Raw genomic sequence first — 57,671 nt, 5'->3', positions numbered from 1 at the left:
CTCTGCGCAAGCTCGAATGATGTGATCCGGCTTTAGGCGGTTTGAGTCCCAAAGTGCACGAGCCCCCGCATGGGTAATGAATATCGGTTTTTCACTCGTCTCAATGGTATCCAACGAGGTTTTGTCCCCAGAGTGAGAAATATCAATGGCAATGCCCAGCTTGTTCATACGGCGCACCGCCTGTCTGCCAAACTCCGTCAGGCCACCGTCGTTTTTCTCCTTCAATCCGTATCCCAGCGAGTTTCCTTCACTGTAAGCAATACCCATGCAGCGAACTCCGAATCCATAAAGAATATCCAATCGATCCAGCTCATTCTCGATCATCGTAGATGCCTCCAGCGATGGAACGAATGCGATTTTTCTGTTTTTCTTTGCCTGCCGGATGTCATCTGTGGTCAGTCCGAGAACGACCATGTCCTGGTGGGCGATATCACACAATCTCATACCCAAATCAAACAGGATATCATCCCATTTCCACCCGGAGCGAGAGGTGATCATGGCGGTGCCATTCATGAGATTATCAAAAACGCAATCCAGGCCAGATATGCTCAGCCCTTCGTATCCCATGCTGTCCCTGCCCCACCGACGAAACTCGAAGAATTCATTCAAATTCTCTGGTGCCACAAACATGTGGTCATGAAGAGAGATCACGAAGTTTTCCTTAAAAAGCCGTCTTGCTCGCTCTTCTTGGGACTCCGTCAACGGGATGGTGTACGGTGGGAATAATCCCGTTTCCTTGGATAGTCTAAATTCTTTGAAATCAACACCTGGCTCTAAATACTGATAAGCACGATACCCTTTGTAATCCTTTTTTTGCATTGAAATCACACCTTTCTTTTCTTAACCAATTGACCTTACTGCGGCGGACATACATGAAGTTCTTTCATTACCTTTTCAAGAAGATCAACTTGCATTTTAGATGCCAACATGAAATCGAGAGTAAATGGAAGAATGGTATTGTTTTATGGAGTGATTTTAATAAACAAGATGAACAAGAAAGGTCGAATTGGAACCAACTACACCCAAATGGAGTACCCTAAGGAACCTCAACATCTTATGAAATTCTTTTCGATCATGTCCATCAATCATAGCTTTGTGGTCGAGACATGTTGCCAGATTTATTGCAATAGAAACAAAGAAAAAATCCCGATAATGAATATCGGGATAATAGATTCTAAGTTCTTTTGCGCCATATAACAATGATTATGGGACTTCTCTTTTTAAAAGTGACCTTGAAAATGGGGCTTCACCTGAAAAAGTTGCCTCCTGCCCCACCATCGCGTCCAAATCCAAAGACTGTGACGCCATTTACCAAAGGTTTTTTAAAATGACTGAACCTAGTGCTCAAACCCTAGAATCGGATGAACTCTCGTTGATGGTTCAATTTGCGAAAAAGGAAGCCGCACAAATTTACCAAGACTCCATGTACATTAGTAGCCCCGATTTAATCGATAGGCTGTCTGATCCATTAGGGGCCAGCAACCCTGCTGCATCAAATTAGAGAGCCGTTACAAACTGACGTGGTCCATTTAGTCGTCTCATGAATTTTGCATATTTACATTTTTGTGTAGCAGCAAATACTTCATATGAGTCAACCATCCAATTGAATGATTCCATCGAAAAGTATGATGACGGTTTCCATAGTGTTATCTACTTAGGGATAGAAAATGGGGTTTCGTAATTCTGGTTTAATTAACCTCAAAAAGTTGTTCACCAATATATCCTCCTTCACTTGAACCAGGCGGGCAGGCAAAAACAGAACTCGAAATCGTTGAAATAAAGGGATTAAGCGCATCATCTTTCGCGAGTAGGGATAACATCGGAACTAGTTGTTTGCGAACACTTTGCTGGAAGCTGATAAAGAAAAGACCAGCGTTCAAATTGCCAGTTACCGGATCAATGCCTTCAAAATAAGAGTATGATCTTCGCAAAATTTTTGTCCCAGTGCTACGCGCAAGCCAGACATGGGAGTCAGACGGGATTTCGCGCATGGAAACGGCATCAAGCTCATCATGCATACCAAGCGGGGCCCCGTTGTTTTTTGTTCGACCGAATATTGCTTCCTGCTTTCTAACGAACGTTTGCTCCCATTTTTCCATATCCATCCGAATTTTACGCGCTGCCAAATAAGTTCCATTGATCATCCATGCAGGACCTTTTGACGATTCAACCCATACATGTTTCTCCTTGCCTTGCTCACTTTCCAGCTCAATATTAGCTGTGCCGTCTTTAAAGCCAAACAGGTTTCTTGGTGTTTGACCATTCGAAGCATCAATAAATCCAGTTTGAATCCAACGAATAACTGCAATCTCAATGGATGCAGCAGCTAAATTGCGAATCACATGAAAGGCCACAGTTGGATCACTCGAACAAGCCTGAATGCAAATATCGCCTCCCGAAATTTGTGAATGTATTGTTTCTCCTGGCATAGATGGGATATCTCTAAGCTCGTCAGGACATTGTGTACCCAATCCAAATCTGTCGATCCCGTTCTTGGTGAATAGAGTCGATCCAAATCCAAACGTGATGGTGAGTTTCGCTGACGAATCAGTATATTTTTCCCCGATGCTATTCACTTCCCGCTGACCATTCGTTTCTCTTAGCGCTCTGCCTGCCGACATTTCTGCACTAATATCAGTCCATATTTTGAGTAATTGTTTTAGCTTTTCAACATTATTGGAAATGATGTCAAAAGCGGCAAAACACATGTACATTTGCTGAGGAGTTCCGATGCCTGCTTGCCTTACTCCATAGAATGGGATTACGTCTTTGTTCACTATTTCTGATTGAAAGTCTTCGGGATCAGGAATAATTTTTTGTCCGTTGTTAATAGCGAATAAAGAAGCCATTCCACTCATTCCAACTACAATTCCTGTTCCAGCCAGAGCGGCCATTTTCAATATCTCTCTTCGACTATAGCTTGATTCGTCACGATTATCGTTATTTGAATCATTTGCTTGTATATGCTTCATATTGAACTCCTCCACTCTGAAAAGAGATCCATTGTTTTTTTTGAAGACATAAGTTACATTTTTTAAACGCATATTCTGCCTTGGTAATGAATTTTGGTAATTTACTGCTCTTCATTTTTGATAATCAACGGTTTTTTATGCATCGCATAGCACTCGCTTCGGTTTTGTAATCAGCTCTACAATCACGATATTGATGATCCAAGCTGCCCACACAGCAATTGTATAAGACGATACATAATTCACATCAAATAGCTTCATTAATGCAAGCTGAATGAAATGAAGCGATGTATTAGCTAGTGTCAGAGCATAGCTTCGCATCATCCAGATCCGATGCTTAACGATTTGTTTTAATCGAATAGTCCACCAAGCATATAAAGTAGAAAAGATCCACAATCCGTTCAGGAGGAGAAAGCCAACAGTGGTAAATGTCCCTCCAGTTGCATCCTTCGCTAAATATATCGTTACAACGGAGCTGAACAATATGCTCAGAACATAAACTTTCCCATTTAACCGATGCAGAGCCGGTTTTTTCCTCAATAATTTTGCTGATAAACCAAGTGGACCTGTGATCAAACCAATACAAGCGCTAATAATATGAAGGCGCAGTAATACAAGCCAGAGTGTATGTACGAAGTTTTCGCTGAGCTCTTTATGCTGAAGGAGCTTTGTTGCCCCTGGATCAACAATAAAATAGTTGGCCAGCATGTGAAAGGCCCAACTGATCGACAGGATGCTTACAGTGATATATAGGCTTTTCCTCAATAGTTTCATGATCCACCTCTTACATTTTTTATAAAAAAAGGACCGATCGGTCTCTTTTACAATAAAGGATAGAATCTCCTTTCTCAACAAACATATGTTACAATTTTATAACAGCAACTACTCGATGGAGGTTATCATGGGAAAAGGCGAGCAAACACGAATGCACATTATTCAAAAGTCTGCAGAGCTATTTAATGTCAGAGGGTATGCAGGTTCTAGCATTAACGACATCATGAAGGCGACTGGATTAAAAAAAGGCGGAATCTATCGCAACTTTGCAAGCAAGGATCAGATCGCTGCTGAGGCTTTTGATTATTCGACGGCTATCTTGTCAGAACGACTTTCAAAGGCTGTGGAGAGTGCCGATACTGCGATTGAGAAGATGATGGTGATATTTGACGTTTATAAAGATGCTGTCAATAATCCACCAGTTATTGGTGGCTGTCCGTTATTGAATACAGCGATTGAAAGCGATGATACCCATCCAGAACTGCGCGAGCAAGCCCTGCGGGTTATGAATCAATTTCTTTCTACTATTCAGGAAATTATTCAGCATGGGATTGAAAGTGGGGAGCTCCGATCAGATTCTGAAGTCGTCTCGTTGTCTTCGCTGATCCTATCTACGCTTGAGGGCGCTATTATGGCAAGTAAGCTTGCGCGTGACAATAGCCATATTGCGTATTGCAAAGAGCATCTACACCGCTACCTGCTTTCGTATCGAACTGAGCGTGCACGAATTTGAGCCTATGGTCAAAAGGATCTATCGTTAGGAGGATGATAGAAACCTTCAGACCGTTTCGCATCATTTGTTTAAAAATTGATAATATTAAAACGAAAGGAAATAAGGAATCTAATTCTCTTGTAGTACCCTAATAGGACCAACAAAGTGTCGGCTTACAGGGATTATGACGTAAAGTAAATGGATGATAATTATGTTTAGTACTGGTAAGCACAAAATAAAATGCGACCGCTCTCCAAACTACGAGCGATCGCTTCCAATAAATCACTGAAATTATAAGTCTATTGAAAAAATGTGAATAACTTGCCTTTGTCAAATCCCGTCACCTTATTGGTAAATTTAATTAGCTCCCCTGCTTGATTCGTCCGAGAATAGGAAAGACTCTCCCGCAATTTGATTTCACCAGTGAAAACTCGAACGTAAACATTCTATTGTTTGCAGGCCACACACATGGAGCTAAATGCTACGATCACGATTTCACCTACTACAGTAGCTCTAACCTTGAGGGCTATGCCTACCATAAAATATCCCGCATCCTTGACCCAGTGCATTCCTGTCATTTCGCCATTTCCGTTCATACTGTAATAGCCAGCCAGATCGGCTCCAATCTACCTTTTTTAATTACAGGTAAGAATAGCCGTTACGCCAGTACGAACAGACCCTTTTCCAATCTCAACAAGCCCTTCCCCATCGATTAACGTGGTATAGCCTACCTCTACCTCTGGAACATCCGTAATCGAGTTAAAGGTTCCGGTCACACCAGGATACGGTATACCCAGTTCACGCGCTCGTCTTTTTGTCGTCACCAATACCTCCTTGTTTTAGGTCCATTTTTAACATTTTCTTAACTGCTCCTTTTTATAGTAGAAATTGGGTATCCTTATCGAGAGGATAAATTGGTCGTTGCAGTCGTCTGTAATCGAATTGGGTAAACCGCAGGCATGTAAGTCCGGGCGAGTCAACAGAAATGATCCGTGCTGCGATTGGTTCAAAGGATGCTTTAAAGTGTTGGCTGGATTTTAGCGCGACAATTTTATACTCTAAGACGTTAATGCCATGTAACAGGAAGATCTGCTCATCCAGCACCTGTGCCCGCACAGAACAAACTACTATATCTATCCCGCCAACCTGTAATCTTGCTGACTTGCCATAATCGACTTTGCTTCCTTTTCCCATTGGAGTAGAAGCGATAAACTTACCATCCGACAAGCTTTTCACATATGCTGTTACAGATAAAGGTTCCCCGTGCAAAGTGTCTGTTTTGCCGCCCAGCTTTACTTCGATTGTTGAACCTACGCCCGCTTCATGAGCGATTTGCGCAACCTCTGGATCATAGATAAACCCAAAGCAGGAATTCTCTAATTTTGCTTCCAGCATTGCTCTCAGCAAATGCGTCCCATCCCCAGGTGTGCCACCTCCGGGATTATCCGAGGTTTCATTTATGACAATAGGTAAGCCATCTGAAGCAAGTGCTTCTTGGATGCCATCCGCGGGAGAAAGGATATACGGTGCAAACTCATCCCGCTTTTCCCAAACCAGTTTAGCGACATCCTCTGTCACTCGCTTTGCAAGCTCCTTGTCCCCATCAACTATACTGATAATGGAGACGCCAACATCAGGTGTATCTGTGTAGGGAAAGCCGTGAAAGAACGCGCAATCTAGGACTCCTGGCTCCTTTTCCCACTTATAGCAGGCTTCATTTATGTCCTTCGCAGGCGAAAGGTTGGTCGTAGAGGTAGGGATAATCAGTGGCAGTTTTGTTAGATGCATCACAGGTTTGCACTCGTCTTTTACCATCCGATAGGCAACGTCAATTGCTTCAATAGCCCGTTCATACAGGTCTACATGTGGATACAAATGAACGCCAAACAGAGCATCTGCTTCCATTATCATTTTTTGGGTCAGATTTCCGTGCAGATCAAGAGCTGCCGTAAGTGGAATGGAGTAGCCTATAACAGTGCGTACTGCTTGTAAAATTTCTCCTTCCAGATCATCAATTCCCTCAACTACTCCTGCTCCATGCAGACCTAAACAAACGGCGTCTATCTCCCCTGCTTGTCTGATACCGTCAAGCAGCTCCTTTATTAATACATCATACGTTTCTTTGGTAATGATTCCTGATGGTTCGGCGAATGTAGAGAAAGTGGGTACCAACTCAATCCCCAGTTCTTCAGCACGATCAATCATCCCTCCTATGCAGTCACGCACATTACGACTCTTATCCAGAATCGCTTGACCATGTTCCCACTCTAGTTGTTTAAATGACTCTATTGTTGTAGGTACGCTGGAAAATGTGTTAGTCTCATGAGCTAGTATGCCGATCGCAATTCTCATTTGTGTTCTTCCCCCTTCAAAGTTTAAAAGTAAAACGCTTATTAATGAATGCGGAAGCAATCGCTTCTTTTTTATAAACGAATTGTCAAACCAAGTGCGACAGGGCCTCCATGAATGATTCGTGGGCCGTCTTCCTGCCCAGACATTTTCTTGGCCGGTTGTTAATGAGATACAATGCTTGAAATACTCAGTATCAGCAATGTGCGACGCTCCTGCAAATCGCAAGAAGTACGTTTTACTATGAAGCAACGACGGCGAATGTTCTGGATCGTGAGTTTGAGCAAGCAGAAACCAAACGCTTCGTTGTCAGCGATCTGACGTATGTGAAAGTCCAGAACCAATGGCATTACATCTGCTATGAGAGCACACTAAAAATTTACTGAAAATTCAATTTTACTTGATTAAAGCTATGTTCTGCCTCTACGTATTGATTCTCTAGATTGGCTAATTCTTGTTCAGCCTGCAATACTTCTGCGGTACCTAAAAGCCCCTGTTTAAATTGGTTAATCATCTTCGTATAGTTTTCTCTAGCAAGTTTGACTGCCCTCTTACTTGTCTGTAAGAGTTTATATCCGTCCTCATAACTTTGGTAAATACTGTACAAAGTGTAGACATCCGCTCTGTTCATTTTTTGTAATTCTATGTTAGCTTTTTCCAAATTGTTTCTAGCAATTTTCCCTGGATAAGTAGATAGAACTGAATATTTACTTATCAAATCGACACGTAACTGTGCGAACTGTACATCTCCTTTTTTTTGAACACGAGCAGGTGAATCTGTTGTTAGTGACGCAATCGCGTCTTCAAACGTGATAGGAGGGTTTTCCGTCGCGGCATCCTGCTCCGGGGAAAACAACCAATCCTTCTTAGCATCTACACCTAATATTTCATTTTGCTTGATTTTAGCTTCCTCCCATTTCCGTTCGGCCACTAGCCATTCAACCTGTGTACTAGCTAATCTTGTTTCCACCAGCATCGTATCTTCTTGTGTGGCGCCGGTGTTTTCGTGTCCTCTAGCCATTTCTTTTGCAAGTACCGCTAACTCATCTACTCTTTGGTAACGCTGCTTTTTCCATTCCTTTTCGTTATATGCCTCTAATAAATCATAATAGGAGATGATTGCCTTCGCCCTTAAAGCATCCGCTACCGTTTCTTTATAAAGCTTGCTTATGCGTGCATTCAGATCTTTCTGTGCTTTTGGGATGTACTTTTGTTCGGCAAGTGCCAACGATTCAATAGAATCAGTATGGATCAATCGATACGTCATGTTCTCTAGTCGCATATTTAGGTCGTCATTTTCAGCGTTTAGACGAGCAATCGACAACTCTGGATCTGCAGCTTTTACTAGCTCTATTGCTCTTTCGATTGTTAGTATTTCTGGACTATCAGCATCAATGGAAGTAATTTCTGTAGCAGAACTAGGGGATGAGGAGCAAAAAAAGAAGGTTAAAAAAGTGATTGAAAGAATTAAGTTAAGCTTTACTTTATTCATTACTAAACTTCACCTCTTTATCATGGGATAATTACATCGCGTTTGTTAAGATTCTTGTAAACTCAATCAACTGAATTTGAAAGGTTCATCCCCAAATTGGGACATCCCTTTTGAACTACCATAGTCAAGAAAGTAGGCTAAGCGAATTAAATCCTGACATGTTAGTGGAGAAAAATCGGAGATGAAACCTTTCTTTTGTTACTGAATATAGGGCTCACAGAACCAGATAACTGCGATTGCTTACTCATCTCCCTCCTTTTTCATCACGAAGTAATCTTCTCCGATCGGACACTGCGGGAACTTTTTTCCATCGCCTCCCCTCCATTTTCGGTTTTTTAGCTTACGGATTTACCCAGCTGTCTCCCAGCATGATGTCATACAACGGGTCGAGCTTCACTCCGTGCACGCGCTTGTTCGCCGCCAGCGAGCAGCAGTAAGCAAACGAGTGAAGCATACCGGATACGCCCTCGCAAATCTCTTGAATTCAAGTACGCCTCCTGCCCCAGCAACTAGTAGAGATGGCACGCGACCATTCTGCCCTCAACTTCTTTCAAGGCAGGCGCTTCCTTTTTACATATGTCCATGCATGCCCAGCAGCGTGGGTGAAACTTGCAGCCTGTGGGAGGATTGGATGGCGAGGGCAAATCTCCCGTTAAAATAATCCGTTCCTTTTTTTCATCCGGATCCGAGACGGGGACGGAAGGGAGTAGCGATTGCGCGTACGGATGCAGCGGCCGCTGGAACAGTTCTTCTTTTCTGGCCAGCTCAATGACTTCCCCCAGGTACATCACAGCTACTCTGTCGGCAATGTGCTCAACGACACTTAAATCATGAGAAATAAAGAGATAGGTGAGCGAAAACTGCTCCTGCAAATCCTGCAGCAGATTGAGAATCTGGGATTGGATCGACACATCCAGAGCGGACACCGGCTCGTCGGCAATAATCAGCTTTGGTCTGAGCATCAAGGCCCGAGCAATCCCGATCCTTTGTCTTTGCCCGCCTGAAAACTCATGCGCGTAACGCGCAAGATGTCTTTTGCTCAAACCGACAATTTCAATTGTCTCTTCGATCAGCGACTGTCTTTGCTCCTTGTGGATGTGATGGGCAATCAGCGGTTCGGTTAAAATGTGCTGAATCGTCAGCTTCGGATTCAGCGTGTCAAAAGGATTTTGAAAGACCATCTGCATGTTCCGCCGGACGATGTGCATATCCGATTTGCCGTATTTGCGGATGTCACTGCCTTGAAAAACGATTTCTCCTTCTGACGGCTCGATTAAGCGCAGAATACATCGTCCCAGCGTTGATTTGCCGCATCCGGACTCCCCGACTATCCCCAATGTCTCTCCTTCGTTTACGGTCAGATTCACGCCGTTTACTGCATGGACGTAGGAGGGGTGCTGGAACCATCTCTTGCCCAGGAGAAACTGCTTCTGCAAATTTTTCACTACCAACAGTGGCGTCGTCATGCATTCACCGCCGATCTATCACGGTTTTCCTGATACAGCCAGCATCGGCATTGAGTCTTGGCGTCCACAGTCATCAACTGAGGATTCTGTTCAAGGCAGACAGGCATCACCTTGTCACATCGCGGAGCAAAGCGGCAGCCTTTGGGATATTCGTCTGGAATCGGCACACTTCCAGCAATGCTGTAGAGGCGCTTTTGTCCCTTTGCCTTATGCGGAGTCGAATTGATCAAGCCGATGGTGTACGGATGCTTCGGGTCACGTAGCAGAGAGCGGACATCTGCCGCTTCGATGACTTGTCCGGCATACATCACCATGACCCGGTCACATGTCTCCGCAACCACTCCCAAATCGTGCGTGATCATGATCAGCGACATGCCCATCTCTACGCGGACCCTCTGAATCAAATCGAGAATTTGCGCCTGAATCGTCACGTCGAGAGCCGTCGTCGGCTCATCTGCTATGAGCAGCTTCGGGCTGCAAGCGATCGCCATAGCAATCATAACGCGCTGCCTCATCCCTCCAGATAAGCGATGTGGGTATTCGTCGTAGATTTCATTAGCCCGCGAGATTCCCACCTGGGTCAAGAGCTCGATCACTTTTTGTTTTGCCTCGCCGCGCTTAATGCCTTCATGTTTTTCGAGTCCTTCATTCATTTGCTTGCCGATCGTCAAAACAGGATTAAGAGAGGTCATCGGCTCCTGAAAGATCATCGCCATCTCTTTTCCTCGAATTTGCTGCATCTCTTTTTCGGCCAACGTCAGTATTTCCTTGCCGTTTAACTGAATGCTTCCGGCGATTTTTCCGTTCTTCGCCAGAAGGCGCATGATCGAAAGGGAGGCAACGCTTTTGCCGCAGCCTGACTCCCCTACAATCCCCAAGGCTTCCCCTCTCCTTACATACAGAGAGAGATCATCCACTACCTTTAATGCTCTTTCATTTTTTGCAAAAGTGGTAGTCAAGCCGGACACTTCCAGCACGTTTGTCATGTTGTCTCCTCCTTGCCAACGGATGGCAGTCTCTAATGCCATAGCCTACGCTTTCGGATCAAAGATATCGCGCAGGGCATCACCTAGCATGTACACGGTAAAAACGACGATCGTAATGGCCATTCCCGGAAACGTCGCCAGCCACCATGCTTCCCGCAAGTAATCCTTCCCTTCACTCAGCATCGTTCCCCATTCCGGCGTAGGCGGCTGTGCTCCCAGTCCGATAAACCCGAGTGCAGACGTTCCTAAAATCGCACTACCGATGAACATCGTCGTATAAACGATGAGTATGTTTGAAATATTCGGAATCAATTGGTTCATAATAATCCACCAGTTGGAGCTTCCGATGGACCGGCTCGCTTCTACATACCCTGACCCTTTGACGGTTAGAGCTGCTCCGCGGACCAGAATAGAAAAACCGGGTATAGACGAGATCCCGATCGCGATCATCGCATTTTCCTGACTGGGTCCAAGTGCTGCTACGATCGCCAATGCCAGTACAATCCCTGGAAGCGCCAGCAAAACATCCATGATCCTCATCATCACATTATCAAAAATTCCTCCCAGGTAAGCGCTTGTCACACCAATAAGCGTTCCGGCGACAAACGTCATCGCTGACGCCATTACCGCTACTGTCAACGTCACCCTGGTTCCATACAGCAAGCGTGATAAAATGTCACGGCCAATGGCATCTGTACCGAGCCAAAATTCCTTTGATGGACCTTGCATAAAAGCTTCGTAATACGCTTTGGTTGGATCATGCGGGGCAATCCAAGGACCGATGATACCGATTACAATGATCGCCAGCATCATGAAGAAGCTGTATTTCGCCTTCTTTTTTTGCATGATCTTGCCCAGCAGTTCAAAACGGGGCAGCGATCTTTCCCTGCGCCACGCCGGAGGGACAGGAATCGTTTTGTTAAGCTCGCTCATGCTATGCTCCCTCCCTTTTTGCCATGTGGTCGATGCGTGGATCGAGAATCGCGTACAGAACGTCAATCAAAATCACGACCAGGACGTAAATCGCACCGATAAACAACGTTGTTCCCTGAATTATGGGAAAATCTCGTGAGCTAATGGCCTGAATCGCCAGGGTCCCTATACCTGGCCAGTTAAATACTTGCTCGACAATGACTGCCCCTCCCAAAAGTCCCGCAAATTCCAGTCCAATGACAGCAATGATCGGAATCATCACATTCCGAAAGGCGTGGCGCAGCAGTACGATCCGGTCCCCCATTCCTTTTGCGCGAGCTGTTCGGATGTAGTCATTGGACAAGACCTCGACCATCCCCGCACGGGTCAAGCGGCAGAGTGCAGTTGCCATCAAAGTGCCTAGCGTGACCGCAGGCAGCACGATATCCATGAAGCCGGTGCCTCCTGCAATCGGAAACCAGCCCAGGTGCACAGAAAACACGAGAATCACCAGCAGACCGAGCCAAAAGCCAGGCAGAGCCATACCAAAGGTTGAAAACGTCATGATAAGACCATCGATAAACGTATCTTTAAACCTCGCGGCGACAACTCCCAGCCCAATCCCGACAATAACAGCGACGCCCAAGCTTGCCACTGCCATTTTGGCCGTAGCCGGGAAACGCTCGGCAATTTCTGTGCTCACCGGTCTGCCTGTTTTGAGCGAGGTACCCAAATCCCCTTTGACCACACCGGACGCATAGTTTAAATACTGGACCACGAGCGGCTTGTTTAGTCCCAGCTCTTCCCGCAGCGTTTCAATTTGTTCCACCGTTGCCCGCTGCCCAAGCATGATCCGCACGGGATCACCAGGAATGAAATGAATGAGCATGAAGGTAAAAACGGAGAGCCCAAAAAGAACAATGATGCCAGACACGATTCGTTTGAAAATATATTGCTTCATGAGGCATTCACCCACATTTCTCTACCATCTGTTTTTTAGTTTTTGTAGCACGTGCTCAATCATTTTGACATGAGCCTTACCCTGAACCTCACACTCGAACATTCCGATAATCACGGTAACTCATTCGAAAAACCTACTTATGTAATCGTGTCCAATATGGTTGAACATTTGTCCTGCTCCTAATGAGTAACGCGACGTGTTAACCAAATCGCATCCTATTTTTTTCTTTTTCCGCGACCAGACGACAACCTTACATTTTTAAACAATGACGCAACTGGTCTCTCTACTTTCATGTAAACGAACTAAGCTTCTTCCGTTCCGCAGGTTTCAGGTGACGCTACCAGCTTGTACAACAAACGTAACGAATCTTCTTTATAGTTACTTTGCCGAGTCTGCAGCAAGATCGATTTTATTCTTGTTAGGGTACGAATTTGTGCATCCAAAGCTTCAATTTGCCAATTGATTACGTTTGCAACTGATTTTTCACCAGATATCATCTTATTGATCTCATCTATGCCAAACCCCAGATAGCGAAAGGTAAAAATCAGCTCCAGCCGCCATATTTCCTCCATTGTGTAGAGACGATATCGACTATCCGTAACCTCTGCCGGTTTGAGAAGCCCGATTTCGTCGTAGTAGCGAACGGTTTTTACAGTTGATCCGGTGATTTTTGCCACTTCGCCAATCTTGTACTTCTTGCCTTGCGTTGCCTGCTCAGATACAACCTGTCGCTTGGTATCACTTCTGCTTTTTGAATGCAACGTAATCACCTACCAATTACAAAGATGGACAATCAAGTTACGCGAAAGTCAACGGAACTTTAAGAAAATTATTTTATCTTGAAAGCATACAGAATGCCCATTTTTTGTATAAGAAACCCTTCACGGCATTTTTCTCAAATACATTACGAGAAGGGTTTAGAATTTCAATTATTTCAGGTTTACCGGATTAAGTTGTTCCAGTTCCGGTATGATGAAAAGCCCATCCTTGCGAATCAGTCGATCATCGAACCAGATTTCACCTCCGCCGCATTCCGGACGTTGAATCATCACCATGTCCCAATGAATAGAGGATTTATTCCCATTATTGGCTACGTCATAGCATCGGCCAGGTGTAATGTGAAAACTGCCGTCTATTTTCTCGTCGAACAAAATATCTTTCATCGGTTCCCGAATGAATGGATGGAAACCAATCGCAAACTCTCCAACGTAACGCGCGCCTTCATCCGTATCGAAAATTTTATTGATGCGTTCCGTATCATTAGCTGTCGCTTTCACAATCTTCCCGTCAGTAAACTCCAATCGAACATTTTCGTAGGTAAATCCCTGATAAGGGGATGGCGTGTTAAATGTGATGACACCATTCACCGAATCGCGAACCGGCGCGCTGAACACTTCTCCATCTGGGATATTGTATATCCCGTCACACGCAACCGCTCCGATCCCTTTAATCGAGAACATAAGCTCTGTACCAGGCCCCGTAATCTTCACGCGGTCTGTTTTGTCCATTAATTCCTTTAAAGGAGCCATAGCCATGGACATCTTCGCGTAATCCATCGTGCAGACATCGAAGTAAAAGTCTTCAAACGCCTCCGTACTCATGTTGGCAAGTTGCGCCATAGAAGAACTCGGGTAACGCAGGACTACCCATTTTTTAGTGAGAGTTGTTGAAGCTACGACTTGACGGTAAAGAGAAGCATACAGCCCCATTTTGTCACTTGGTACATCTGACAGTTCGCTCAAATTCTGACCGCCGACAACTATAATATGTGCTTGCATCTTTTCCATCTGGAACTGATCAATTTCAGCCCAGGTCCTAAGCTGATCTTCGGTTCCTTCCAGTAAAAGCTGGCGGAGTACAGAGTGATCCCGCAGGTTCACATAAGGATGTCCCCCTGCTTGTTGAACTGCTTTCACCAGTTCCTTGACCAGCGGAGTATCTATTCCCATTGCTTCGATCAATACATTCTCGCCTTTTTGCACATTTGTGGAATAGTTTACTAGTACATCTGTTAATTTTGTAAGCCGTGGATCAACCATATGATACAACAACTCCTTTTTCGTATAGTCCTTGCCTTGCTCTACACACTTTGATACTGTATAGGCTGAAAGAATGTTAAGGCTTTTGCAGCCTCTTGAACCTTGAATAATTGTCGGTCTGTATACGATACATGTTGCCATTTCCATTTGAGTCACAGATAAACTGAATCGCCATCTCCAAATCCTCCTTCAGCTTAAAGATAATTCTGTCTTTGCCACCGGCACGCAAAGGAAATGTTTTTCACCATGATCAGCGATAATTTTCCATCTTCCATTTTAAGTACCAGGTGTACTCCTTCTCCTGACTTGAATTCTCCTGTAAAATCAGGCAGGGAACCGTCGTGACCATTCCTACAGGGTTTCTTCCGTATTGCTCCCCGTATTTTTCAATCGCCTTCATAGAAAGCGGTTGTAGAACTGTCGAGCTTACATTGCCAAGTATCGTTGCAACAGGTCGTTCCAATTCAATTATGAGCGTCTGATCATCAGGTGCTTTTACAGTTTTTACCCCCCGCTAAAAAAGCAGATCCAGCACTTCTGTCTCCATGTTAAACTCTCAAGTGATCGGAGAGTCAATCACAACCCGGGAAGGTACTTCGGCTACTCAAGATTTCGCTGCCTCTTGAACCTTGGAAAATTGGAACCCAGCTAAATCAATTTTGCAAATTTCATTGTTCTCATCTCTGGTAAATCGTACGGCATTCGTCGATCCAACTATTAAAAAGAGATCTTCATCAATCGGTTTCAACACTGTAGGCTGATTATTCATATACAAATGCAGTAGTCCCTCATCTAAACGGACGGTAATAGAAAGAGCCATAGACGCATCTTGAAACTCCCCAATAAATTGCGGTAAATTCTCTGACGGTACCGGATAGTCCTTGAAAATGATATGAGTAGCTTCGGGTGAACGGTTCTCCAGACAATTAAAGGCAGCATTCATGATAGCAGTGGATTTTTTAACAAATAGATTGGACATGACAATTCCAGTCAGTCCTTTTTTAGCAAAAATGTGCATTTGCGAATCCCCGCCTTTTATCCCACCGGCGTGTCCAATCAAGCCCGTTCCGTGGTAATCGGGAATGACTAGTAAACCGTACCCATAGTTTTCCCCCGCTATCGGGTTACACTCGAAATAAGAATTCGTCATCAGTACTACACTTTCACTTGTCAGGATGCGCTTGCTACCTACCTGTCCACCTTTGCGGAAAATTTCCGTGTACTTCAACATGTCTCGAACAGTTGATTTTAAGAAGCCTGCCGCTCTTTGCACGGTGGTGTCCCACCAGTTTGGAGAAGGGATCACGATTTGTTTTCCGTTTTGTTCCCGCGTTACATAAAGATTCGTAATATTATCATTCCGGCTCAATTCGTCCAGGAAAAAGGAGCTGTTATACATTCCAGCTGGCTGCAGGATGTGCTCTTTCACGTAATCCTCATACAATTGTCCACTGGCCCGTTCGATAACCGCTCCTAATAATCCGTAACAATCATTGTTATATAACCACCGAGTACCAGGCGGTCCCAATAACTCGAAATCCAAATGAGCAATATAATCGAGATAATCCTCATACGACTCAACAGGATTGATCTCGTCCCTGTTCATCTGAAGGAGCTGTGGCTCGCTCTTAAATTCCTCGTCCGTCGCAGTGTGAACCAGTAAGGCGGGCGAGGAAGGTAAGGCTGGTATGCCGCTCGTGTGAGTCATAAAGTGATGAATGGTGATCTGCTCTGTGCTTCCATTTTTCAAACGAAAATTAGGCAAATACTTTTTGACGGGGTCATGCACGGAGAGCTTGCCTGCCTCTTGCAGCTGCATAATCGCAACACATGTAAACGATTTTGTAATCGATCCGATGGCGAATACGGTATCAATTGTAACCTCCAACTGCTTTTCCACGTCGCGGTAGCCGAAGCCCTTTCCATAGAAAAGCTCACCGTCTTTGGCTAATCCGATAGCAACACCAGGTATTTGATTTTCTTTCATGACTTTTTGCACATAATCTTCAAAAAATTGCGTCCATTCTTCGCTTTGCATGTTTATCATCCCCCGCTATTTTGTGTGTGAACTCTTTGAACAGAGTTTCATTTCTTCCGTCAAATATAAACTCTCAAGTTACCGGAGAGTCAATGAAAACTATTTGGAAAAATGAAGGTTTTTATAAGGGAAAAACTGGCATTTTGGTTAGCGGCAACAGAAAAAGGCTGGAAGAGCTCAATGCCTTTCCAGCTTGGTTCAATTGCATTGTCGCTCACCAAAATGCGAACGAATAATTCATCGCAAGCGGCACCCATCGAGTTGAGATTCTAGAATTTGAAATCGCTTTCAATTTAATGCGGATGCCACAGTCCCTTGACTAGTAGATTTTATTCTCCCTCCAGATGGTCCAGCTTCCATTGCATTCCTTTAAGTAGTAATAATCGCGCTTTTAATTCCATCTTCACAGGTGGATGCAAGATAGAACATAACATCGCGTATCGATCAATTCGGCTGATTTCTGGTTTTAGCCAGCTCACGGCAAATTGACGAAAAAACTCCGGGGTAACAGGAAGTTGTTCCGTATTTGCAAACAATGATGCATGTTCATTCACGATCGCTTGCATGACAGGACTGTCCGGAGATTCATTTTGCTCCACGGCATCGAGCAGTCGCATTAAAAGTTCTTCCATTTTTGCGCTCCACGTTGCAGGATCGATTCGATTCTGTTTTATGAAGCTCATGGCAATCTCTATACCATGCCTTATTTCCGCAACAAACTGCGGATCGTTCAGCAACTCCTCTATTTCAAGTAAAGCGGCAGTTTGTTGTGCCGATAATTTTCCTTTTTTCGTGAAGACATCATTTAAAGTTCTTATGAAGTGTTCTTTCCACACAACCGGAACATTATCAGGAATCACAGAGGCTATTATTTTTTCATTAATAAACCTCTTCCGTTCCTCTGTACTGACGGCAATTGACTGTACCAGCTCGTGCAAATAGTGTATGGAATCTTCTCCATAGTCACTTTGCAGGGTCTGTTCTAAAATCAATTTTACGCTTGTAAGTGTTCGAATCTGTATATCCAATGCTTCCATTTGCAAATCGATTACAGTGGCAACCGATGTTTCCCCTGATATTAATATTCGAACCTCATCAAGGCCAAAGCCCAGATTACGAAGGGTAAGGATCATTTTCAGCCGCCATATTTCCTCCATCGTGTAAAAACGATACCTGCTAGTGTTAACCTCTGCCGGCTTGAGCAGTCCAATTTCGTCATAATAGCGAACTGTTGGTACAGTTGTACCGGTCATTTTTGCCACTTCGCCGATCGAATATTTTGTGCCTTTCTCTGTTGGATTGTCTACATGTTGTTGCTTGCTAACCTTTCTCATTGAATGCAACTACAACACCCCCACGATCTGAGTATGCGGCTTCGTCATTTGCTCCACACTGGCAACGGACAGGATGCGCTTTTTCCAACCAGGCCACCAGTGCGGAAAATCTCTGTATATCGAAGCATATCACGGGCTGTGGATTTCAGGAAGCCTACCGCCTGCATCGCTGGCGCATTCCACTAGATGGGGGCCGCGTACACTTCAATTGCTCCAACCTTAGTTTTGTTCGTATAATTTGTGGTAATGTCCGTATGTCCGGCTAGTAAACGCCGTATACCATTCCTGCCGAAACCAGAATGTGATCCTTCAGATACTGCTAGTATGGTTTGCCGCTCGATCGCTCGATGACAGCACCTAACAGCCCGAATGCCTCATTTGAATAGGTAGGTGAATAGATGAGCTAACCTTCCTTGGCCAAGCCGATTGAAGCATCTGGAATTAGTCATGTCTATTTCTCCCCTCATCTTTTTTAGACTTTGCCACCGCTGAGCCCAACTTACAGATTCAGCAGGCAGCAAAGCCCGCTCTTTCCTAACTTTTCTACTTCCCTACTGATCCACCCATGCATCGTTAAACATCGGCGTTTCCTCCACAAGCTTAACACCTTTCACTCGCTTATTTACTACCGTAAACTGCTTAGCCACATACACTGGAACAATATAGGCCTGTTCAACCATGTATTTTTGAGCTTCTGCGTAGATCTGTTTTCTGGCTTCTGTATCATAGGTAGATTGTCCTTTGATGATCAAATCGTCTAACTTCGGATCATTGATTCCAGCAAAGTTATAGCCACCTAGACTGGAATGGAAAAAACCGGAGAGAATATCCGGATCGGTGTAAACATAACTCGTCATAACTAAATCAAAATTTCCTTTCAAAGCGGCTTCCATCTGCGCTACAGGCTCTAAATTCTGAATGCTTACTTTGATACCCGCCTCACCCAGCATGGATTGAATTAACTGGGCATCTTTGTTATATTGCACTGTGCTTAACAAGTTCAAGCTAATCGTATTCCCGTTCTTTTCCCTGACACCTTCCCCGTTTATCTTCCATCCGGCAGCATCAAGGAGCTTTTTCGCTTCGTCCAGATTGTATTTATACCCATACTCTTCTACACCTTTGTCATATCCCAGCATGTAGGGAGACAATGGACCGTTGGCTATTACCCCTTCCCCCAGTAGCACGGACTGTACAATTGCCTCTTTGTTAACCAACATGTTGATCGCTTTGCGGACTTGAATGTCTTGGAACAGATCGTTTTTCAGATTCATTCCAACCATCAGTCCCAACCCTGTCCGCAGTACATCTAGCACTTCATATTTCTCATTATTTCTATACTTTTTAATGTCTTTCGCTGGTACGTTCCAAGCCACATCGATCGTACCGCTATTCAGAGCTGATAACATGGTTTGAGGGTCTTGTATGAATTTTATGACAAGTTTGTCTGGTCTCGGAGGCCCCTGATATTCAAATCTCTGATCATGCCCTTTATAATCTTTGTTGGGAACAAGAGTGATCGATTGACCTGCTTGCCAGCTTTCAAATTTCCACGGTCCCATTCCTACAGGATTTCTTCCGTATTGCTCCCCGTATTTTTCAATCGCCTTCATAGAAAGCGGTTGTAGAACTGTCGTGCTTATATTGCCAAGTAACGGTGCAACAGGTCGTTCCAATTCCAGAATGAGCGTCTGATCATCAGGTGCTTTTACACTTTTTACCGCCGCTAAAAATATACGTGATGTCTTGGCAGCCGTTTTTGGATCTAAAATGCGATCAAACGTTTCTTTAAACGTCTTGGCCGTTACTGGAGTTCCATCGTGCATCGTAACGCCTGAGCGAATTTTAAATGTCAACGTTTTGCCATCCTCTGAAACCTTGTATTCCTCTGCCAGATTCGGTTTATACTCATGTGTGGCAGGATCTTTCGTAAGCAGCGATCCTCCCATCGGAAGAGTAGCGATCGTATCTGCCCCAGTCGATGTATGAGCATCAAGTGTATCTGGTTCCATGGGGAAAGCCATCGTAATCGTTCCACCCGTTTTAGGTTTTGCCTCACTTTGTGGTTGATTTGGTTTAGGAGCTGGCGACGCTTGACTACAGCCAATGACCAAAGACATGAGTAGTGCTGCCAGTAATACGAAGGTAATACCGCGAAATCCCCGCTTGATCTTTAACATAAAGTGAAACTCCCCCTTCTTTTATCTCTTTACTATTTCTGACCATTCCTTCTCCGACATCGTCTTGGTCGGTAACAGTAACGTTGACTGCCTGACCTTCACCAGGCTTTCAAGATCACTCTGTTTAATTTGCGGCGTGACTAAGTGATCTCCTTCATATCAGTCGATCGTCAAATCATATCTCACCTCCTCCAAGTTATGGTAGGTTATATGTTCGGCTAATGAAGTACGGGATCGCTCTACAAGCCTCTAAAAGCGCATTCAAATTGATTTATGTGGTACTGTACCGCTGATCATATTGCGAATCTCGGAGAGTCAATGAAAGTGTTTTACAAATCTTCCCATCTGAAGGAGCAGCGGTTCGTTCTTATATTCCTCGTCTGTCGCAGTGTGGAACAGTATGGCAGAAGTGGAAGGCAAGACTGGTATGCCGCTCGTGTGAGTCATAAAGTGATGAATGGTGATCTGCTCTGTGCTTCCATTTGTCAAACGAAAATTAGGCAAATACTTTTTGACAGGGTCATGCACGGAGAGCTTGCCTGCCTCTTGCAGCTGCATAATCGCAACACATGTAAAAGATTTCGTGAGTGATCCAATGGCGAATACAGTATCAATTGTTACTGCTTTTCCACGTCGCGGTAGCCGAAGCCCTTTCCATAGAAAAGCTCACCGTCTTTGGCTTATCCGAAAGCAACACCAGGTATTTGATTTTCTTTCATAGCTTTTTGCACATAATTTTCAAAAAATTGCGTCCATTCTTAGCTTTGCATGTTTATCATCCCTCGCTATTTTGTGTGTGAACTCTTTGAACAGAGTTTCATTTCTTCCGTCAAATATAAACTCTCAAGTGATCGGAGAGTCAAGGGAAACTATTTGGAAAGATGCCCTTTTTTATAAGAAAAAAACTCTCATTGTAGTTGGCTCAGATGGCTCCCTCGAGCGAGCTTCTGAGCTTCGTAATGAGGGAGTCATTCTACTACATTCTGCCAAACCTAGCCATATTGACTACTTCCAAAAAAGGGGCGTCTCTAAGTCGAAAAATCGACTTATAGGGCACCCACATTTTGCACTTGCAATAAAATTTATGATTTGATCCAATCGACTGTTTTTTGATCCAGCTTTTTAAGGACAGCAGTCAATAATTTTACGGTATTCTCCAAGTCATCATGGTGAAAGCCAATATTAATAGAAGGGACTCCGTATCCTGTTACATGAGCACTTTCTGCATCCGTGCCACCGTCATAGATACACACTTCCGTTTGATACGGAATCCCCTCTTCTTCCGCCGTATCGATGAACAGATCTCTTAATTTCGTATTAGTGATCAAGCCGCTATCGTAAATGATTATCACCGGCCCTAAGCCCACTTTAGGATCATCGTCATTTGCTTCAATGCCGGGCGTATCCATTGCACAAGTCACGTCTAAAGCGATATATACATCAGACTGTATCATTGTCGCGCTCGTTTGCGCTCCGCGAATACCTACTTCCTCCTGCACAGTCGCTCCGCTGTATACCACATTTGGATGACTTACATCCTGTAATGCTTTTAACGTTTCAACAGCGACTAAACAGCCTGCACGATTATCAAACGCTTTTGCCATGTACGGTTTAACCCCTAAATTATTGAGTCAGGCTCCCTTATTCTCGCTGTTTCAATCACTCGTTGCTGTTCTACAGCCTGTCTAAATTCTACAGGTGACAGGTCATACAAGCTCCCATGAATTCGGCGTTCGTTGTAGAAAAGCAAGTTATCCTTTATCCCCTCTTTTCAAAATGGGCTTACCCACCTTTGGTGTTTAGGCTTGAGCCTATTTCAAGCAGCTGTGTAAATACATAGGCATACATCATCATGTGATATCAGCAGGAGTCTAATCATCCGTATCATAAGTTTTGCCTTGTTTTTCAATCAGATTAAACTGAAAAGGGGAATGAATGATCATGAGTTGACCCTTTGTGCCAACAATTTTGTGCGATTTTAGGTACACCCCGCAAGTGATTAATGGTGTGTGTACGGCAATGACAGTTCGAAACATAAATGTCACTATTCTTGGAAGGCCTTCTCAGTCTGCTGTTACAATTCGCATGATGATGACCCCATCCAATTTGCCTTTAAGGTGCGTAATGCAATAAACGTTTTAAGACAGTAAATAAAGAATCAATATAATTATTGGACAATACCTCTTGCCTAAAAAGTCCAATGCCTGGTTGCTAGCCCCCCTTTCTCCCTTAACTCATATAAATTCACTTAGAAAAGAGGAACATCAATGCGAATACCTGTGACAGGATTTGTAATCGAATCAAGTGGATTGGGTTCTCAACACTCCCACACATTGTATATTTCGACCTGGGATGGTAGACCTGTCCACACTCACGCTTTCTCTGGATGTACTTCGTGTGATGATGGTCACTCGCACTATTATGCGGGAATGACGGAGCCAGCTCCGACAGGGGTTCCTCACGTTCATAAGTATTATACAGTGACAGACTTAAGCGATGGTCATACGCACAGAATCAAAGGAACAACAGGTCCTGCCATCCCATTACCAAGTGGCGGTCATTATCATTATTTCGAGGGATACACAACCGTGGACGGAAGGCATCCACACTCCCATATGTATCGAGGAAAAACAGGAGATGAAGAATAGTTTCCTTTAAAACAAACGGCTTCGATGAGAATTCATCAAAGCCGTTTGTTTGCAAGTCAGGTTAAAATACGTTCTAAGCCCTGCTGATTCGCCACAGCGCCCCGGTGCCGGAGTAAGGGATCGCCGTAGTGGCTGCTGCTCCCAGTTTTCCAAAGTCCAATACATAGAGACTTTCTCCATCAGGAGAAAAACGAACAGCTATCGGTCGTTCTGGGCCATATTTGTCCATTCTACCGTCCGGGTTTGCCCGATAAATCACCCCGTTTGCCATTAACCTTCCTTTGAACATTTCCCCAGAAGAACCGGAAGTTCCAAACGGATGAAAAGCTCCGGTAACAACCTGTTCTTTCGGATTGATTTTATTTAAAGGATTTTCACTGGGAAAAGCTTGATCTGTGTAGACCGTTAAGAAAAGATTTTGCGTTTGAAAATTATGCCCCCTTAGCGTGATGGGTGCTCCCGGAAAATCATGAAATTGCGGATCATTTTTCACCCAGCTGTTATCCTGACCGACCACCCCTGAATTTGTCGCGGTTCCTTGTCCAAAATATATATCCATCAGGGCCAAACACCACGCGATTGTTATGATGGTCCCCCCAACTTTCATTTAAAGTCATATTGATGGGTGTCGTTAAACCGGATGTAAACACTTCAATTCGAAATTCCGGTGGCAAATGAATGTCTTCTGATCGAAGTTTTCGATCGGAGCTGGAAGAAGAGTCAGGAGGTTGGGAGTGTGTCACGATAAGAACCCCCCTCTTTCTGAAGTCAACTTCGATGTATGGATATGATTAGCTGGAATTGTCCTATTCTAAAAGAGTGGGATTAGAGATAAGAGCATATGATACTGCATCGTCATGATATTTATCCTATAAACTCTTCTACGAGAAAAACTTCAAAAGTGTGGTAAGGGAATCCCCCCAAGTTATGTCTTTCACCCGCTCATATCTATTTTTTACTCCTATTGCTTTTTGACATAGATTTGTACGTAATCCATTTCTATTAAAAATGGTGAGAACTCTGTTATACACTTTGTGGGGAAGATCCAGCACGTAAATTGCCACCATTCTAGGCGAAACTGAATCGACTTCATAAGGAATCTCACACTCCATTATTTTCACAGAACACTTAACCAGGACCTAGAATGAAATCTGGGTCCTTTTTATGTACAAAATCCATAAAAGCAGGTTTTTACCCATTTCCCTTTTTACTGTTCATCATAAGATATTTCGATATTGACTAAAGGAGGATTACTATGGCGAATAAAGTGAAGGTTAGCCCGCGGTTCAAAAGGCTCTGTACCCAATTTGGGAGAATATTAGGGGGCGAATCGGAAGTTGACAGTGGGCCGGTTTGTTTTGTCATGAGGCTAGCGAATCTTCGAGAAACAATCCTGGGAAGACGAACGCTTTCCCCTTTAGTTCGCGCTCAAATGTTTTCGTTTGAATCCCTTGACAAGTCGGGTCGTGCACTTTGTTTGGGCGAAACTGCCGTTCACCAAAATCAGGTGAACCGTTTGATGTCGAATCTCCGCAAACGTGGAATAAAAGTGACGGCACTTCACAACCACTGGCTAAAAGAAAACCCGCGCTTAATGTATATGCATTGGGAAGCCATAGAGAATCCCATCGTATTCGCCAGGAAGACCAAAGAGTCCATTAGATTCCTAGGTTAACTTGGTGGAGCCATGAAGTTTTATTTTCATCATAATCGAAAGGATGACGGATATGGGCAAAGTGCAGGCAAGTCCCCGGTTTAGAAGACTGTGTAACCGATTTTCAACCATTTTAGGTGGAACAGAGCATGAAATTACAAAAGGTCCGGTTTGTTTCGTCTCCAGAAATAGAATATTCAATGCGTCCATATTAGGCAGAAGAACCACATCCCCATTGGTCCGTTATCAACTGTTCTCATTCGAATCACTAAACAGTTCAGGACGTGCACTATGTTTAGGGGAAACGGCTCTCTTCCAAAACCAAGTAAACCGTTTGCTGACAAATCTTCGCAAAAATGGGATAAAAGTAACAGCAGTCCATAATCACTGGCTCTTTGACAACCCGCGTCTTATGTATATTCACTGGGAGTCGATCGATAATCCCATTGCATTCGCTAGGAAAGTGAAGCGTTCTATTGCTTTCTTGGGTTAATCATTAGCATTAATGGAGTTGTTGATCCTTCTCGTTTTGATTTTTTATGAATAACTCGATGCCTTGGAAAATTTGTTCTAGACTGAACCTATAACAGAAACAGCGGCAGAAGAAGACGTAGAAATATCGTTCTAGACTGCCGCTGCGGTTTCAAACCAAAACTCGAGATTTCATACAACGGCAATCCACGACCAGCATCCCCTGAATCTCCGTATAATTACGGATTCACTTTTGCCCTAAATATAAAAAGCCGCCTTACTGGCGGCAAATGGTAATCTATATTCAAAAATTTAGTGAAATTCTTATTTACTAGTTTTACCTCCTCTAATTATTTCGCGAGTTTTGTTTCAATAGCTGTTGTGCAATAGTATTTCCAATAAGGTAGGCTGGTGCAGACGTGTTGCCATCCACTGTGAATGGAATAATCGAATCATCAGCAACAATTAGGTCTTTTACTCCATGGACTTGACCACGGCTATCCACCACTCCCTCCTTGCTAAGAGGCGCCATGCGAAGCGCACCTTGTTCATGATGATTATGGTCGAAATTATTTTTGATAAACTCTTCAAGCTTGCGATTATTATTGATGATGTCTAGTGTTGGTGAAACAAGCCGGTATGATCGATCGATCGCGGCTAAATGTGCAGCTATCTTCTTGATATATATCTTATAACAGTTTTTAACTGCTTCAAGATCTGCGGGATTATTGAGATACCCTTCATCAGCTAGCACAACTTTCAACGGATCATTGCTTTGTATTTTTATTGAACCGCGGCTTTTTGGTTTTAGGAAAAGTATAGCTATAACCAGTTTCCCTTTTGAGCCGATTCCGATTAGTTGAACTGCACGACGAGTTTTGTTTGAGCCTGGAGTGGGATCTGGCAAAAAGGCCCCACCTGTAAAAAGCGCATTTGGATCATTATCAGGTAATGGATTATCTTTCGGATTGGCGCTAAACTCAGCAAAGTTAAGCGTGTGGTTTCTAAGACGTTTGCCTACGTTGGAGTTGGCGAAAACAACAGGGATTCCTGCGTCCTGAAGCATTTTGGCGGGACCGATTCCAGAAAGCAATAAGAGCTGAGAACTATTGATGCCTGCTGAAATAATTACTTTTTTCCGAGTGTAGGCTCGCACGCAATTTCCCTCTTTGAAAAATTCTACGCCAATTGCTCGCTTATTCCTAAATAAAACCCGAAGAGCTGTTGATTTAAAGAAAACACGCAGCTTTCGACCATTGACTCCTTGACCGGCAGGAGTCATGATATCCGATGATAGAAAGGCGGTGGAAGCACTTTCTCGCCGTCCGTTGGGTTGCTGAAATAATTGCCAACGCGTAAAGGGCCCTAGGGGAGTTTTCGGGTCATTGTAATCAAGAATTTTTCGAAATCCTGTTGCTTTCTCGATGGCTGACACTAACTTTTTGGACATTGGTGTTGGATTTTCCGGTGCTTGCCGAATGTCGATCCTTCCCTTATAACCATGTACATTTGTATTGTTTGTCTTACCATTGTATTTTTCCATTTTTTGAAAACCTTTGATTGCATTCTTCGGTGACCAAATAGGTCCCAGCAGCTTTTCCCATTCCCGAAAAACTGCTGACGTAGGTCTTACATACTGCTGTGTGTTAATTGAAGAGCCTCCACCCAATAATCGACCTGTCGTCCATTCAAAACTTCGTTCATTTACTTTTTCCTGCGGTACTCCTTCTCCTGGCCAAAAATATTGAGGCAGAAAAAGCTCCTCAAGCTCTAATGCAAACGTTGAGTTGCTAATTGGCGTGTCCCTATCATTATTTTCTCCTGCTTCCAATACTAGAACTGATGTTTTTTTATCGTCCGTTAGTTTCTTTGCAATAACAGAACCTGCAGGACCGGTGCCTACAACGATGTAATCAAAAATTAATTTCCCATCCTTCTGCTTATGTTCACTCATTCGACACTCCCCTACATTAACAGTTTGGATCCCATTAACTCAGAGACACACTTGATTTAAAGAAATTGGGTTAATGTAGGGTATTATTCATTAGTCTCGATGGTGAATGTTCCGACCAATCTACATGATCTGAAGGCAAAGTATTAGCTTCAATTTTAAAACCTGGTCTTGGAAAGCGTTTTTAGCTAAAGCTATTGCAAATTTGTTTAACTCAAATTTTCCATACTTGCTCCCGGTTTGAATATTACAAAGTATGGAGACAAACGGATGCCGATAGATACAGTCACCTACTCCATAATATGCTGCGGGATAATGCTGATGCTTTTGGTAAAGCAATTATTACAAAGTGTCTTCTACGACTTATTAATAACAAAATTCCTCAAAAAGCAAACTAGTAAAAGTTGTTTATAACTAACTTAGAATGTTTAACATAACTACCAGGGACGCAACCCATAACACCCCCGGACGCAACCCATAACACCCCCGGACGCACCAATAATTATTGGACCGACTCTATGACTCTCGTTTTTTCATTCGTGAATATATATTATGTAAACTTATAAAAAGAGCAAGCGTGCAAATAACTCAGGGTCTGGGTTCCAATGATCTACATTATCAGGAATCTGTAAGCTATAGGTTCCTGATAATCATCAGCTACATTTTTTTCTAATGCGGCAAACCGTTCGAATTCTCCCATGTCTACTCCTGTACCGATAATCATGCTTCAACCGCTCCTGTCTTTTTCTTTCTTCCGGTGCCAACGTATCTCTCCCTCGTCATTCTTGACAAGCAAAAACTCACAACCGACATGTATCGGTTATGAGTTTTTCTGATCCTGATTGCCTATGCATGAGCAATGATAGAAGCGCTGTATAACGGATTAAAGATGGACAATTTGCAGACATTCGCGAAGCTCAACCGTTACGGACTTATTGCGCCATTCCTTGCGATAACCAAGGCAGGCGCAGATCATTTCCGTCCCCTGTTCCACATGTCTTTTGCGGTAATGAACATGACCCATTATTCCATAGCGCACGCCGTATTTCTTGTAGAGATCTGCATAGTCTACACTTCCCAAAAAGGCGTTGAAATACGACCACTGAGGATGCGGCATCGGCACCTTAAAATACGGATGAGCCAGCATATGGGTCACCATGATGATTTGCCTGTTTTGAAATTGCGCCAATTCTTGTTCCATGCACTCGTAAAAATACCGGTGAATATCTCCATTGCTCATTCCCCACCGCACGTAGATGCTATCCTGCCACGTTCTGTCCATCGCATGCATTTGCGCAAACTGCTCAAATGTATATCCCGGCTCTCCCATCGTATAATCGTACCATCCCGAATTGCCGACGACGACCCATCCGTTGTCGAGGGTGTAAGGCTTTTCGCTTAAACATCCTGCGTACGATTGAAACTTGCGATAGATTTCCCACGTGTCCGTGATTCCATTATCCTTGCTCCAATAATCGTGATTACCGGGGACGAACAGGATGGGAATGCCAGCTTGCTCTTGAAGCATTTTAAGAACTTGCAAGCTTCGATGGACATCGTTGGAGATATCCCCGGCAATGATCAAGCCATCTAGTTTTTGCTGGACAGCTAGTTCCAGAAGCGCCTCTTCCACAAGGGGTTCACCGGGAAGCTCGTTGAGATCCACATGCAGGTCCGATATGATTCCTAGTTTCACGATAGAAAATCCCCCTCCTCGAATAAATGACAACTGACTGCGTGTCTTGGCGCTAACGTCCGCAATGTTGGTGGCTCCTTGCTACATTTATCCATTGCCAGCGGACATCTTGGATGAAAAGGGCATCCGTTAGGCAGGGAAAGCGGATTGGGTACGTCGCCTTTCAGCAGTATCCTCTCCCTCGTGCCCATCACATCAGGAATTGCAGAGAAAAGCGCCTTCGTATAAGGATGCAGCGGCCCTTGTGGCGTTTGGTCGACATCGAATATTTCAACCAGCTTTCCCAGATACATGACCCCTACCCGATCGCTAATATATTGCACCACATTGAGATCGTGGGAGATGAACAAATAGGTCAATCCCAGTTTGTTACGCAGCTCCAGAAGCAAATTCAAAATTTGCGACTGTACGGATACGTCAAGGGCCGACACTGCTTCGTCAATGACAATGAATTTGGGTTTCAGGACAAGTGCCGCTGCAATGCCTACGCGTTGCTTCTGCCCACCGCTTAATTCATGGGGATACCGCTTCAGGTAATCTGTACCAAGACCAACCTGCTCCAGTGTCTCAATCACGATCTCCCTTCTTTTCGTCTTGTTTGTGATACCGTGTATGACCAGTGGCTCTTCTAACAACCAACCAATCGTTTTCTTCGGATTTAAGGAAGAGGACGGGTCCTGGAAGACGATTTGAAGCTCCCTCCTGAGCACCTTCATTTCGTTTGCAGATAATCGGTTGATTTGCCTGTCGCGGTAGTAAATACTGCCATGTGATTCCTTCACCAGCTGGACGAGCATTTGGCCAGTCGTGGACTTACCACAGCCGCTCTCCCCGACGAGACCAAAAATTTCTCCCTCTGCGATTTCGAACGAGATTTCATTTACGGCTTTTACGACTTGCCGTTTCTCAAGTAGCTTCATTTTGGGCAGAGGGAAATGTTTTGTCAGAGCCTCAACCTGGATCAGTGCTTTGCTCATGCGAATATCTTCCCTTCCGCATAGAGATGACAACGCACCCGATGACCATTCGCACCGGTTTCAAGCTCGGGAGTTTTCGTATGGCATATGGTAAAGGCTCTCGGGCAGCGACCAGCGAATGGACACCCCTCCCCTCGCTCGGTTAGCGGAGGAACCCGCCCGGGAATGGTGTAAAGCAATTGACCCCGCTTCTCTACACTTGGAAGCGCCTGCAACAAAGCAGCTGTATACGGATGCTTCGGATGCTCCAAAATTTCCTGAACAGGAGCGTCCTCAACCATATATCCCGCATACATCACTATCACCCGCTCACATACCTCTCGGATGACGCCCAAATCATGGGAAATGAACAGCATCGCGGTACCTGTAGAGCAATTCATCTCACGGAGCAAGTCCAGGATTTGTGCCTGAATCGTGACATCGAGAGCCGTTGTTGGCTCATCTGCGATCAGCAGCTTGGGCTTGCAAATCAAAGCCATTGCGATCATCATTCGTTGCATCATTCCGCCGGAGAGCCGATGCGGATACTCCCCGTAAAGCTGAATGATCCGGGACAGCCCGACTTTTGCCATCATGTCCAGAGCAAGCTCCTTCGCTTCCTTTTTGGAGACGGGAAGATGGGTCAGAGCCATTTCGGCGATTTGTTTTCCGACAGGCATGAGCGGATTGAGCGCTGACATCGGATCCTGGAAAATCATTGCGACCTGCCTGCCTCTTGTGGAATTCCATTCTACTCCCATTCTAGTCGACAACTTTTTACCCGCCACATTGATCTCGCCACGCGTAATTGTCGCCGACTCTGGCAAAAGACCCATGACGGACAAGGAAGTAAGACTTTTTCCACAGCCGGACTCTCCGACGATTCCCACTCTTTCCTTTTCGTCTACCTGGAAGCTGAGTTGCCGCAAAGCCGGATATTGCTTCTTACCGATTGTAAACGCCACATCCAGCTCCCGGATCGCTAGCAGCGTGTTTGCCATGATTCGTCCCTCCTAACGCTTCAAGTCGTAACCGTCTCTCATCCCGTCTCCGAGCAGATTGAATCCGAGTACCATCGCTGTTATGACCGCTCCCGTGATAAAAACGTACCAAGGTGCGCCTATAATAAACGGTTGTGCTTCTTTCAGCATGCGGCCCCAGCTTGGATCGGGCGGTTGCACGCCTAGACCGAGATAACTTAATCCAGCTTCAGCCAAGATAGACCCGGAAAACCGCATCGTCGAGGCGACAATGAGCGGAGATGTAATATTGGGAAGAATATGAAGAGAAATGATGCGCAGCGAGCCCGCACCTCTGGCTATCGCTGCTTTAACAAAAGCAAACTCCTTGTATTGAATGAATCCGCTGCGGGCAATTCTGGCAAACGCTGGTATGCTCATAATTCCGAGCGCTACGATGGTATTGCTAAATCCCGGACCGAACACAGAGACGAGCATGATCGCCAGCAAAATGCCTGGAAACGCCAGCATCGCATCGATGATACGCATCAGAATCTCGTCCAGCCATCCTCCCCAATAGCCTGCTATCGCACCAATCAAAAGGCCTGCGACCAAGCCGATCGCCACAGATGCGATTCCAATCACAAATGAAGTCTGCGTTCCCTCCATAATCCTGCTGAAAATGTCACGTCCGAAATTATCCGTTCCAAACCAATGGGAAGCTTGCGGCGGTGCCAGGCGCATTGTTGTATTCATGTCGTTGGGACCATACGGAGTATAGAACAGGCTTGTCACCATCAGTCCCAGGAGCAAAGCAATCAAGCAACCTCCGATGATAAACAGCTTGTTGCGGACTAGCTGATTCCATCTCATCTCGTTCACCTTTTCAATCGAATTCGCGGATCAATCACCTTATACAGGATATCGACGACAAAATTTATCAAAACCACAATAATCGCAATGTAAAGTACAAGCGTTTGCAACAGAGGCAAATCACGTGTGCCAATTGAAGTAATGAGCAGATTGCCAAGTCCTGGCAGGGCAAATACATTTTCTACGACGATGCTGCCTCCCAGCGTATCTGCGATCAACAAGCCGACGATCGTCAGCACCGGAATCAAGGAGTTGCGCAAAATGTGACCGTACATGATGCTCTTTTCCCGCAATCCTTTGCTTCTGGCCGTACGCACGTAATCCATACGGAACTGGTCCAGCAGCGTGTTTCGCAAATACCGGATGATCACAGCGATGCCCGGAATCGCGAGGGCAAGCGAAGGTAAAAAGAGAGATTTGAACGCACCCACGGGATCTTGGTTCCAGGGGACATAGCCGTAAGTCGGAAAGAGCTTGAAAGTGACAGAGAACACCAGAATCAGAATAAATGCCATCCAGAACGAGGGTACAGCCAACCCCAGCTGTGTGAGGGCAGATAACAGCGTCGACGAGAATTTGCTATCTTTTCGCGCGATGTAGATGCCGAGGGGAAGACCGATGACCAAGGTCAACCCCAACGACATTACAGAAAGCGACAGTGTAACAGGCAAACGTTCTGCCACGATATCCGCCACCGATCGCTGATAGCGGAGCGACGTTCCGAAATCACCGCTCACCGTATCCGCGATCCATGAAGCATAACGCTCCGTTGCCGGCCGATTCAGGCCCATTGTCTTGCGTAATTCAGCGAGCTGATGCGGATCTGCGTCCACGCCGAGCACGATCTCGGCAGGGTCGCCCGGCAAAATTTGAAAGACAAGAAACGTCATGACGGATACGAGCAAGACGGTGGACAGTAAAGTAGCCAGCTTTGTCATGTAAAATCTCACTTCAGCATCCCTCGTTTACTTTGTGGAAAAGTACATCGCGGCGAAATCGTATTTTTGTACAGGATACATTTTGAAGCCGTGTAAATTTTCCTTCAACGCAACGGAGCGGCTAGGGTCCATGATAAATACGGCGACTGCTTGTTCAGTAAGAACCGTCTGTGCTTGCTTGTACAAGTCGGCCCGCTTCGTCTCGGCGACTTCCGTGCGCCCGCGATTGACGAGGTCATCGAACTCGGCATTGCTGAATTTGTAGAAGTTTTTGCGATAGGTGGTTTCAAATCTTCCCAGGACTTCATGCGGATCGAGCTTGCCAGTCAAGCCGATGATTGTCGCTTCATATTTGGCATTGTTGTACACGTCTTCTAGCCAGCTGCTCCATTCCACCTGCTTGATCTCTGCTACAATGCCAACCACTTTCAACTGCTCGGCGATGACCTGTGCCGTATCGACGTGAAAGGAGTAGTTCGAAGGAACTGTTATCGGCAGCTTAAAGCCTTGCTCGTAACCTGCTTCCTTGAGAAGTGCCTTCGCCTTTTCCACATCTGTTTGGTAACGCTCCGTCAATCCTTCCTGATAGTACCTTTTCATCGCGGGGCTCATATTGGATCCCAGCTTTACCCCGTTTCCTTCCGCAACCGTTTGAATAATCACATCTTTGTCGATGGCATAATTGATCGCCTGACGCACCCGCACATCATTTAATGGCTTGACGGAATTGTTCAAAGCCATCAGCTGAACCATGTTCTGCGGACCGGAGACGATTTGAAATCCCGCACCCAACTGTTTTGCGCCTTGCTCAGAGATGCCTGGTATCATGTCAATATCGCCGGATTGCATAGCCAACACGGATGCATTGGTATCTGGCATGATTTTAAACTCAACGCGTTCCAGTGCCGGCTTCTTTTCTTGATCGTAGAATTGATCATTCCTCTCCAAAACGAGCTGCTGGCCCGGTGTATAGGAAGCGAACTTGAACGGCCCTGCGCCGATCGGCTTTTCGCTCTGCTTTTCATAATCCTTCGGTACGATGGCGACGATGTTGGCTGCTAAAAAAGCCGCGTCCTTTTCTTTGAGCTTGACTACAACAGTGGAGTCATCTGGAGTATCCATCTTCTCGATTGCAGCAAACTTTGCCGAGAGCGGTTCCTTGCCGTTTAGTCCGGACAGCTTTGCATACGAATACTGAACGTCTTCAGCAGTCAAATCCGAGCCGTCGTGGAACTTGATCCCTTTACGGATTTTGAACGTATAGGTCAATCCATCGTCGGACACCTGATATGATTCTGCTATGGTTGGAAGCAGCTCACTGTTTTCCCCTGCTTCAAACAAACCGTCGAATACGTTGTCCATCATGGAACTGGTGTCAGTCGCTGCAGACAGATATGGATCCAGGTTGTCCGGCTCCGTTGCCATGGCAACTCGTACAGTTCCACCCTCTACTTTCTCATCCCCGCCGCTGTCTTTTGTTTGTGTATCAGCAGTTGTCTGTGTTGAACCTGTTGTTGCCGGAGCTGGAGAAGCGCTGCTGCCGCAGCCGGAGATGACCATCGAGAATACCACCAATATGGAGAAGCCTGTTACGAACGTCTTCCTTATTTTCAACATGGGAAAAACCCCTTTCCAGGATTAGATCGATATTTTCATGTCACCATAAGCCAAATGGATGGGTCCGTCGTAATGCTGTGTTGCTTCCTCAACCAATTGCGTAAGCTCTCCATAATGGGGAAAATGCGTAAGCACCAGCTGTCTGGCGTTAGCTAAAGCAGCGATTGTTCCGGCTTCTCCCGCCGTCAAGTGGCCATCCATCATCCCTTTTTGCCAGTCGTAAAAGCTGCTTTCAATCAGCAACAGATCCGCATGGCAAGCAAGCTCGATCAACGATTGGCAATAGCCGGTATCTCCAGAATAAACAAGCGTCTTGCCGTTTTCAGATGTAAGCCTGACCGCACAGCAGGGAACATCGTGGACATTTTCCGAAAACTCAAGCTTCACCGCACCGATGATCAGCGGCTCGTTTATGCGAATCGGGTGTATATGTACGTACTGAGGAAAGCTGAAGGACAGATGGTCTGGCTCCGTGCCATATACATACACGTCAAGCGGCTTCTTCCTTTTGCCGATTTGCATAAGAATCAAAATGGCAAATTCCAAGCTGTACACATCCGCCATATGATCAGCGTGTGTATGGGTAACGACGACAGCGTCCAGCTCTTCTAGAGAGCAGTGATTTTGCAGACGAGACAACACTCCGCTTCCGCAATCCAACAAAATCTTGCCCCCGCTGTATTCGACCAGGTATCCAGAGGTCGCTTCATTTTTCTCAGGGTACGCACCCCAACAACCGATCACCGTAATATTCATCCTATGGTTCCTTTCCCATGCATTCATTTCCACTCGAAATGATCCTGAAACTCCTTGAACATCATTTCCATCTTCTGAATATTTTGGTGCACGCGATTTTTCTCCAGGTACGAGATCTCGTTAATAATCGCGCTTGCCACTGAAAGAGAAGCCGTATACGAATCCAGAAATCCGGTCGATTTATTGGAAGCAAACAGCGTCAGATCAGCGAGCTTGGCGAATGGTGAAAGCTCGGAATCGGTAAGCACAATGACTCTCGCCCCCTCCTCCTTGGCGAGTGCAGCTACTTTTAGCGTCCGGGAGCAATAGCGCGGAAAGCCACAGGCAAATACGGTATCGTTCGGCTTAATGTAGGTCGCGTATTCCGCAACACCTCCTTGAGGGATCAGTTCACAGTTACCCAGCATGTACTTCAGAACGAAGCTCATGTACGAGGTGATAGATAATCCCATCCGCCATCCAACAACCCAGATTCGTTCAGCTTCCAGAAGCATGCGCGCGGCTTGATTGATCGAGGACTTGTCCGCCCGAGCCATCGTCTCATGCAGGTTGTCCAGCTCTTGCTGAAAATGCTTTTCAAGCCAGGAGTCTTCCTGATGGCTTGTGGAAATCAGGAAATTTCTCACAGCCCGCTGATCCTTCATCACATAGTGCCGCAAGTCCTGAAGCATGTTGGAAAAACTGGTATAGGACAAAGCTTGCGCCAGTCGATGAACCGTAGCTTCGCTAACACCCGAATTATCGGCGATCTTGTGCGCGGACTGCATGACAGCATCCTGCATGTTGGTTTGAATATAGTGAGCCACTTTTTTCTGTCCGGTACTCAAGGTGTCGAAGTGCTCCTGGATTCTCTCTACAAACGACTGCATAGTAATTCGCTCCCGTTAATTGACCTCAAGACGCTGCTGCGGATGACCTAAGTAAGTAGCTACATCCTGGATGCCGCGAATAACTGGCTGATAGGATAATTCCTCCACGCCACAATTTCCATATGGATTAATGAGCAGGCAGTGCATGCCGACCTTTTGACAGCCGATCACATCATCATAGTAGTTGTCACCGATGTAGAGGGACTGATTGGATGTCACGTTGGCTTTTTCCAATGCCAGCCGGAAAATAGCCGGGTCAGGCTTTTCCAGCCCTACTTCGGAGGAGATGATGATTTCATCGAGCACCTCATCCAGACCGTTTCTTTCCAGCACGATCTTCGCTGTTTGATCCCAGTTGGAAATCAGTCCAAGCCGGTAGCCGTGATTTTTAAGCTCACACAGCGTCTCTTTTGCCCCGTCGTAAGCAGTCCATTGCAGAGGATGCTCAGTGGCATGCTTTCGATAAACCTGAACCACATCTTCAATCGGTAGGGAAAGTCGCAGCTTGTAGTTAAGAGCGCCGACATACCACGGCAAAAATGCTCTGCTGTCTTTGCCCAACACACCTTGATACTCTCGCATGAACAGCTTGTCTGTCCGATGGTAGGCAAGAGCGATTTCCTCCTGGCTGCGGTATACATCGAACTGCCCCAATACCTTCTGGTAAACCTCTTCCCTGTTCATCCTCACCAGTGTGTACCCAAGATCGAACCATAAAAACTGAATCATGCTGCTTACCCTCATTTCTGTGTAGTATTTCCTTCATCATTTTTGTTTTGATTCATTTCCTTCATAGTCATCATAGTGAACGGATATTAACCCAGCTTTAACGCAAATTGTGGAAATCGTAAATTACTGTGTTTCTTTATTCACAAACAAAAAAGTCCCCTTTTTTGCGAAAGGGGACTTTCTCTCCATTAATTATTTCCACTTTGAAACTTTTCTAACTCGACTTTTAATTTTGCATTCTCTTCCAATAACTGTTGTACATCTGGGATCTCCTTGCCAGAAAACCACCCGTACAAATCGTCTCTTCGTTGATACACTGGCAATTGATCACGAATAACCATCTTAATGTGCCGTTCATCTTCGGCGTAAAAGGTTGGAATGGTTTCCATTACGGATTGCTTAAACTCTTGGAGCCTCTGATAGGTTTCCATTGTTACAAAGTCGTATGGCTTTCTTCTTAATGCTTCATCTGTAACTACGAAAGCAAATCTAGGTTTTCCAACTTCCCCGGCATAATCATACTTCCAATGCGTATAGCTCTTTGAGTCATCAGGAAGCATTGTTCCATAGAGCCCTCCGAGAATCAGGATAAAGACATCAGATTCATCGATCCATCTCTTAGAAAATTCTAATGAAACTTCATTGAAGAAAAGCTCGGTTCCAGTAGGGATGTGTCCAGCACGCAGTATCGCTTCTACAGCGGCATGTCTTTCCTCAACTAAATCGCTAAAAGTAGACGAAATGAAGACTTGTAATTTTTTTCTCATAGGCCACCTACATGTAATGAAAGTAATCAGAAGCGTATCATTCGCTCTCAATATTTGTCAATATTTTACCGAGTTAAGGTGGAATGAACGTTGTGTGCTGTTTACTTTAACCCGTTATTAAATCGAAAGGCTGCCGATTCTACTGGCAGCCTTGGTTGAGTATACGCAAGTTTAACTTTTCTTTTTTTCAACTGCCATGCTTAGAATTTTCGAAGCTCATGCATTACAAAAGTGGATGTGATGCATTATTTCAAGTATCTTCCCGTAATCGACTGCTCTGCAAGGATGATCTGCGGAGGAGTACCCTCGAATACCACCTGGCCACCCTTGCTGCCTCCATCTGGTCCCATATCAATAATCCAATCCGCTTGGCTGATCACATCGAGGTTATGCTCGATGACGATGACGGTATTGCCGGCATCCACGAGGCGGTTCATGATCCCCAAAAGGTGACCGATATCTGACATATGTAGTCCAGTCGTCGGCTCGTCCATCACGTAGATGCTCCCCTTTTTATGCAGCTCGCTTGCCAGCTTGATGCGCTGGCATTCCCCGCCCGAGAGCGTGCTGAGCGGCTGGCCGAGTGTAATATAGTTCAGCCCCACATCGCTCATCGCCTGGAGCTTGCGCACAACCTCTTTTAGCTGAAAAAAATCCAAGGCTTGCTCCACTGTCATCTCCAGCACTTCTGCAATGGACTTGCCGTTCAGCTTGTAGGCGAGCACCTCTTCCTTGAACCGTCTACCTCCGCATACTTCGCATGGCAGCTTCACGCTGTCGAGGAATGCAAGGTCTGTGTACACAACACCCAGCCCTTGGCAGTTCTCGCAAGCTCCCTTGGAGTTGAAGCTGAACAAGCCCTGGTTCACTTTGTTCGCGGAAGCAAACGCCTTGCGCACATCATCCATAATGCCCGTGTAGGTCGCGGGATTCGAGCGTGTTGACACTCCTACCGCCGATTGGTCGATGACGATCGCATCAGGATGTTGGCTGAGAAATACTTCGTTAATCAACGTACTCTTGCCCGATCCGGCGACTCCCGTAACTGCTGTCAGCACTCCGGTTGGAATATCTACGCTCACATTCTGCAGGTTGTGCAGCGTGGCATCCTTGATGGTCAGCTTGCCGGATGGCTGCCTGCAATCGTGCTTCAGCTGGAGCGGCCGCTTCATATGGGTGCCTGTCAGTGTGCCAGAATCCAGTAAGGCTTGGTAGCTTCCTTCATACACGATGGTACCGCCGCGGTTGCCGGCGTGAGGCCCGACGTCGACGATATGATCCGCAACCTTGATTACATCGGGATCATGCTCGACGACAATTACGGTATTGCCCTTATCGCGCAGCTTCTGAAGCAATTCATTTAACCGGTGTACATCACGGGGGTGCAAGCCAACGCTGGGCTCATCGAAGATGTAAGTGACATCCACCAGACTGCCGCTCAGGTGTTTCACCATTTTGACCCGCTGCGACTCGCCGCCGGACAATGTATCAGTCTCACGGTCCAGCGTCAAGTAGTCAAGTCCAATATCCACCAGATGCTGCAACCGCTCCGTCAGCGACTTGACGACCGGCGCCGCGACAGAATCGTCAATCTCCCGAATGACGCGGATGAGATGTCCGACCTCCATGGAGGACATCTGTGCAATGTTGAGTCTATTTATTTTGCAGCTGAGCGCTGCCTGACTGAGTCTTGCGCCGCGGCAACTGGGGCAAAGACCCTCGGAGATGTATGGTGCAACAGCTTTTTGTGTACGCTCGGACTTCGTCTTCACATCCTGCCTGATGTATTTGTTTGTGAACTTCTCGATAACACCTTCTACCGTAATATTCGTCGCCTTCCCGGCGAAATCCATCTTCACTTTCCTCGCCTTGCCGTACAGCAGTTCCTCCAGTTCCTCATCCGAATAATCGCTCAGCTTCTTGTCTGGATCAAATGACCCCGACTGCACGATCATCGTCCAATCCCAGCTGTCTACCTTATAGTCAGGTAGCATAATTGCCCCTTCATTCAACGATTTTGCCATATCTACCGCCTTGCTCATGTCTACGCCTAATTTGCGACCGATCCCGTTGCACTCGGGACACATGCCTTGCGGATCGTTAAACGAGAACATGTGCGCTTGTCCAACATAGGGCTGACCCACACGGGAGAAGAGAAGACGGAGAATGGGAGAGATATCGGTAATCGTGCCCATCGTGGAATGGGAACCGCCGCCCAGCCGCTTCTGATCCACAATAACAGCCATGCTCAGGTTCTCGATCGCGTCTGCATCCGGTTGCGGAAAACGCGGCAGAAAGTTGCGGACGAACATGCTGAAGTTTTCGTTCAGCAGACGCTGGGATTCGGCGGCGACGGTATCGAAAACGATCGATGACTTGCCGGATCCGGATACCCCGGTGAAGATCGTAATCTTCCGCTTAGGGATACGCAAGGATACGTTCTTGAGATTGTTTTCCCTCGCACCCGAGATTACGATATACTCCTGATTAGATTCGCTCATGCCCAGCACCCTTCCGATTGTGTTGATTTCTCCTTCTATTCACATTGAATCATTCAAGTAGACATAAACCGGCTGCAAACTAGATGCAGCCGGTTTATGTTGATTCGGGTCAAGCAGGGCTCAACTATCGTACCCAATAATTTGGCATTGAGGAAGGAGATGTTTTTGTACCGAATGCGATTATTGCTCCAACACCTTTTCAAGCTCGCCGCACCATTTGCCCCAGCCATACTTAGCGCCTTCGAGTCCTTGAGTATTTGAGAATCCGGTTTGTTCGAGATGAAGGTTAACCTTTCCGTCCCCTAAATCTTGCAGCGTCCAGGTGACCGTGTGCTTCTCCCCTCCGCTGGCCCAAGTATAGGACAAGCGGTTTGGTGCGTCTACGATAAGCACTTCGCCGTCAATAATTCCATTCCACCACTCGGACGGCTGTGTGCGAAACTGAAAACGGTGCCCTACGACGGGCTTAAAATCATTCTCCATTGCCTCACCGTTGTGGATGTTGACCACCCACTTGGCAAGCTTGTTTGAATCGGTTAGGGCGGACCAAAGCTTCTCGATCGATGTCGTGTACTGAAAATCCAAGGATAATGCTAAACTCATTCTTCTTCCTCCTCTAATAGTTGGTTCAAGCGCAACATATTCGTACTCCAGAACTTGCTGTAGAATGCCGCCCACTCTTGAATTTCTCTGAGTGGAGAGGCGTTTAGCCTAAATCGCGTTTCTCTGCCGACTTTTCGGTCAAGTACCAGTCCGGCCTCTTTAAGGATTGTCAAATGCTTGGATACCGCTGTACGGCCCATTTGAAACTGTGCCGTTAACTCATGAAGCGGTATCTCCTCTGCCTCTGCTAACAGATGAATCAGTCGGCGCCTAGTTGGATCTGCAATCGCGTCAAACACGTCCCGCAACTGGTTGTTCTCGCTCACAGCCACCCTCTCCAAAATAATATTTTTTTAGTAGAAATCTGTTGGTGTATTAAGGGACAGCCGTTAATTTCACCACCTCCCTAAAATTTGCGGCTCTTCGGACGTAGCGCCCACGAGGCGATATTTAGTGCAGCATATGAAAGTGGAAGGATAATAGGAAACCCGTAATCACCATAATCATTAGCAAACGCATGAGATAAAGCCGCACCAGTCATTAAAAAGAAGATACCAGCGTGAACCCATTCTTTAAGCCGAGGAAAACCTGACACGACGAGAGCGATGGCTCCAAGCACTTTCCAAATCCCGAGAATGGTCAAGATGTATAATGGGTAGCCAAGATTCGTCACTAACTCGAGGTTTCCCCCATATTGCATCAGTTGCCCGATGCCACTTAACATAACCGCTGCTGCAAGTAGTAATGTGACTGTCCAATAAGAAATCAATTTTCCTCGGGGTTGGGTTCCTACTTTCGCGGATGTTTCGGCACCGATAATCGTACTCATTTGTTTCCTCCTCATAGTTGTTTCAAGTGAAAATTATTCAGGTTCCAAACGTTCCAAATGACTAACCCCTAATTGGACACCAAATGGTGACGCTTTAATTATAGGTCACCATTTGGTGTCATGTCAACACACTACTGTCTTGCGTCTTGGAACCGCCGAAACGAAAGCAATCCTGAAACGACTCGGAGGAGCCGCTACTGTTGAACAATAATCCGGAATTTGGATAGCTAATATAACCTACTGCGGAGTTAAGCTCGGAAGTGACCTCAGAATTCATCTGAGGTTATTTTTTTTGCTTAAGCCCCAATCGTGATCCCAGCCGCACCCCCGATACTCTCACAACACATGTGACTGTTTGAAAGGAAAAAATGCTTTCACTCTTTCGCTCGTTTACCCCCATTTTCTTCGATCCGCAGCTTCTTTCCGAGAGCCGTGCCGTCCACACTGAAATAAAGAAGGCTGTTGATCGTGTTATCCTTAAATTACATCGCTTTCTTACTCATTTAGATATTTCACAACTGCCATTTCTTTAGGCGGCTATGAAAAAAGGGCTGCCGCAGCAACCCAGTGTTCAACAAAAGTCCCCTTTACTTTAAGTGTAATCCGCTCAATTCCTCAGGATAAACCAAGTGTTTTTTCGTAAATAATAAGATTGTGAAACAATAAATGGAGGAGGACTTTTATGCAACAGGATCAACAAGCTAATGAGAATTTGGGTTCTATTTTGCACCCAGAGTTTGCCGGAACAGATCCACAAAAAGTAAAACAAGAAATTCAAAAAGATGTAAGCGAAGGAAAAGGTGCAATGACTTCTCGAGAGGCAGGAGCTATGCGCGACTAAAAAACCACTCTGGTCACAATGAAGCCATCGACTTTGGAGAGGATGGCTTCCTAGTCGATGGCTTCATATGGAAGAGCTGTAGTAGCCGTTAATTAAGGTCGAAACGGTCTGCATTCATTACCTTAACCCAAGCGGTTATAAAGTCACGAACAAACTTTTCTTTATTATCGTTTTGCGCATAAACTTCTGCAAGGGCACGTAGAACAGAGTTTGAACCGAACACTAGGTCAACTCTAGTTGCTGTACGCACTACTTCACCTGTCTTGCGATCACGTCCTTCATATACGCCTCCGTCTACAGGCTTCCACACTACTCCCATGTCAAGCAAGTTAACAAAGAAGTCGTTTGTAAGTGTGCCTACACGATCAGTGAAAACGCCGTGCCCAGTGCCATCGTAGTTTGTACCTAGAACACGCATGCCGCCAATAAGTACAGTCATTTCTGGTGCAGTAAGGTTTAGTAGCTGTGCCTTGTCTACTAGGAGCTCTTCTGCACTTACACTATACTGCTTCTTCTGATAGTTGCGGAAACCATCAGCGATAGGCTCTAGCACAGCAAAGCTCTCTCGATCAGTTTGCTCTTGTGTTGCATCGCCGCGTCCGGGAGCAAAAGGAACCGTTATATCAAAGCCTGCATCTTGTGCAGCTTTTTCTACTGCGGCACTACCACCTAGTACAATCAAATCGGCAATGCTGATTTTCTTATCTAGTTGATTTTGAATTCCTTCTAGTACATTGAGCACTTTTGTAAGTTGTTCCGGCTGATTAACTTCCCACTCATTCTGTGGAGCAAGACGGATACGGGCACCATTAGCGCCGCCACGCTTATCTGAGCCACGGAAGGTACTAGCTGAAGCCCAAGCAGTTGTTACGAGCTCGCTGACTGTAAGTCCCGAATCTAAGATCTTGGCCTTGAGATCTGCTACTTCTGCATCTGTTAATTCATAATCAATAGCTGGAATAGGATCTTGCCAGATCAAAACCTCTTCTGGAACTTCTGGGCCTAGATATCTTGCATGAGGACCCATGTCACGGTGTGTTAGCTTGAACCATGCACGAGCGAATGCATCTGCAAACTCTTCTGGATTCTCATGGAAACGACGAGATATTTTCTCGTATTCTGGATCCATACGCATTGCCATATCCGCGGTGGTCATCATAGTCGGAACACGGACGGATGGATCTTCTGCATCTGGTGCAAGATCCTTCTCAGCAGGATTTACAGCAACCCACTGATGAGCACCTGCCGGACTCTTTGTAAGCTCCCATTCATATCCAAACAGTAGATCAAAATAACCATTATCCCACTGTGTCGGATTCGCAGTCCAAGCACCTTCAATACCACTGGTGATGGTGTCTCGACCTTTGCCGCTGCCGTGCGTACTTAACCAACCTAAGCCTTGTGCTTCAATTGGAGCACCTTCTGGCTCTGGACCAACCAGAGCAGCATCTCCTGCGCCGTGTGCCTTGCCAAAAGTGTGACCGCCGGCCGTTAGTGCAACGGTTTCTTCATCGTTCATTCCCATACGTGCAAAGGTTTCACGTATGTCACGAGCACTTCCAAGCGGATCTGGCTTACCGTTTGGACCTTCTGGGTTCACATAAATCAGACCCATCTGAACGGCAGCAAGTGGATTCTCAAGCTCACGATCGCCTGAGTAACGCTTATCACCTAGCCATTCCGTTTCAGTACCCCAGTAGATGTCTTCTTCTGGATGCCAAATGTCTGGGCGTCCTCCTCCAAAACCAAATGTCTTGCCGCCCATTGATTCAATAGCAACATTACCTGTTAGAACGAGCAAGTCGGCCCAAGAGATCTTGTTGCCATACTTTTGCTTAATCGGCCATAGCAGTCGACGGGCTTTATCAAGGTTGCCGTTGTCAGGCCAGCTGTTAAGTGGAGCAAAACGCTGTCCGCTAGCTCCAGCTCCACCACGGCCATCACCTGTACGATAAGTACCTGCTGCGTGCCAAGCCATACGGATAAAGAATGGACCATAATGTCCATAGTCAGCAGGCCACCAGTCTTGACTGTTTGTCATTAGATCGTAAAGATCCTGCTTAAGAGCATGGTAGTCTAACCTTTTAAATTCTTCTGCATAATCATAGTCTTCTCCCATAGGGTTAGATTTTCTGTCATGCTGGTGTAGAATATTCAAGTTCAACTGGTTGGGCCACCAGTTCCTATTTGACGTACCACTAGATTTGTGACTAGTAGCGCCGCCGTGATGTACCGGGCACTTTCCAGTGTTAGCAGTGTTGTTAGCGTCCATACGTGTTCCTCCTCAGTGTGTAAATTAAGTAGCGAATAATTATACCTATAGTAGTAAGAACCTTACAAACTGGCTGACAAAAAACCAATGGTTTCGGTTTCTTTGGAATGCGCACTTTTGAGATTCGCTTTCATGAACATGTTCATTTGGATATCTTGACTCATCCCCCCAAAGGCTCTGGAAAGTCAATTAATTCCGAGTCCCTCTTATTTAGAATAATTCTAAAGTAGATGATACCCGTTTTTAATAAAAATAACAATAGTTTTTTAATATAATTATTAGGGCTTGCTGAACGATTCCTTACATGCACAAAGATTTATCTGGTGACGCATTCCGAATGTGGGATACACCGAGCTCCACAAGTAGTTAAAGAGCTTTATACTATTTGTATAATATTTGACCTTTTACAATGATATGCCTCAACTTTACTTTGCATATAAGCCGGACAAATCGGAAACAACGCACGCGTTTTCCACACCAATGGACGGTTTTTCAAGATCCTACTCTCATTTTCTCAGGCGAGAGCGTGATGCTCTTCACCGTGAGCACCGTCACGTTTACCGTAACCGATTTGCTTCCATTTGTATCGGTGATAACTGCGAAGTCGCCAGCCTTGGCGTTCTCGCTTACTTCGACAAGGGCGTTCTCAGAGACAACCCGGCAGCCGGATTACTGGATTCGTAGGCCGTCCCTTCCGCCACCATGAATTTGGTAAAGTGCGGTGTTTCAAAAGTAACGATGGAGCCTTTTGTTAAATCTACCATGAAAATATCTGTAAATAACAAATTCTAATTTATAGTTAAGGTAAATATAACAATGATTATGGGCAAGTGGGGCCTATTTGTTGATTACTTTGCAGCAATTTTTCAGCTCCATCGTAAGCATTGCCCCCTAAAGACGTATTATCTAAAATTCTCATCGCTAATACATCTTTTATAGTAATATTAGGATGATCAATTGTAATGGAGGGAGATCGCTAATATGGAACATTATTATTTATTTGTAATAACAACCTTACTAATTGCACTTACCCCCGGTGCTGATACAGTATTAGTCACTAAAAATACACTCTTTCGGGGAAAAGGAGTAGGTTTTAAAACTGTTGGTGGTGTTTGTGCAGGTATTACAATTCATATAGCGATTGCAGTTCTTGGTTTATCTGCTATTATTGCTAACTCTGTTTTACTTTTTACAATTATTAAATATATTGGAGCAGCATTTCTTATTTTGATGGGGATAGTTACACTTTTTTCGAAGAAGCCAAACTTATCCTCAGATACCACCACTTCGGAGAAAACACCTATCCGTTCTTATTTTTTTCAAGGAATGTTCTCGAATGTACTTAACCCTAAAGCCATTATTTTCTTTATGTCATTTTTACCGCAATTTATCGTACCTGAGGAGCATACTTTATTTCAGATGATTATCATAGGGATAACACCCGTATTAATAACTTTTATATGGTTATTTTTCTATGTTAATTTGATTAATTACATTCGTTCATGGTTCAATAAACCATCATTTCTTTCTGCATTTCAACGATTAACAGGATTAATGTTGATAACCCTCGGAATGAAATTAGCTTTTGAAAAGAGATAATTTCAGGCTATCTACATTCTTGCTCTTTTTTCGGGCTTTTTCCCTGCTCACAATGACCATACAGAAGTCTAACTCCACTCATATGTTATAAAAGTTGGACTAATAAGGGGGATGTAGATGAGTGAAGAATTTCTCCTTGAGTTAGATTCCATTTCCGACATCAACGTATTAGAAACGATGAGAGAAGGTTTAGCAACAAGATCCCACACTGCAGAATTGACTTGGCAAGAGCGAAATATTATTTACGAAAAAATCCAAGCTATCGTTTGTCGGATAATGCAGTTAGAACAAGATGAAATCCCACCCATTAGCTCCCCTAAAGGGGCCTTGTGCGTCGCTCCAGATCCCAAAGGACCGTTATGGGTTAAATGGAGCATACCACTGCATCCTTTGAAATTTTGGTCTTGGCTCCATGCCAGAAACAATAGCAAAAGGTAAGAACGGATCATATCCTAAAGAAATGACCTGCAGGTAGGTATAAATCTTTTTTCTTGAAAGCAAGGTGTGGGCTAACCTCCTATAATCCTTGCTTTTTTGTTTGGCCAGTAGAAGTGTTTATTTATCTTGCTTGGATAGTTTGATTTCATATACTGATTACAAACTGAGTAAATCACTGAAATATTACGTTTTAATGCCCAATTTGTTTTTTTAGTACAACCGCCCTTACATGATTCGTAATATTGCATACCTTGATTTAGGGGTATTCCTCAATCACAATTAAGGAGTGATATTAATGAGCACTGGCTTTTTTGATGACTTTTCATTAATCTTGGTTCTCTTCGTCCTATTAGTCATTGTTGGTTGTGATTGTAATTAATTGTTTTTTGCGGGCAGCATAAAAGCTGCCTTTTTTAGTCGATAAATTCGTACAAGTTACTTGGCATTTGGACATTTTGAGCATTTTTTATTAAACATCCCAAAATTGTATGAACCGTAGCCCCTTTTAGTTCAGCAATTTCATTCATTTCTGATCTGCGGGGGATTTACAATGATTTTTGGCTGCTTACTCCTCTTCTGGAACCTAACACCGTTTCTATCCTTCCAAGCGGATATAGGTCTCTTCCGGTTGTAGCCTGCTTCAATATCCTACCTTGGAGAAGTACAGGTTCCTCATTTAACATAAGTGGTTGTATATCAACAAATGTTTGCTTAGGGATTAGAAGTCCAGCTTCCATATCCTCTTTGTCCTCTATCTGTTCTAATAACCCTTACTTCAAAGTTGGTTAAATATGTATGGTCGGTTGGAAGTAAATCACAATTGGTGTTTCGATTTTAAACGTCGTTGGGTTTAGCTAAAAAGTACTTCTATCATGAAAATGTTGTTACACAAATCAGCTTTTAAGTTGATAGTTAAGCACCGATACCAGCTCTTGGGCGCCTCATTACCGGTGCTTAATAGGTGGGTCAGGTTACTCCTTCGATGAGCTTATATCCCATAGAGTATGGGAAGCTTCACGTGAGAAGGAAATTCTCTTCCATGATATATTTTATTTACTGCTACCACAGGCTTAGGATCCTCATAGGGATCAATGATAGGTGTCACTGCCAATTTCTTCTTCGGGCTGTACAACAACCCGGCCATCGCCAAACATGGAATTGGTTTCCTCATATGAGAGACAATGAAAGGACAACTCACGGAAATACATGCCAACTGCGAACAGGAGGTAATTCTTTTGGTGCAGAATGAAAAGTCACTTTGCCGCCAGTTTGCAAAAATATTAGGTGGACAGCACGGGTTTGCGGGTGGAAAATGTGTTGCAACTATCTCACGCAATCTTATTAGAGCAACCATCTTGTCCAAAAGGTTTATGGTGACATCGTCTTTCTCATTCGAGTCGTTGAATATCAAAAATGGAAAGGCATTATGTCTAGGAAGGATCGCATTATTACAAAAAGAAGTGGAGCCTTTTATTTCGTCGATTCGTGAACAGGGCATCAAAGTCTCGTCTATCCACAACGAATGGTTGTTCGAAATTCCACGTCTCATTTACGTCAATATAGAGTCTGTTGAAAGACCATTGGCTTTTGCACGGAAAGTCAAGAAAGCATCAGATAGTTCCAAATGAACTTGATCAACAACAAATTGTTCTCACATACAAAATTGGGCTCTCGTTTCCTTGCCAATGGCCTTGTTTGTGAATGGGATTATCGGTATTTATAAAATGAACCATGAGATCAATCTGAAAAAATGTGAACCTGATGTATTCGCCTTAATGCTGCTCTTCGAATCAGACACTGCTATCATTACGGTTAAGGATCAATACCTCTCCATAGCCGCACGAAACTTAAAAAAATCCTTATCGAATCCATGACAAATAAAAGAAGGGTTCTTCAGACGAAAATAAGCTGAAGAACCCTTCTTTTGCGTGCTCATCGCCTTGTTCTCACTATCACATCCCATACGCGCTCCTGAAGAACTAGCGTATGCTCAGACAGCATCTTTTTCATTAACAATGACTGCAGCAGTCAGGCAATCGGTCAACCACTGGCAGCGGATCCATTGGAGCCACGTTCCCTCATGTTTTTCCTACTCTTTAGTCGATGGACAGTATTATCTTTCCATGTGCTTTATTATTTAATAGTTGTTCATGTGCTTTTCCAGCATCCTCTAAGGCTAATACATCTCCGATTTCCGGATGTAAAATACCGGATTCCAGGAAAGCTTCAACAGCATGCAAACTCTCTTTGTACTCATCGGGTAGCGCATTCCATAGAGCCAAACCTAATATATCTGCTTCTTTCATCATCGCCAACCGCGGATTGATTTCCAGGCTGCCCCGGTTACCAACCACGACGATACGGCCATAGGGTGCGATTACCTTCAGATCAGTCTCTAAATTCACATTTGCCAAAAACTCAATGATAACATCTGGTCCTTTATCATTTGTCAAAGACATTATTTTTTGGATGGAATCCTCCGTTATGTGATCGAGTACATGTGTGGCGCCTGAAGCTTTCACCAAAGACTTCCCTTCTTCTGTACTCGCCGTTCCAATCACCGTCGCTCCAAACCCTTTGGCCATTTGAACAGCCAACAAACCCACGCCACCGCTTGCACCATGTATCAAGACGGTCTCACCTGGCTTGATCTTCGCCCTGTGAAACAATGCTCGATAAGCAGTTAAAGCTGGAATGCCGAGAGACGCACCTTTCTCATATGAGATTGACTCGAGCAATCTATGGACAGCATCCGCATCACAAACTACCTTTTGCGCATACGTACCAGTATTCCGCTTTGCAAGCAATGCAGCTACAAAAACCCGGTCCCCTATTTGGAGATGCCCTACCCCCTCACCAATTGCATCAATCACTCCAGATCCATCAAACCCGGGTGTGTACGGCAACTCCGGAATATAAAAAGAATACGTACCTGTACGAATATACGTTTCATTCGGGTTGACACCTGCAGCAAACAGTCTAACACGTACTTCATTAGCCGCTGGGATAGGTTCGTTTACTTCCGTGCACTTTAAGACTTCAGGTCCGCCAAACTCTGTCATTTGAATTGTTTTCATCCTGTCTCCTCCGAATCATTCCCTCAATGTCCTTCATAATGAGGGGCAAAATTTCCTTCCGTTTCATGTTGATTATATTTTCAATGTAGTGTTCTAAAATGGTTAATCTTTATGTCAAGCATGTGATGTTAATGGAAATAAAAAATGTCCTTTTTCATCTTTTAATGAGGGACGAACCAACAATGTATCGTCACTCTCAGTTTAAGCTCTACTTGAATATTTTGGCCAGCATAATCTGGCGTGAAATAGAAACGAATGATTTTCGTATCAGTAGAAACAAGACGTTGTAAAATTGTATCTATATCAACTCCTTTTTTGCTAATGATATCAAATATTGAAGAGACAGGTATTCTTTCAACAGCGAACTCCTTCATCAGCTCGAAATCAGCCTGGTTGTTAACGTTTAGCTTACGTGGAGTGCATTGATTATTCAATTGCTGTTTCAGATCTGAAGTCTTCAAGCTGAAACTACTTTCGTGACCCCGCTAAAAGCCAAACTTTGGGTAAAATTCCAGTACTGTATCAATGGGGAATCCAGACCTGCCTCTCTAATTCGTGATTCATTCCCAACTCCATTTTCATTCTCATGTGCATCCTTTCGCTTAAAATAAAGACTTAGACTGAGCTTGTTGATTTGAGATTCAGTCTCTGATTCGTTACTAAAACAAGATTTGATAGTGAATTATTGATAAATCTCAAAAAAGGAAGTGGTAGTTTTGGACCCAAAATAAAGTCCTCGACTACCACTTCCTTTTTGTGTTATCGAACACGCTAACACAAGAACCTTTCGTTAGATGTGAAGCGGATCAGCCTGGCGGAGATATCGCCAAAATTCTGTTGCGGTTCATATTCGCTGGGAACGCCAGAAATAGTGCCTACCGGGATACTCAACTTCCAGAGCATAAAAAACACTCCCTATTGATGACATCTAGTGCTACTCATACTAGGGAGTGTTTTTTCTTCTTAGGGTTGATGCCTACCCCAGTTTCTCCAGTGTCTTTCCTTTATGATTGTATTTTGTTAATGGTATTCTTCGCTTTTTGTTTCCTTCTAAGCCAGGTAACGATAATAGATGCCATAAGGGTAAATCCGAGGTAACCGATTACAGGATAAACGGTTCCTACTAATTGAATAAATCCGATGAAACTAGCCCCAAATGCTGCAATTCCAAACAGAACAACAAATACTTTGAATTTTGGTAATTCCGGTTTAACAATCCTTGCTGTGAACGCATAAAGCATCCCTACAGCGGTGTTATAGATCATCCCCAATAATACCAAAGACATCAATAGCCCAAATAGCGGCGAAATCTCGTTTGCCAAAAAGAGAATAGGCATATCTACGCCTGTTACTTTGTTCAGCTTGGTAAGCATGCCCAGATTGATAAGTAAAATAAGGACACCTAAACCTATACCGCCGAGTATTCCCCCTAAACCAGCCGTTTTTTCGTCTTTCACCGTTCCGCCCATCACAGTAAGCATGGCAGCACCTGCTGCGATGTTGTATGAAACATATAATAACGCTCCTAATCCCCAGTTCGATGCTGCTGCGTTTTGTTTTTCTGCGATTTGCTGCAATTCGGAGAAGCTTGCATCCATCGTAATAAAAGAATAACCAGCAATGATGATGACAAGTGCCAGTAAAAACGGTGTAATCATTCCGATGATGGAAATAACTCTTTGAATATTAAGACAAACCGTTAATAAAGTTAGTAATGTCATAACGCTATTACCGACAATACTTGGGATTCCGAACTGCTGTTCAAAAATGGAACCGGCTCCAGCCATCATGACAACCGTAACGCCAAATAAGAAGAACGTAATGATCACATCTACAACAATACCGAGGTACGGGCCGCTAATATAGTAAATCACATCTTTATGGGACTTTGTCTGCAAGCGGCTCCCAAGTTGAGTTAGATTCATCCCTAAGAACGAAAAAAGAACAGTTGCGACGATGGTACTAATAATACTCACCCATCCAAAGCTTGTGAAAAATTGTAAAATCTCCTGTCCAGAAGCAAATCCCGCTCCGACAATCAGTCCGATAAATGCCCCGGCAATTTGAATACTTTGCTTCATAATTACCCCCCTATTAATTTTAAGATTCAGATAATTACAAGTACTAGAGATGGGGAGCCTAGCTCCCCTCTTGCCTCTTCGACTTTATTAGGAATACGTTTTTTCGTACTCTGTAAGTTGTTGAATAACTTCGCGATTCGGTTCATATCCAATTCCTGGTTTATCCGGAATGGTGATCATTCCATTTTCAACTACTACCTCAGGCTCAATAATATCCCGATCCCAATAACGGGAAGATGCCGCCGTATCACCAGGCATCACGAAGTTTGATAGCGTCGTCAAGGCAATGTTATGCGCTCTTCCCACACCTGATTCAAGCATACCGCCGCACCATACCGGAATACCCTGCTTCTGACAAAAATCGTGAATTCGTTTTGACTCTGTTAGTCCCCCAACGCGCCCAATTTTTATATTGATAATTTTGCAGCTTCCCAGTTCTATCGCTTTCCGGGCGTCTTCTAACGAATGGATGCTCTCATCGAGGCAGATCGGTGTTGAAATCTCCTTTTGCAATTGAGCATGATCGACAATGTCATCGGATGCCAGAGGTTGTTCGATCATCATTAAATCGAATTCATCAAGTGCCTTCAATCGATCCATATCTTCCAAACGGTAGGCAGAATTGGCATCTGCCATCATAGGAACATGAGGAAAATGCTTACGTACTTCTCTGATAACTTCGACATCCCAGCCCGGTTTTATTTTTATTTTCATCCTTTTATAACCGTCATTGACGTATTCATCCACTAATTGAAGAAGATCGTCAATCGTGCTTTGGATGCCAATACTGATTCCGACTTCTATTTCTTTCTTTTTTCCACCGAGAGCGGTTGCGAGCGGAATTCCTTCTTGCTTTGCGAATAAGTCCCACACAGCACCTTCCATCGTGGACTTTGCCATATTATTCTTCCGTATATACATCAGGCTCTCGAACACTTTCTCTGGGTGTTCGATTTCTTTGTTCAGGACACTGGGGATAATAAAGTCCTCTAGCATGTGCCAGTTTGTCTTTAAGGTTTCCTCGTTGTACCAAGGGGAATGGAATGCAACGGATTCCCCCCACCCACTCATGCCGTTCTCATCCTTTGCTTCAAGCAAGAGAAACTCCTTATCTTGAAATGTTCCAAAACTTGTTGTAAACGGTGCTTTCATTTTCATTTTTACATGTCGTAACGTAATCTCTTTTACTATCATTTTTTCCCCACCTTTTTGATTAGGTCTGTTCAAGTTCATCTTCCTTCATTGACTCTCTCTTTAACGAAACAGGTTCAAACATCCCAACCTTTCAAATTGATCGAATTACAAACTTCCTATAATGTTAATTTTCGAAGTCTATACTTCAAAGGTGGTCGCTGGTAGAATAACACGATTCACGGAACATATCAACAACAATTAAGAAAATTTCAACAAAACTTAGTTTGAACTAAGGTTATGGTAAGCGTTCACGTACACAGCAAAAAAAAGAAAAAATCAAGCCTTCTCGATAAAACGAGACGGGCTTGATTTTTCTACTGTGTCAGTATATTATCAATGGTCCAGGAGCTTTTTTAATGGAACCTGTAAGAGCGTGTTTTTTATCAATTTTTTTAAAAACACGCTCTTTCTTTTTGTTTATTTATCAGGTTTTATTAGAATCAATTTAATTTTACGGCCTATGTTTTTTTATGGTTTCAATGATTTTTAGGTACTGCGCATCCCCTAGACCATATTGGGGAAACAGATGAAATAAATGCTCTAGTAATTCATCCTGAGACTTATCTAGATGTTTTTTTATATAAGTTGTGATTTCATTGTCTTCCTTTACGTATTCCAAATATAGTCTGATTCCCTGAAACATGACAGGCATTAATTGAGTTTTAGGAATACGATGATGGATCAATACCTGTTGATAAATTTCTTTATAACCTTCTGGAAGTACTTCAATTTCTTCCACCTCATACGTCATTTCCTTAACCATATGGAAGAATACTTTCCCTTTATATCCCGTTTGGTCTAGATACGCCAGCACTGTCAGCAAATTCATCTGACAGAACATGTCATCACCAAACCATAAGACAATGCATTTGTATTTGTTTTCAAACAAAGGTTTCAATGGAGTAATGGTAATCGTCTCATATTCTCGTAAAGACACCTGATGTCCAGAAGCTCTCATTTTTTTAAATTCATCACTGAAGATCGTAACACTTGTATCATTTGAACACATAGCCTCATTAAAAGGAGCATAGTCACTTTTTCCCATTAACTGATGGGTACAAAATTGTTCATACATCGCCTGTCCATTTAAAATATTCAATATGTCTTGATCAAACTGAGCATAAATTTTGTGCTGTAAAGTTTCAATCTTCAACTTCTGTGAAATATCTATCATAACGCTCTCCTTTATACCATTCATATTTAGTTTCACATAGGGTTGCAATAGCTGTGGATTTTTCCGAAAGGCTTTCGGACTGATACCAAATGTGTTTTTAAAGGCTCTTGAAAAAGCTTCCTGAGATGAAAATCCATATTTAAATGCAAGATCAATCGTTCTTTGATCTGTTTTTTTAAGCTCAATAGAAGCAAGATATATTTTTCTAAGCGACATATATTTTTTAATACTGATTCCTGCCATTTGGTGAAACTTGAAAGAACAATAATATGGCGAATACCCCATGTGATTACCTAAATTTGTTAATGAAAAATGATCAAAAAGATGATCTTCAATCCATTCAATCATGTCCTGCATCCTATTGTTCATAACAACCACTCCTACATTTACTCTAAACGAAAATATTATGGATGTTTTGATATAAGTTGTGTTTACCTATCATTTTTAACTTCACACAGAGAATAAAAACAAAATCCTGCAGTATCCATGCAGGATTTTGTGATTGAATTTTATAGCACCCAAACGCGTTTTAAGGTTTTCAAACTGACTTTAGTTGCCATTTGCAGATTCGTTGAACTCAAAAAAAGCTACTAACTACTATCCATATAGAACGTAACAATAGGCGGAACCATCCTGCCTTTTCCATCTCTTCCGCAGCGACCAGGTTAACCGTTTTCTCTTGGACTGTATCCATCCCCTCCATTTGGTACGTATAAGTAATCGTCCCCGTCTTTGTTCCTGCAGGAAAAGGAGCAGTGAGCGTTTCTACCTCGAAATTGGTCTTCATTGAAAGCTGGGAAGCATCGGTCCCTTTTGGAACGATAAAATGAACGGCTTGCTGGGTCACCACTGGAACCTCTGTTTTTTTACCCTTTTTGGTTGGAACGCTTTCGACGCCTTTTGCCGTACTATTGCCGGCTACCACTTGTTTTACTTCAAAGTTGTTGAAGCCATAGTCCAACACTTTTTTTGTCTCCGTGAATCGTTTGGTCATCGATTCTGTTCCCATTACGACACTGATCAAACGCATTCCATCACGCTCGGCAGTACCCGCAAAGCAATAACCAGCGCTGTCTGTAAAGCCTGTCTTCAATCCGTCAAGACCCTCATATGCAAATTGCTTAAATTTTGTAGTATTTTTATTTGATTCCAGCATCCAATTTGTATTTACAAGAGGTTCTCTGTCTGACGCACGGAACTGATAGGATTGAATAGCGGTAACCTCTAAAATATCAGGGTGATCCTGGATCATATTTTTAACCAGTGTCGCAACGTCCATTGCGGACATCATGTTTTCCCCTTTTTCCTCAGGACGAAATGCTATCGGCATATCTACACGGTCAAGTCCAGTTGTATTAATGAAGGAACTATTTATCATTCCCATCCGTTTGGCTTCCTGGTTCATTAGTTGAACGAATTGCTGTTCAGAGCCAGATACGTATTCCGCCAGAGCAACGGCGGCATCATTAGCGGAATGTACGAGCATCGCAATAAATAGTTCTTTTACCGTATGCGTTTCCCCTTCAGCAAGGAAAACACGTGAACCAATAGTTTTAGAAGCATTTTCTTTGACTGTTACAACGTCGTTCCATGAAATTTCTCCTTTTTTGACTTTATCCACGACAATGTATCCTGTCATCATTTTTGTCATACTTGCAGGAGCGTAAGCCTTATCTGCGTTTATTGATAATAAGACTTGACCTGTTAGTGGTTCCACAAGTACGGCTGATTTGAGATTAAGATTGATTGAATGAATAGATGGTATTTTGACTGCTTCTGATGTCGTTTTTGCCGCGATCGATTCTGTTGATGGTGCTATGAGATTGGCTGTTTCATCAAAAGCAGAAACGGGAACAACAAAAAAGCAAAGCATAATCATTACGCTTATGAAATGATTCCTCCACGTAGATCTTTTGCGCGTGAAAGGAATGCGTAATTCATTGTTTTTTTTCAAGATAATCTCTCCTCTAATCTTCAGAATGCCTTTGTGGTTTATAATCACAAGTTAACCACTGGAATAATCTTCAAGTTTATCGTTCTTTCATGTAAAAGCTTATCGGACATATCCAGTAACTAAGAGACCCGAAACATCAATAATACCCTTATCTTTCCTTGTTGGAAAGACAAAGGATTATTGAATGATGGTAGAAACTTACATTCATAAAAAAATCCAGGCTAGTATATTGCTTAGCCTGGATTTTTTTTATGTTCATTCAATAAACAAATTCCTCTTCAGTCATTTTCATTTACATTGGCAGATTCTCTTTTCGGTGTCCAGTGCTTTGATTACGACGAGACCAGATGACCACTGGGACAAGGAGAAGGGATAAAACACCTCCAGATAAAGAAAGGGCAGCGTAACTGTAATTCGCGACGACCATACCTGAGAGTGCACCACCAGAAGCACCGGTTAAAGCAATCAGGACATCGATCGAGCCTTGTGTTTTCGCACGGGTAGACGCGGCGGTAGCGTCCACAATAATCGCAGTCCCGCTTATCAAGCCAAAATTCCACCCAAGACCAAGCAACGCCAGCGCAATAATGAGAAGAACCATTGAATCAACCGGTACCCAAGCAGCCATAAGCCCGGATAATAGCAACGTGACACCCGATGCGTAAGCCATAACCGTTCTTCCCCACTTATCCACTAAAATCCCTGTAATCAGCGATGGGAGATACATGGCTGCGATGTGAATACCGATGACAATCCCGACTTCACTTAAACCGTGTCCGTGATGTCCCATGTGAACCGGAGTCATCGTCATAATAGCCACCATCACAACGTGTGTTAATATCATGACAGTCGCCCCAACTGCAATTTTCCGGTAATTGTTAGCCTGTGGTTGTTCCTCTTCCACATTAGTCTGTTGATTCGCGTGCTGTGTCCCCGCAATAGCCTTGGCTATCAGGAATGGATCAGGTCGAAGAAAAGCCAACAACACCAAACCGGCAAGAAGAAATGCAGCGGCTGCAAGAATGAACGTTCCCGCAAGCGGGGGAACACCAATAGATAACGCAAAACGCCCCATTACATCCACTAGATTTGGTCCTGCAACTGCCCCAAGCGTGGTAGACATCAATATGATACTGATTGCCTTTGCCCTCTGCGACGGTTTGGCCAAATCAGTCCCAGCATAACGTGCCTGCAAGTTGGAGGCGGAGCCGGCGCCGTAGATAAACAATGAAACAAAGAGAAGTGGAATATTCGATATGACTGCTGCAAGAACAACGCCAGCTGCTCCAATTCCGCCAGCCAGAAATCCTGTCGCCAGTCCCAGACGTCGGCCAAAACGTTGAGACAACTGCCCGATCAGAAACGCCGCAGCGGCAGATCCCAGTGTAAAAATCGCGGAGGGAAGACCCGCAAAGCTGTCCGTTCCCAGCATATCCTGTGCCAGTAGAGCCCCAATCGTGATCCCAGCCGCTAGCCCTGCACCACCTAAGATTTGGGCAAGAACCACGATAAATAGCGTCCGTCGCTGGAGACGTTGCTGTTTATCAGGTGACTCGCTGTAAGTCTGCCAAGTATCACTCTGATTTTCAGGGAAAGTATTGTTATTCCACAAACTTTTGTGTGAGTTTTTCATCTCTAATAATCCTCCTTTGCTATTTTTCGGTAATCGCACCAGTTGGAGTAATGCAGCCCGAGCAGCAACGACAACTTCTATATCGCCGAAGGTTTTGGTATAAATCGAGGTATCCCCAACAGAATCAAAATCGTTAAAGTTACTCATAACGGACATCAAAGACTACTTATATCTCTAATGATTACAAAAAATTATAGTGGATCATAAATCCAGGGTTATTCCTTACAAAATCTGTTATTTTTTGATTCCTTAATTCTTCCTCCATTTTTGCCTCAGCCGAAAGCATTACCGCTTTAATCACACATTGTGGTTCAGAGTGTAAACAGCAATCAAACAAAGATGAGCTACCTTCAATAGTATGGTAAGCGTCAAACCCAGC

General features: G+C 44.3%; 49 protein-coding genes and 2 pseudogenes (1 of these 51 running past the window's edge). 10 read left to right on the top strand and 41 right to left on the bottom strand.

Features of this window, described 5'->3' with window-relative positions:
- The 3 genes from ACIFQN_RS30465 to ACIFQN_RS30455 all read right to left on the bottom strand — a co-directional run.
- Positions 1-819, bottom strand: the 5' portion of a protein-coding gene (locus ACIFQN_RS30465) for a dipeptidase (RefSeq protein ID WP_429836803.1). 429 nt of this gene lie to the left of the window's left edge; the window shows 819 of its 1,248 coding nt (coding positions 1-819); its start codon is at positions 817-819; the stop codon falls past the left edge of the window.
- An 869-nt stretch (positions 820-1,688) separates the two neighbouring features.
- Positions 1,689-2,972 carry a Dyp-type peroxidase gene (locus ACIFQN_RS30460; protein ID WP_429836802.1) on the bottom strand — a complete coding sequence of 428 codons (1,284 nt, stop codon included), beginning with the start codon at positions 2,970-2,972 and terminating at the stop codon, positions 1,689-1,691.
- Positions 2,973-3,107: 135 nt separating this feature from the next.
- Positions 3,108-3,743, bottom strand: a complete 636-nt coding sequence (locus tag ACIFQN_RS30455; RefSeq protein ID WP_429836801.1) for a DUF2306 domain-containing protein — start codon at positions 3,741-3,743, stop codon at positions 3,108-3,110.
- 127 nt (positions 3,744-3,870) lie between these two features.
- On the opposite strand from ACIFQN_RS30455, the gene ACIFQN_RS30450 reads away from it, so the two are divergent.
- The gene (locus ACIFQN_RS30450) at positions 3,871-4,476 is read left to right on the top strand and encodes a TetR/AcrR family transcriptional regulator (protein ID WP_429836800.1); all 606 of its coding nucleotides are present in this window, start codon (positions 3,871-3,873) and stop codon (positions 4,474-4,476) included.
- A gap of 614 nt (positions 4,477-5,090) precedes the next feature.
- Here ACIFQN_RS30450 and ACIFQN_RS30445 read toward each other — a convergent pair.
- Positions 5,091-5,279 (bottom strand): P1 family peptidase, encoded by a 189-nt coding sequence (locus ACIFQN_RS30445; RefSeq protein ID WP_429836799.1) that lies wholly within the window; start codon positions 5,277-5,279, stop codon positions 5,091-5,093.
- A 52-nt stretch (positions 5,280-5,331) separates the two neighbouring features.
- The gene (locus ACIFQN_RS30440; RefSeq protein ID WP_429836798.1) at positions 5,332-6,807 is read right to left on the bottom strand and encodes a M81 family metallopeptidase; all 1,476 of its coding nucleotides are present in this window, start codon (positions 6,805-6,807) and stop codon (positions 5,332-5,334) included.
- A 242-nt stretch (positions 6,808-7,049) separates the two neighbouring features.
- Between ACIFQN_RS30440 and ACIFQN_RS30435 the strand changes: the two are divergent.
- A pseudogene (locus ACIFQN_RS30435) lies at positions 7,050-7,163 on the top strand (IS3-like element IS655 family transposase); the annotation flags it as partial.
- A gap of 20 nt (positions 7,164-7,183) precedes the next feature.
- Here the strand turns inward: ACIFQN_RS30435 and ACIFQN_RS30430 are convergent.
- The 12 genes from ACIFQN_RS30430 to ACIFQN_RS30375 form a co-directional block, all read right to left on the bottom strand.
- The gene (locus tag ACIFQN_RS30430; protein WP_429836797.1) at positions 7,184-8,296 is read right to left on the bottom strand and encodes a TolC family protein; all 1,113 of its coding nucleotides are present in this window, start codon (positions 8,294-8,296) and stop codon (positions 7,184-7,186) included.
- Between the two features lie 509 nt (positions 8,297-8,805).
- A complete protein-coding gene (locus ACIFQN_RS30425) occupies positions 8,806-9,762 on the bottom strand; it encodes an ABC transporter ATP-binding protein (protein ID WP_429836796.1) in 957 nt (318 codons plus the stop codon).
- Positions 9,759-10,748, bottom strand: coding sequence for an ABC transporter ATP-binding protein (locus ACIFQN_RS30420; RefSeq protein WP_429836795.1), 990 nt, complete (start codon positions 10,746-10,748; stop codon positions 9,759-9,761). The genes ACIFQN_RS30425 and ACIFQN_RS30420 overlap by 4 nt, the downstream gene beginning before the upstream one ends.
- Positions 10,749-10,793: 45 nt before the next feature.
- Positions 10,794-11,681 (bottom strand): ABC transporter permease, encoded by an 888-nt coding sequence (locus tag ACIFQN_RS30415; protein ID WP_429836794.1) that lies wholly within the window; start codon positions 11,679-11,681, stop codon positions 10,794-10,796.
- Position 11,682: 1 nt separating this feature from the next.
- Complete coding sequence (gene nikB / locus ACIFQN_RS30410; RefSeq protein ID WP_429836793.1) at positions 11,683-12,621, bottom strand: nickel ABC transporter permease; 939 nt, start codon at positions 12,619-12,621, stop codon at positions 11,683-11,685.
- A gap of 302 nt (positions 12,622-12,923) precedes the next feature.
- A complete protein-coding gene (locus tag ACIFQN_RS30405) occupies positions 12,924-13,382 on the bottom strand; it encodes a MerR family transcriptional regulator (protein ID WP_429836792.1) in 459 nt (152 codons plus the stop codon).
- A gap of 168 nt (positions 13,383-13,550) precedes the next feature.
- The gene (locus tag ACIFQN_RS30400; protein WP_429836791.1) at positions 13,551-14,660 is read right to left on the bottom strand and encodes an aminopeptidase; all 1,110 of its coding nucleotides are present in this window, start codon (positions 14,658-14,660) and stop codon (positions 13,551-13,553) included.
- 604 nt (positions 14,661-15,264) lie between these two features.
- Entirely contained in the window at positions 15,265-16,698 is a 1,434-nt protein-coding gene (locus tag ACIFQN_RS30395; protein WP_429836790.1) for a serine hydrolase domain-containing protein, read from the bottom strand.
- Between the two features lie 329 nt (positions 16,699-17,027).
- Complete coding sequence (locus ACIFQN_RS30390; RefSeq protein ID WP_429836833.1) at positions 17,028-18,032, bottom strand: MerR family transcriptional regulator; 1,005 nt, start codon at positions 18,030-18,032, stop codon at positions 17,028-17,030.
- A gap of 551 nt (positions 18,033-18,583) precedes the next feature.
- Positions 18,584-20,212, bottom strand: coding sequence for an ABC transporter substrate-binding protein (locus ACIFQN_RS30385; protein ID WP_429836789.1), 1,629 nt, complete (start codon positions 20,210-20,212; stop codon positions 18,584-18,586).
- 315 nt (positions 20,213-20,527) lie between these two features.
- Positions 20,528-20,827, bottom strand: coding sequence for a serine hydrolase domain-containing protein (locus ACIFQN_RS30380; protein ID WP_429836832.1), 300 nt, complete (start codon positions 20,825-20,827; stop codon positions 20,528-20,530).
- A 467-nt stretch (positions 20,828-21,294) separates the two neighbouring features.
- Positions 21,295-21,816 (bottom strand): hypothetical protein, encoded by a 522-nt coding sequence (locus tag ACIFQN_RS30375; protein WP_429836788.1) that lies wholly within the window; start codon positions 21,814-21,816, stop codon positions 21,295-21,297.
- Between the two features lie 663 nt (positions 21,817-22,479).
- On the opposite strand from ACIFQN_RS30375, the gene ACIFQN_RS30370 reads away from it, so the two are divergent.
- Complete coding sequence (locus ACIFQN_RS30370) at positions 22,480-22,860, top strand: YmaF family protein (RefSeq protein ID WP_429836787.1); 381 nt, start codon at positions 22,480-22,482, stop codon at positions 22,858-22,860.
- A 73-nt stretch (positions 22,861-22,933) separates the two neighbouring features.
- On the opposite strand, the gene ACIFQN_RS30365 is transcribed toward ACIFQN_RS30370, so the two are convergent.
- Positions 22,934-23,419: a hypothetical protein gene (locus ACIFQN_RS30365; protein WP_429836786.1), complete on the bottom strand. Its 486-nt coding sequence runs from the start codon at positions 23,417-23,419 to the stop codon at positions 22,934-22,936.
- Between the two features lie 696 nt (positions 23,420-24,115).
- Between ACIFQN_RS30365 and ACIFQN_RS30360 the strand changes: the two genes are divergently transcribed.
- Together ACIFQN_RS30360 and ACIFQN_RS30355 are read left to right on the top strand one after the other, a co-directional pair.
- Positions 24,116-24,535: a DUF1259 domain-containing protein gene (locus ACIFQN_RS30360; RefSeq protein ID WP_429836785.1), complete on the top strand. Its 420-nt coding sequence runs from the start codon at positions 24,116-24,118 to the stop codon at positions 24,533-24,535.
- A 52-nt stretch (positions 24,536-24,587) separates the two neighbouring features.
- The gene (locus tag ACIFQN_RS30355; RefSeq protein ID WP_429836784.1) at positions 24,588-25,007 is read left to right on the top strand and encodes a DUF1259 domain-containing protein; all 420 of its coding nucleotides are present in this window, start codon (positions 24,588-24,590) and stop codon (positions 25,005-25,007) included.
- A gap of 324 nt (positions 25,008-25,331) precedes the next feature.
- Here ACIFQN_RS30355 and ACIFQN_RS30350 read toward each other — a convergent pair whose 3' ends face one another.
- The 15 genes from ACIFQN_RS30350 to ACIFQN_RS30280 form a co-directional block, all read right to left on the bottom strand.
- The gene (locus tag ACIFQN_RS30350) at positions 25,332-26,939 is read right to left on the bottom strand and encodes a GMC family oxidoreductase (RefSeq protein ID WP_429836783.1); all 1,608 of its coding nucleotides are present in this window, start codon (positions 26,937-26,939) and stop codon (positions 25,332-25,334) included.
- Positions 26,940-27,819: 880 nt separating this feature from the next.
- Complete coding sequence (locus ACIFQN_RS30345; protein WP_429836782.1) at positions 27,820-28,632, bottom strand: metallophosphoesterase; 813 nt, start codon at positions 28,630-28,632, stop codon at positions 27,820-27,822.
- The gene (locus ACIFQN_RS30340; protein ID WP_429836781.1) at positions 28,629-29,609 is read right to left on the bottom strand and encodes an ABC transporter ATP-binding protein; all 981 of its coding nucleotides are present in this window, start codon (positions 29,607-29,609) and stop codon (positions 28,629-28,631) included. The genes ACIFQN_RS30345 and ACIFQN_RS30340 overlap by 4 nt, the downstream gene beginning before the upstream one ends.
- On the bottom strand, positions 29,606-30,589 hold the full coding sequence (locus ACIFQN_RS30335; protein WP_429836780.1) for an ABC transporter ATP-binding protein: 984 nt from the start codon (positions 30,587-30,589) through the stop codon (positions 29,606-29,608). The genes ACIFQN_RS30340 and ACIFQN_RS30335 overlap by 4 nt, the downstream gene beginning before the upstream one ends.
- 12 nt (positions 30,590-30,601) lie before the next feature.
- Positions 30,602-31,420 (bottom strand): ABC transporter permease, encoded by an 819-nt coding sequence (locus ACIFQN_RS30330; protein WP_429836779.1) that lies wholly within the window; start codon positions 31,418-31,420, stop codon positions 30,602-30,604.
- Between the two features lie 5 nt (positions 31,421-31,425).
- Positions 31,426-32,370: an ABC transporter permease gene (locus tag ACIFQN_RS30325; RefSeq protein WP_429836778.1), complete on the bottom strand. Its 945-nt coding sequence runs from the start codon at positions 32,368-32,370 to the stop codon at positions 31,426-31,428.
- Between the two features lie 15 nt (positions 32,371-32,385).
- Positions 32,386-33,975, bottom strand: coding sequence for an ABC transporter substrate-binding protein (locus ACIFQN_RS30320; protein ID WP_429836777.1), 1,590 nt, complete (start codon positions 33,973-33,975; stop codon positions 32,386-32,388).
- Positions 33,976-33,996: 21 nt separating this feature from the next.
- A complete protein-coding gene (locus ACIFQN_RS30315) occupies positions 33,997-34,719 on the bottom strand; it encodes an MBL fold metallo-hydrolase (protein WP_429836776.1) in 723 nt (240 codons plus the stop codon).
- Positions 34,720-34,754: 35 nt separating this feature from the next.
- The gene (locus ACIFQN_RS30310; protein WP_429836775.1) at positions 34,755-35,600 is read right to left on the bottom strand and encodes a MurR/RpiR family transcriptional regulator; all 846 of its coding nucleotides are present in this window, start codon (positions 35,598-35,600) and stop codon (positions 34,755-34,757) included.
- 15 nt (positions 35,601-35,615) lie between these two features.
- Positions 35,616-36,329: an HAD family hydrolase gene (locus ACIFQN_RS30305; protein WP_429836774.1), complete on the bottom strand. Its 714-nt coding sequence runs from the start codon at positions 36,327-36,329 to the stop codon at positions 35,616-35,618.
- Positions 36,330-36,517: 188 nt separating this feature from the next.
- Positions 36,518-37,096, bottom strand: a complete 579-nt coding sequence (locus ACIFQN_RS30300) for a DUF4062 domain-containing protein (protein ID WP_429836773.1) — start codon at positions 37,094-37,096, stop codon at positions 36,518-36,520.
- A 245-nt stretch (positions 37,097-37,341) separates the two neighbouring features.
- Entirely contained in the window at positions 37,342-39,597 is a 2,256-nt protein-coding gene (locus ACIFQN_RS30295; RefSeq protein ID WP_429836772.1) for an ATP-binding cassette domain-containing protein, read from the bottom strand.
- 180 nt (positions 39,598-39,777) lie between these two features.
- A complete protein-coding gene (locus tag ACIFQN_RS30290; RefSeq protein ID WP_429836771.1) occupies positions 39,778-40,200 on the bottom strand; it encodes an SRPBCC family protein in 423 nt (140 codons plus the stop codon).
- Complete coding sequence (locus ACIFQN_RS30285) at positions 40,197-40,526, bottom strand: ArsR/SmtB family transcription factor (protein ID WP_429836770.1); 330 nt, start codon at positions 40,524-40,526, stop codon at positions 40,197-40,199. The genes ACIFQN_RS30290 and ACIFQN_RS30285 overlap by 4 nt, the downstream gene beginning before the upstream one ends.
- 80 nt (positions 40,527-40,606) lie before the next feature.
- Entirely contained in the window at positions 40,607-41,029 is a 423-nt protein-coding gene (locus tag ACIFQN_RS30280; protein ID WP_429836769.1) for a DoxX family protein, read from the bottom strand.
- Between the two features lie 682 nt (positions 41,030-41,711).
- Here ACIFQN_RS30280 and ACIFQN_RS30275 point away from each other — a divergent pair.
- Positions 41,712-41,870: a hypothetical protein gene (locus tag ACIFQN_RS30275; protein ID WP_429836768.1), complete on the top strand. Its 159-nt coding sequence runs from the start codon at positions 41,712-41,714 to the stop codon at positions 41,868-41,870.
- Positions 41,871-41,958: 88 nt separating this feature from the next.
- Here ACIFQN_RS30275 and katG read toward each other — a convergent pair whose 3' ends face one another.
- On the bottom strand, positions 41,959-44,142 hold the full coding sequence (gene katG, locus ACIFQN_RS30270; protein ID WP_429836767.1) for a catalase/peroxidase HPI: 2,184 nt from the start codon (positions 44,140-44,142) through the stop codon (positions 41,959-41,961).
- A gap of 981 nt (positions 44,143-45,123) precedes the next feature.
- Between katG and ACIFQN_RS30265 the strand changes: the two genes are divergently transcribed.
- The 4 genes from ACIFQN_RS30265 (at position 45,124) to ACIFQN_RS30250 (ending at position 47,807) form a co-directional block, all read left to right on the top strand.
- Positions 45,124-45,741: a LysE family translocator gene (locus ACIFQN_RS30265; protein ID WP_429836766.1), complete on the top strand. Its 618-nt coding sequence runs from the start codon at positions 45,124-45,126 to the stop codon at positions 45,739-45,741.
- A 117-nt stretch (positions 45,742-45,858) separates the two neighbouring features.
- Positions 45,859-46,179 (top strand): hypothetical protein, encoded by a 321-nt coding sequence (locus ACIFQN_RS30260; RefSeq protein ID WP_429836765.1) that lies wholly within the window; start codon positions 45,859-45,861, stop codon positions 46,177-46,179.
- 295 nt (positions 46,180-46,474) lie between these two features.
- Positions 46,475-46,558: a YjcZ family sporulation protein gene (locus ACIFQN_RS30255; RefSeq protein ID WP_429836831.1), complete on the top strand. Its 84-nt coding sequence runs from the start codon at positions 46,475-46,477 to the stop codon at positions 46,556-46,558.
- Positions 46,559-47,414: 856 nt separating this feature from the next.
- Positions 47,415-47,807, top strand: a complete 393-nt coding sequence (locus ACIFQN_RS30250; protein WP_429836764.1) for a DUF1259 domain-containing protein — start codon at positions 47,415-47,417, stop codon at positions 47,805-47,807.
- Between the two features lie 468 nt (positions 47,808-48,275).
- Here ACIFQN_RS30250 and ACIFQN_RS30245 read toward each other — a convergent pair whose 3' ends face one another.
- From ACIFQN_RS30245 to ACIFQN_RS30215, 7 genes and pseudogenes are all read right to left on the bottom strand, one after another.
- A complete protein-coding gene (locus ACIFQN_RS30245; RefSeq protein ID WP_429836763.1) occupies positions 48,276-49,256 on the bottom strand; it encodes an NADPH:quinone reductase in 981 nt (326 codons plus the stop codon).
- A gap of 1,004 nt (positions 49,257-50,260) precedes the next feature.
- A complete protein-coding gene (locus tag ACIFQN_RS30240) occupies positions 50,261-51,337 on the bottom strand; it encodes a YkvI family membrane protein (protein WP_429836762.1) in 1,077 nt (358 codons plus the stop codon).
- A gap of 87 nt (positions 51,338-51,424) precedes the next feature.
- Positions 51,425-52,531 (bottom strand): o-succinylbenzoate synthase, encoded by a 1,107-nt coding sequence (gene menC, locus ACIFQN_RS30235; RefSeq protein ID WP_429836761.1) that lies wholly within the window; start codon positions 52,529-52,531, stop codon positions 51,425-51,427.
- A 451-nt stretch (positions 52,532-52,982) separates the two neighbouring features.
- A complete protein-coding gene (locus tag ACIFQN_RS30230) occupies positions 52,983-54,074 on the bottom strand; it encodes a helix-turn-helix transcriptional regulator (RefSeq protein ID WP_429836760.1) in 1,092 nt (363 codons plus the stop codon).
- Positions 54,075-54,282: 208 nt separating this feature from the next.
- A complete protein-coding gene (locus tag ACIFQN_RS30225; RefSeq protein ID WP_429836759.1) occupies positions 54,283-55,659 on the bottom strand; it encodes a D-alanyl-D-alanine carboxypeptidase family protein in 1,377 nt (458 codons plus the stop codon).
- Positions 55,660-55,951: 292 nt separating this feature from the next.
- Positions 55,952-57,292 (bottom strand): MFS transporter, encoded by a 1,341-nt coding sequence (locus tag ACIFQN_RS30220; RefSeq protein ID WP_429836758.1) that lies wholly within the window; start codon positions 57,290-57,292, stop codon positions 55,952-55,954.
- A gap of 181 nt (positions 57,293-57,473) precedes the next feature.
- A pseudogene (locus ACIFQN_RS30215) lies at positions 57,474-57,671 on the bottom strand (hypothetical protein); the annotation flags it as partial.

This window comes from Brevibacillus sp. NRS-1366 (assembly GCF_050467985.1).
This window is presented reverse-complemented; position numbering and strand designations above follow the sequence as displayed.

What these genes read in the sequence shown, in the direction of transcription:
- ACIFQN_RS30455 (WP_429836801.1), bottom strand. Translation starts at nt 3,743, where the DNA reads ATGAAACTATTGAGGAAAAGCCTATATATCACTGTAAGCATCCTGTCG.
- ACIFQN_RS30245 (WP_429836763.1), bottom strand. Translation starts at nt 49,256, where the DNA reads ATGAAAACAATTCAAATGACAGAGTTTGGCGGACCTGAAGTCTTAAAG.
- ACIFQN_RS30430 (WP_429836797.1), bottom strand. Translation starts at nt 8,296, where the DNA reads ATGAATAAAGTAAAGCTTAACTTAATTCTTTCAATCACTTTTTTAACC.
- ACIFQN_RS30320 (WP_429836777.1), bottom strand. Translation starts at nt 33,975, where the DNA reads ATGTTGAAAATAAGGAAGACGTTCGTAACAGGCTTCTCCATATTGGTG.
- ACIFQN_RS30310 (WP_429836775.1), bottom strand. Translation starts at nt 35,600, where the DNA reads ATGCAGTCGTTTGTAGAGAGAATCCAGGAGCACTTCGACACCTTGAGT.
- ACIFQN_RS30425 (WP_429836796.1), bottom strand. Translation starts at nt 9,762, where the DNA reads ATGACGACGCCACTGTTGGTAGTGAAAAATTTGCAGAAGCAGTTTCTC.
- ACIFQN_RS30370 (WP_429836787.1), top strand. Translation starts at nt 22,480, where the DNA reads ATGCGAATACCTGTGACAGGATTTGTAATCGAATCAAGTGGATTGGGT.
- ACIFQN_RS30355 (WP_429836784.1), top strand. Translation starts at nt 24,588, where the DNA reads ATGGGCAAAGTGCAGGCAAGTCCCCGGTTTAGAAGACTGTGTAACCGA.
- ACIFQN_RS30330 (WP_429836779.1), bottom strand. Translation starts at nt 31,420, where the DNA reads ATGAGATGGAATCAGCTAGTCCGCAACAAGCTGTTTATCATCGGAGGT.
- ACIFQN_RS30365 (WP_429836786.1), bottom strand. Translation starts at nt 23,419, where the DNA reads ATGGATATATATTTTGGACAAGGAACCGCGACAAATTCAGGGGTGGTC.
- ACIFQN_RS30440 (WP_429836798.1), bottom strand. Translation starts at nt 6,807, where the DNA reads ATGAGAATTGCGATCGGCATACTAGCTCATGAGACTAACACATTTTCC.
- ACIFQN_RS30450 (WP_429836800.1), top strand. Translation starts at nt 3,871, where the DNA reads ATGGGAAAAGGCGAGCAAACACGAATGCACATTATTCAAAAGTCTGCA.
- ACIFQN_RS30275 (WP_429836768.1), top strand. Translation starts at nt 41,712, where the DNA reads ATGCAACAGGATCAACAAGCTAATGAGAATTTGGGTTCTATTTTGCAC.
- ACIFQN_RS30460 (WP_429836802.1), bottom strand. Translation starts at nt 2,972, where the DNA reads ATGAAGCATATACAAGCAAATGATTCAAATAACGATAATCGTGACGAA.
- ACIFQN_RS30305 (WP_429836774.1), bottom strand. Translation starts at nt 36,329, where the DNA reads ATGATTCAGTTTTTATGGTTCGATCTTGGGTACACACTGGTGAGGATG.
- ACIFQN_RS30300 (WP_429836773.1), bottom strand. Translation starts at nt 37,096, where the DNA reads ATGAGAAAAAAATTACAAGTCTTCATTTCGTCTACTTTTAGCGATTTA.
- ACIFQN_RS30350 (WP_429836783.1), bottom strand. Translation starts at nt 26,939, where the DNA reads ATGAGTGAACATAAGCAGAAGGATGGGAAATTAATTTTTGATTACATC.
- menC (WP_429836761.1), bottom strand. Translation starts at nt 52,531, where the DNA reads ATGATAGTAAAAGAGATTACGTTACGACATGTAAAAATGAAAATGAAA.
- ACIFQN_RS30415 (WP_429836794.1), bottom strand. Translation starts at nt 11,681, where the DNA reads ATGAGCGAGCTTAACAAAACGATTCCTGTCCCTCCGGCGTGGCGCAGG.
- ACIFQN_RS30255 (WP_429836831.1), top strand. Translation starts at nt 46,475, where the DNA reads ATGAGCACTGGCTTTTTTGATGACTTTTCATTAATCTTGGTTCTCTTC.
- ACIFQN_RS30375 (WP_429836788.1), bottom strand. Translation starts at nt 21,816, where the DNA reads ATGGCAAAAGCGTTTGATAATCGTGCAGGCTGTTTAGTCGCTGTTGAA.
- ACIFQN_RS30240 (WP_429836762.1), bottom strand. Translation starts at nt 51,337, where the DNA reads ATGAAGCAAAGTATTCAAATTGCCGGGGCATTTATCGGACTGATTGTC.
- ACIFQN_RS30390 (WP_429836833.1), bottom strand. Translation starts at nt 18,032, where the DNA reads ATGAGAAAGGTTAGCAAGCAACAACATGTAGACAATCCAACAGAGAAA.
- ACIFQN_RS30220 (WP_429836758.1), bottom strand. Translation starts at nt 57,292, where the DNA reads ATGAAAAACTCACACAAAAGTTTGTGGAATAACAATACTTTCCCTGAA.
- ACIFQN_RS30360 (WP_429836785.1), top strand. Translation starts at nt 24,116, where the DNA reads ATGGCGAATAAAGTGAAGGTTAGCCCGCGGTTCAAAAGGCTCTGTACC.
- katG (WP_429836767.1), bottom strand. Translation starts at nt 44,142, where the DNA reads ATGGACGCTAACAACACTGCTAACACTGGAAAGTGCCCGGTACATCAC.
- nikB (WP_429836793.1), bottom strand. Translation starts at nt 12,621, where the DNA reads ATGAAGCAATATATTTTCAAACGAATCGTGTCTGGCATCATTGTTCTT.
- ACIFQN_RS30340 (WP_429836781.1), bottom strand. Translation starts at nt 29,609, where the DNA reads ATGAGCAAAGCACTGATCCAGGTTGAGGCTCTGACAAAACATTTCCCT.
- ACIFQN_RS30280 (WP_429836769.1), bottom strand. Translation starts at nt 41,029, where the DNA reads ATGAGTACGATTATCGGTGCCGAAACATCCGCGAAAGTAGGAACCCAA.
- ACIFQN_RS30290 (WP_429836771.1), bottom strand. Translation starts at nt 40,200, where the DNA reads ATGAGTTTAGCATTATCCTTGGATTTTCAGTACACGACATCGATCGAG.
- ACIFQN_RS30420 (WP_429836795.1), bottom strand. Translation starts at nt 10,748, where the DNA reads ATGACAAACGTGCTGGAAGTGTCCGGCTTGACTACCACTTTTGCAAAA.
- ACIFQN_RS30260 (WP_429836765.1), top strand. Translation starts at nt 45,859, where the DNA reads ATGAGTGAAGAATTTCTCCTTGAGTTAGATTCCATTTCCGACATCAAC.
- ACIFQN_RS30335 (WP_429836780.1), bottom strand. Translation starts at nt 30,589, where the DNA reads ATGGCAAACACGCTGCTAGCGATCCGGGAGCTGGATGTGGCGTTTACA.
- ACIFQN_RS30265 (WP_429836766.1), top strand. Translation starts at nt 45,124, where the DNA reads ATGGAACATTATTATTTATTTGTAATAACAACCTTACTAATTGCACTT.
- ACIFQN_RS30395 (WP_429836790.1), bottom strand. Translation starts at nt 16,698, where the DNA reads ATGCAAAGCGAAGAATGGACGCAATTTTTTGAAGATTATGTGCAAAAA.
- ACIFQN_RS30295 (WP_429836772.1), bottom strand. Translation starts at nt 39,597, where the DNA reads ATGAGCGAATCTAATCAGGAGTATATCGTAATCTCGGGTGCGAGGGAA.
- ACIFQN_RS30385 (WP_429836789.1), bottom strand. Translation starts at nt 20,212, where the DNA reads ATGTTAAAGATCAAGCGGGGATTTCGCGGTATTACCTTCGTATTACTG.
- ACIFQN_RS30400 (WP_429836791.1), bottom strand. Translation starts at nt 14,660, where the DNA reads ATGGTTGATCCACGGCTTACAAAATTAACAGATGTACTAGTAAACTAT.
- ACIFQN_RS30230 (WP_429836760.1), bottom strand. Translation starts at nt 54,074, where the DNA reads ATGAACAATAGGATGCAGGACATGATTGAATGGATTGAAGATCATCTT.